Annotated in this window: 57 protein-coding genes and 1 other annotated feature (1 of these 58 only partly in view); of the genes, 15 read left to right on the forward strand and 42 right to left on the reverse strand. The window is 42.3% G+C overall.

The window, feature by feature from the left end; translation table 11 throughout:
* Positions 1-164 precede the first annotated feature (164 nt).
* From motS to FZC88_RS19585, 4 genes are all read right to left on the reverse strand, one after another.
* The gene (motS, locus tag FZC88_RS19570) at positions 165-902 is read right to left on the reverse strand and encodes a flagellar motor protein MotS (protein WP_148996134.1); all 738 of its coding nucleotides are present in this window, start codon (positions 900-902) and stop codon (positions 165-167) included.
* Positions 892-1,710, reverse strand: coding sequence for a flagellar motor protein MotP (gene motP / locus FZC88_RS19575; protein WP_148970961.1), 819 nt, complete (start codon positions 1,708-1,710; stop codon positions 892-894). Before motP ends, motS begins: the two co-directional genes overlap by 11 nt.
* Before the next feature lie 60 nt (positions 1,711-1,770).
* Positions 1,771-2,769 (reverse strand): catabolite control protein A, encoded by a 999-nt coding sequence (gene ccpA / locus FZC88_RS19580; RefSeq protein ID WP_148970962.1) that lies wholly within the window; start codon positions 2,767-2,769, stop codon positions 1,771-1,773.
* Positions 2,770-3,291: 522 nt separating this feature from the next.
* Positions 3,292-4,368: a bifunctional 3-deoxy-7-phosphoheptulonate synthase/chorismate mutase gene (locus tag FZC88_RS19585; RefSeq protein WP_148970963.1), complete on the reverse strand. Its 1,077-nt coding sequence runs from the start codon at positions 4,366-4,368 to the stop codon at positions 3,292-3,294.
* Positions 4,369-4,573: 205 nt separating this feature from the next.
* On the opposite strand from FZC88_RS19585, the gene FZC88_RS19590 reads away from it, so the two are divergent.
* A complete protein-coding gene (locus FZC88_RS19590; RefSeq protein WP_148996135.1) occupies positions 4,574-6,730 on the forward strand; it encodes a cell division FtsA domain-containing protein in 2,157 nt (718 codons plus the stop codon).
* A 53-nt stretch (positions 6,731-6,783) separates the two neighbouring features.
* Here FZC88_RS19590 and FZC88_RS19595 read toward each other — a convergent pair whose 3' ends face one another.
* The 4 genes from FZC88_RS19595 to FZC88_RS19610 all read right to left on the reverse strand — a co-directional run bounded on the left by FZC88_RS19595 (position 6,784) and on the right by FZC88_RS19610 (position 8,983).
* The gene (locus FZC88_RS19595; protein WP_262371981.1) at positions 6,784-7,356 is read right to left on the reverse strand and encodes a YtxH domain-containing protein; all 573 of its coding nucleotides are present in this window, start codon (positions 7,354-7,356) and stop codon (positions 6,784-6,786) included.
* Between the two features lie 170 nt (positions 7,357-7,526).
* The gene (gene ytxJ / locus FZC88_RS19600) at positions 7,527-7,841 is read right to left on the reverse strand and encodes a bacillithiol system redox-active protein YtxJ (protein WP_148996136.1); all 315 of its coding nucleotides are present in this window, start codon (positions 7,839-7,841) and stop codon (positions 7,527-7,529) included.
* 131 nt (positions 7,842-7,972) lie between these two features.
* A complete protein-coding gene (locus tag FZC88_RS19605) occupies positions 7,973-8,455 on the reverse strand; it encodes a YtxH domain-containing protein (RefSeq protein ID WP_148970967.1) in 483 nt (160 codons plus the stop codon).
* Between the two features lie 15 nt (positions 8,456-8,470).
* Complete coding sequence (locus tag FZC88_RS19610) at positions 8,471-8,983, reverse strand: DUF948 domain-containing protein (RefSeq protein WP_148996137.1); 513 nt, start codon at positions 8,981-8,983, stop codon at positions 8,471-8,473.
* Positions 8,984-9,185: 202 nt separating this feature from the next.
* Here FZC88_RS19610 and FZC88_RS19615 point away from each other — a divergent pair, with 202 nt between their 5' ends.
* The gene (locus tag FZC88_RS19615; RefSeq protein ID WP_148996138.1) at positions 9,186-10,301 is read left to right on the forward strand and encodes an aminopeptidase; all 1,116 of its coding nucleotides are present in this window, start codon (positions 9,186-9,188) and stop codon (positions 10,299-10,301) included.
* A gap of 97 nt (positions 10,302-10,398) precedes the next feature.
* On the opposite strand, the gene murC is transcribed toward FZC88_RS19615, so the two are convergent.
* The 9 genes from murC to FZC88_RS19660 all read right to left on the reverse strand — a co-directional run bounded on the left by murC (position 10,399) and on the right by FZC88_RS19660 (position 21,002).
* Positions 10,399-11,715 (reverse strand): UDP-N-acetylmuramate--L-alanine ligase, encoded by a 1,317-nt coding sequence (gene murC / locus FZC88_RS19620; RefSeq protein ID WP_148970970.1) that lies wholly within the window; start codon positions 11,713-11,715, stop codon positions 10,399-10,401.
* A gap of 157 nt (positions 11,716-11,872) precedes the next feature.
* Entirely contained in the window at positions 11,873-12,541 is a 669-nt protein-coding gene (locus tag FZC88_RS19625) for a hypothetical protein (protein ID WP_148996139.1), read from the reverse strand.
* Between the two features lie 8 nt (positions 12,542-12,549).
* On the reverse strand, positions 12,550-13,653 hold the full coding sequence (locus FZC88_RS19630; protein WP_148970972.1) for a nicotinate phosphoribosyltransferase: 1,104 nt from the start codon (positions 13,651-13,653) through the stop codon (positions 12,550-12,552).
* A 108-nt stretch (positions 13,654-13,761) separates the two neighbouring features.
* Complete coding sequence (locus tag FZC88_RS19635; RefSeq protein ID WP_262371982.1) at positions 13,762-16,578, reverse strand: DNA translocase FtsK; 2,817 nt, start codon at positions 16,576-16,578, stop codon at positions 13,762-13,764.
* Positions 16,579-16,926: 348 nt separating this feature from the next.
* Entirely contained in the window at positions 16,927-17,532 is a 606-nt protein-coding gene (gene ytpR / locus FZC88_RS19640; RefSeq protein WP_148970973.1) for a YtpR family tRNA-binding protein, read from the reverse strand.
* Entirely contained in the window at positions 17,532-18,341 is an 810-nt protein-coding gene (locus tag FZC88_RS19645) for a DUF1444 domain-containing protein (protein ID WP_148996140.1), read from the reverse strand. The genes ytpR and FZC88_RS19645 overlap by 1 nt, the downstream gene beginning before the upstream one ends.
* A 167-nt stretch (positions 18,342-18,508) precedes the next feature.
* Positions 18,509-18,826 carry a thioredoxin family protein gene (locus FZC88_RS19650; protein WP_148970975.1) on the reverse strand — a complete coding sequence of 106 codons (318 nt, stop codon included), beginning with the start codon at positions 18,824-18,826 and terminating at the stop codon, positions 18,509-18,511.
* A gap of 1 nt (position 18,827) precedes the next feature.
* Positions 18,828-19,859, reverse strand: coding sequence for a PTS sugar transporter subunit IIC (locus tag FZC88_RS19655; protein ID WP_148996141.1), 1,032 nt, complete (start codon positions 19,857-19,859; stop codon positions 18,828-18,830).
* Between the two features lie 636 nt (positions 19,860-20,495).
* Positions 20,496-21,002, reverse strand: coding sequence for a hypothetical protein (locus FZC88_RS19660; RefSeq protein WP_148970977.1), 507 nt, complete (start codon positions 21,000-21,002; stop codon positions 20,496-20,498).
* 172 nt (positions 21,003-21,174) lie between these two features.
* Here FZC88_RS19660 and FZC88_RS19665 point away from each other — a divergent pair, with 172 nt between their 5' ends.
* Positions 21,175-21,621 carry a YtoQ family protein gene (locus tag FZC88_RS19665; RefSeq protein WP_148970978.1) on the forward strand — a complete coding sequence of 149 codons (447 nt, stop codon included), beginning with the start codon at positions 21,175-21,177 and terminating at the stop codon, positions 21,619-21,621.
* Between the two features lie 210 nt (positions 21,622-21,831).
* Complete coding sequence (locus tag FZC88_RS19670) at positions 21,832-23,325, forward strand: peptide MFS transporter (protein WP_148996142.1); 1,494 nt, start codon at positions 21,832-21,834, stop codon at positions 23,323-23,325.
* Positions 23,326-23,435: 110 nt separating this feature from the next.
* Here the strand turns inward: FZC88_RS19670 and FZC88_RS19675 are convergent, their stop codons facing one another.
* The 3 genes from FZC88_RS19675 to FZC88_RS19685 all read right to left on the reverse strand — a co-directional run bounded on the left by FZC88_RS19675 (position 23,436) and on the right by FZC88_RS19685 (position 25,551).
* Positions 23,436-23,693, reverse strand: coding sequence for a hypothetical protein (locus FZC88_RS19675; RefSeq protein ID WP_148970980.1), 258 nt, complete (start codon positions 23,691-23,693; stop codon positions 23,436-23,438).
* Between the two features lie 139 nt (positions 23,694-23,832).
* Positions 23,833-24,363 (reverse strand): DUF84 family protein, encoded by a 531-nt coding sequence (locus FZC88_RS19680; RefSeq protein WP_316247543.1) that lies wholly within the window; start codon positions 24,361-24,363, stop codon positions 23,833-23,835.
* 114 nt (positions 24,364-24,477) lie between these two features.
* Positions 24,478-25,551 carry a M42 family metallopeptidase gene (locus tag FZC88_RS19685; RefSeq protein ID WP_148996143.1) on the reverse strand — a complete coding sequence of 358 codons (1,074 nt, stop codon included), beginning with the start codon at positions 25,549-25,551 and terminating at the stop codon, positions 24,478-24,480.
* A gap of 222 nt (positions 25,552-25,773) precedes the next feature.
* On the opposite strand from FZC88_RS19685, the gene FZC88_RS19690 reads away from it, so the two are divergent.
* Entirely contained in the window at positions 25,774-26,088 is a 315-nt protein-coding gene (locus FZC88_RS19690; protein WP_148970982.1) for a hypothetical protein, read from the forward strand.
* Positions 26,089-26,153: 65 nt separating this feature from the next.
* On the opposite strand, the gene FZC88_RS19695 is transcribed toward FZC88_RS19690, so the two are convergent.
* Together FZC88_RS19695 and trmB are read right to left on the reverse strand one after the other, a co-directional pair.
* The gene (locus FZC88_RS19695; protein ID WP_148996144.1) at positions 26,154-26,996 is read right to left on the reverse strand and encodes a YtnP family quorum-quenching lactonase; all 843 of its coding nucleotides are present in this window, start codon (positions 26,994-26,996) and stop codon (positions 26,154-26,156) included.
* 140 nt (positions 26,997-27,136) lie between these two features.
* Entirely contained in the window at positions 27,137-27,781 is a 645-nt protein-coding gene (gene trmB / locus FZC88_RS19700) for a tRNA (guanosine(46)-N7)-methyltransferase TrmB (RefSeq protein ID WP_148970984.1), read from the reverse strand.
* Positions 27,782-28,042: 261 nt separating this feature from the next.
* Here trmB and FZC88_RS19705 point away from each other — a divergent pair, with 261 nt between their 5' ends.
* Positions 28,043-28,321: a YtzH-like family protein gene (locus tag FZC88_RS19705; RefSeq protein WP_148970985.1), complete on the forward strand. Its 279-nt coding sequence runs from the start codon at positions 28,043-28,045 to the stop codon at positions 28,319-28,321.
* 4 nt (positions 28,322-28,325) lie between these two features.
* On the opposite strand, the gene FZC88_RS19710 is transcribed toward FZC88_RS19705, so the two are convergent.
* The 5 genes from FZC88_RS19710 to thpR form a co-directional block, all read right to left on the reverse strand.
* Positions 28,326-29,099 (reverse strand): phosphotransferase family protein, encoded by a 774-nt coding sequence (locus tag FZC88_RS19710; RefSeq protein WP_148996145.1) that lies wholly within the window; start codon positions 29,097-29,099, stop codon positions 28,326-28,328.
* Between the two features lie 186 nt (positions 29,100-29,285).
* Complete coding sequence (gene pulA, locus FZC88_RS19715) at positions 29,286-31,430, reverse strand: type I pullulanase (protein WP_148996146.1); 2,145 nt, start codon at positions 31,428-31,430, stop codon at positions 29,286-29,288.
* Positions 31,424-32,377, reverse strand: a complete 954-nt coding sequence (locus FZC88_RS19720) for a diacylglycerol/lipid kinase family protein (protein WP_148970988.1) — start codon at positions 32,375-32,377, stop codon at positions 31,424-31,426. The genes pulA and FZC88_RS19720 overlap by 7 nt, the downstream gene beginning before the upstream one ends.
* The gene (locus FZC88_RS19725; protein WP_148996147.1) at positions 32,374-33,339 is read right to left on the reverse strand and encodes a nuclease-related domain-containing protein; all 966 of its coding nucleotides are present in this window, start codon (positions 33,337-33,339) and stop codon (positions 32,374-32,376) included. Before FZC88_RS19725 ends, FZC88_RS19720 begins: the two co-directional genes overlap by 4 nt.
* Positions 33,340-33,362: 23 nt before the next feature.
* Positions 33,363-33,914 carry an RNA 2',3'-cyclic phosphodiesterase gene (gene thpR / locus FZC88_RS19730; protein ID WP_148970990.1) on the reverse strand — a complete coding sequence of 184 codons (552 nt, stop codon included), beginning with the start codon at positions 33,912-33,914 and terminating at the stop codon, positions 33,363-33,365.
* A gap of 165 nt (positions 33,915-34,079) precedes the next feature.
* Here thpR and cysK point away from each other — a divergent pair, with 165 nt between their 5' ends.
* Entirely contained in the window at positions 34,080-35,009 is a 930-nt protein-coding gene (cysK, locus tag FZC88_RS19735) for a cysteine synthase A (RefSeq protein ID WP_148970991.1), read from the forward strand.
* An 83-nt stretch (positions 35,010-35,092) separates the two neighbouring features.
* Here cysK and FZC88_RS19740 read toward each other — a convergent pair whose 3' ends face one another.
* From FZC88_RS19740 to pepV, 3 genes are read right to left on the reverse strand one after another with little or no spacing between them, the layout of a single operon-like run.
* Positions 35,093-35,371: a hypothetical protein gene (locus FZC88_RS19740; RefSeq protein WP_148970992.1), complete on the reverse strand. Its 279-nt coding sequence runs from the start codon at positions 35,369-35,371 to the stop codon at positions 35,093-35,095.
* 13 nt (positions 35,372-35,384) lie between these two features.
* On the reverse strand, positions 35,385-36,239 hold the full coding sequence (gene dat, locus FZC88_RS19745; protein WP_148996148.1) for a D-amino-acid transaminase: 855 nt from the start codon (positions 36,237-36,239) through the stop codon (positions 35,385-35,387).
* 21 nt (positions 36,240-36,260) lie between these two features.
* Positions 36,261-37,667 carry a dipeptidase PepV gene (gene pepV, locus FZC88_RS19750; protein WP_148996149.1) on the reverse strand — a complete coding sequence of 469 codons (1,407 nt, stop codon included), beginning with the start codon at positions 37,665-37,667 and terminating at the stop codon, positions 36,261-36,263.
* Between the two features lie 454 nt (positions 37,668-38,121).
* On the opposite strand from pepV, the gene FZC88_RS19755 reads away from it, so the two are divergent.
* Positions 38,122-38,343 (forward strand): DeoR family transcriptional regulator, encoded by a 222-nt coding sequence (locus FZC88_RS19755; RefSeq protein ID WP_044340309.1) that lies wholly within the window; start codon positions 38,122-38,124, stop codon positions 38,341-38,343.
* Between the two features lie 361 nt (positions 38,344-38,704).
* Here FZC88_RS19755 and FZC88_RS19760 read toward each other — a convergent pair whose 3' ends face one another.
* The gene (locus FZC88_RS19760; RefSeq protein WP_282138968.1) at positions 38,705-39,430 is read right to left on the reverse strand and encodes a pseudouridine synthase; all 726 of its coding nucleotides are present in this window, start codon (positions 39,428-39,430) and stop codon (positions 38,705-38,707) included.
* Between the two features lie 150 nt (positions 39,431-39,580).
* On the opposite strand from FZC88_RS19760, the gene FZC88_RS19765 reads away from it, so the two are divergent.
* Entirely contained in the window at positions 39,581-39,808 is a 228-nt protein-coding gene (locus FZC88_RS19765; RefSeq protein WP_148970996.1) for a hypothetical protein, read from the forward strand.
* Between the two features lie 113 nt (positions 39,809-39,921).
* On the opposite strand, the gene FZC88_RS19770 is transcribed toward FZC88_RS19765, so the two are convergent.
* Positions 39,922-41,541: a putative polysaccharide biosynthesis protein gene (locus FZC88_RS19770; protein WP_148970997.1), complete on the reverse strand. Its 1,620-nt coding sequence runs from the start codon at positions 41,539-41,541 to the stop codon at positions 39,922-39,924.
* 203 nt (positions 41,542-41,744) lie between these two features.
* Between FZC88_RS19770 and FZC88_RS19775 the strand changes: the two genes are divergently transcribed.
* Positions 41,745-43,007, forward strand: a complete 1,263-nt coding sequence (locus tag FZC88_RS19775) for a BaiN/RdsA family NAD(P)/FAD-dependent oxidoreductase (protein ID WP_148996212.1) — start codon at positions 41,745-41,747, stop codon at positions 43,005-43,007.
* Positions 43,008-43,057: 50 nt separating this feature from the next.
* Here the strand turns inward: FZC88_RS19775 and FZC88_RS19780 are convergent, their stop codons facing one another.
* From FZC88_RS19780 to FZC88_RS19805, 6 genes are all read right to left on the reverse strand, one after another.
* Positions 43,058-43,240 carry a sporulation protein Cse60 gene (locus FZC88_RS19780; protein WP_113969818.1) on the reverse strand — a complete coding sequence of 61 codons (183 nt, stop codon included), beginning with the start codon at positions 43,238-43,240 and terminating at the stop codon, positions 43,058-43,060.
* A 300-nt stretch (positions 43,241-43,540) separates the two neighbouring features.
* Positions 43,541-43,855, reverse strand: coding sequence for a rhodanese-like domain-containing protein (locus FZC88_RS19785; RefSeq protein ID WP_148970998.1), 315 nt, complete (start codon positions 43,853-43,855; stop codon positions 43,541-43,543).
* A gap of 276 nt (positions 43,856-44,131) precedes the next feature.
* Positions 44,132-46,546 (reverse strand): leucine--tRNA ligase, encoded by a 2,415-nt coding sequence (gene leuS / locus FZC88_RS19790; RefSeq protein WP_148996150.1) that lies wholly within the window; start codon positions 46,544-46,546, stop codon positions 44,132-44,134.
* An 83-nt stretch (positions 46,547-46,629) separates the two neighbouring features.
* Positions 46,630-46,852, reverse strand: a binding site (T-box leader).
* 352 nt (positions 46,853-47,204) lie between these two features.
* Positions 47,205-47,981 carry a 3-hydroxybutyrate dehydrogenase gene (locus FZC88_RS19795; protein ID WP_148996151.1) on the reverse strand — a complete coding sequence of 259 codons (777 nt, stop codon included), beginning with the start codon at positions 47,979-47,981 and terminating at the stop codon, positions 47,205-47,207.
* A gap of 15 nt (positions 47,982-47,996) precedes the next feature.
* Positions 47,997-49,319, reverse strand: a complete 1,323-nt coding sequence (locus FZC88_RS19800) for a GntP family permease (RefSeq protein ID WP_148996152.1) — start codon at positions 49,317-49,319, stop codon at positions 47,997-47,999.
* 291 nt (positions 49,320-49,610) lie between these two features.
* Positions 49,611-50,972, reverse strand: coding sequence for a sigma-54 interaction domain-containing protein (locus FZC88_RS19805; RefSeq protein WP_148996153.1), 1,362 nt, complete (start codon positions 50,970-50,972; stop codon positions 49,611-49,613).
* Positions 50,973-51,147: 175 nt separating this feature from the next.
* Here FZC88_RS19805 and FZC88_RS19810 point away from each other — a divergent pair, with 175 nt between their 5' ends.
* A complete protein-coding gene (locus FZC88_RS19810) occupies positions 51,148-51,657 on the forward strand; it encodes a cupin domain-containing protein (RefSeq protein ID WP_148971002.1) in 510 nt (169 codons plus the stop codon).
* Between the two features lie 343 nt (positions 51,658-52,000).
* On the opposite strand, the gene FZC88_RS19815 is transcribed toward FZC88_RS19810, so the two are convergent.
* Complete coding sequence (locus FZC88_RS19815; protein WP_148996154.1) at positions 52,001-53,188, reverse strand: MDR family MFS transporter; 1,188 nt, start codon at positions 53,186-53,188, stop codon at positions 52,001-52,003.
* A 197-nt stretch (positions 53,189-53,385) separates the two neighbouring features.
* Between FZC88_RS19815 and FZC88_RS19820 the strand changes: the two genes are divergently transcribed.
* Together FZC88_RS19820 and FZC88_RS19825 are read left to right on the forward strand one after the other, a co-directional pair.
* Positions 53,386-54,435, forward strand: a complete 1,050-nt coding sequence (locus FZC88_RS19820) for an IS1595 family transposase (protein WP_148996155.1) — start codon at positions 53,386-53,388, stop codon at positions 54,433-54,435.
* 19 nt (positions 54,436-54,454) lie between these two features.
* Positions 54,455-54,823, forward strand: a complete 369-nt coding sequence (locus tag FZC88_RS19825; RefSeq protein WP_148996156.1) for a histidine kinase — start codon at positions 54,455-54,457, stop codon at positions 54,821-54,823.
* A gap of 114 nt (positions 54,824-54,937) precedes the next feature.
* On the opposite strand, the gene FZC88_RS19830 is transcribed toward FZC88_RS19825, so the two are convergent.
* Both FZC88_RS19830 and FZC88_RS19835 read right to left on the reverse strand, forming a co-directional pair.
* The gene (locus FZC88_RS19830) at positions 54,938-55,102 is read right to left on the reverse strand and encodes a hypothetical protein (protein WP_044340322.1); all 165 of its coding nucleotides are present in this window, start codon (positions 55,100-55,102) and stop codon (positions 54,938-54,940) included.
* Positions 55,099-55,392 carry a YtzC family protein gene (locus FZC88_RS19835; RefSeq protein ID WP_113969827.1) on the reverse strand — a complete coding sequence of 98 codons (294 nt, stop codon included), beginning with the start codon at positions 55,390-55,392 and terminating at the stop codon, positions 55,099-55,101. The genes FZC88_RS19830 and FZC88_RS19835 overlap by 4 nt, the downstream gene beginning before the upstream one ends.
* Positions 55,393-55,593: 201 nt before the next feature.
* Between FZC88_RS19835 and mnmL the strand changes: the two genes are divergently transcribed.
* Together mnmL and mnmM are read left to right on the forward strand one after the other, a co-directional pair.
* Positions 55,594-56,559, forward strand: coding sequence for a tRNA modification radical SAM protein MnmL/YtqA (gene mnmL / locus FZC88_RS19840; RefSeq protein WP_148996157.1), 966 nt, complete (start codon positions 55,594-55,596; stop codon positions 56,557-56,559).
* A complete protein-coding gene (gene mnmM, locus FZC88_RS19845) occupies positions 56,556-57,128 on the forward strand; it encodes a tRNA 5-(aminomethyl)-2-thiouridylate-methyltransferase MnmM (RefSeq protein WP_148971006.1) in 573 nt (190 codons plus the stop codon). The genes mnmL and mnmM overlap by 4 nt, the downstream gene beginning before the upstream one ends.
* A gap of 166 nt (positions 57,129-57,294) precedes the next feature.
* Here the strand turns inward: mnmM and FZC88_RS19850 are convergent, their stop codons facing one another.
* Positions 57,295-57,671: the 3' end of an LLM class flavin-dependent oxidoreductase gene (locus FZC88_RS19850; RefSeq protein WP_148996158.1), read on the reverse strand. It continues 628 nt past the right edge of the window; 377 of the gene's 1,005 nt are visible here — the last part of the coding sequence; its start codon lies off the right edge, out of view; its stop codon occupies positions 57,295-57,297.

Genomic DNA, 57,671 nt, shown 5'->3' on the forward strand with positions numbered 1-57,671 from the left:
GCGTCCTTTGCTTTTTTGGTGTTCTTGACTTATGACCTCGAGGGCCTAGCCGACGGAGCTGGACAATCGAAAAGCGGAGGCGGCTCGTTCAGAGGCGAAAAGCATAAGGCAAGAATACGAAAAAAAACCAAGGCCCTCTCATCCCATTGAGAAGTCCTTGGTTTTTATTGTTCCTCATATGCAGGATCTGTTATGATCACTTCCACACGCCTGTTTTTTTGAAGATTTTCACTTGTGTCATTGGGTGCAATGGGTCGTGTGTCCCCATATCCGACGGCAATGAAGCGCTTCGGATCTAAGTTTTCGGATTGAACCAGATACCGGATCACACTGCTGGCCCTTGCAGAGGAGAGCTCCCAGTTTGATGGGAACCGATATGTACCGATGGGACGATTATCTGTATGTCCCTCCACTTTCACAAAGTTTGGGATCCTCGATAAAAGATCGCCCACCTTATTCAAGAACGGATATGCGTCCTCAAGGACCGTTGCTTCACCTGAAGCGAACAGTGCTTGCTCCTGAAGGACAAGCACGACTCCACGCTCGGTTCTTGTGGCCACTACAACGTCACTAAGTTTATTTTCATTCAAGTAGCTCTGAATATCGGCTAAAAGCTGATTCAACTCTTTATCGGTTTCCTCACTGCTTTGAGGCTGAGTTTTCTCCTTCTCCATTTCAGGTTCAGCTGAAGGATTCTCAAATGGAATGACAGAAGGGTAAAACTCCAGTATTTGACGCTGCTGAAAGGAATCAGCGATGGTCCTGAATTTCACGATATCGATTTGAGACATGGAAAATAGTAAAATAAAGAATACGAGAATAAGAGTAATGAGATCAGAAAAGGTTACCATCCATTTTGGTGCGCCCGTAGGCTGAGACGGTTGTCTTCGTCTACGCATCATGGAATGTTGCCTCCTCTTGCTTCCTGCCAGCAGAGTACATCTCCAGTTCCTCATTGGATAAGAACACTCTCAGTTTCTCTTCCAATATTTTCGGATTCTGACCTGATTGTACCCCAACGACACCTTCAATCACGATTTGTTTCATAAACACTTCTTTTTCTGTTTTCATCGCTAATTTGGATGCCATAGGTAAGAAGACAAGATTTGCAAGGATCGATCCATATAGAGTCGTTAATAAGGCGATGGCCATATTTGGCCCTAATGACGCTGGATCATTTAAATTCTTTAACATCAGTACGAGACCGATCAAGGTCCCGATCATCCCCCAGGCAGGTGCATACTCCCCTGCCTTGTCCAGTAAACTTTTATTTTTACGATGCCGTTCTTCTAAAGCGATGATCTCGGCATTCATGATATCCACAATCACGTCCTGCTCAATTCCATCGACGGCTAACAGGACCCCTTTTCGAATGAAAGGATCCTCGACCTCTTCCACTTCCGCCTCTAGTGAGAGAAGGCCTTCACGTCTCGCTTTTTCTGATAGTGTCACAAACGTGCGAATGAGGCCCTGAAGATCGTATTCCTCGTCACGAAAGGATTCTCTCATCACTTTCCCCAATTGCTTCAATTCCTTAATAGAGAAGCTGACAAGCATGGCAGCGACCAAACCGCCTATGACAACAAACATGGACGGCAGATCTATAAAGGAACTGAAGCCTGTAATACCAGCGTTCGTAATGATGGCAAAAGCGACGAATAGAAACCCTACTACAACCCCGATCGGTGTAAGAACATCAAGCTTTTTCATTTTGACTCTCCCTACAAAATTAAGTTCTGTTTGTCTTTATCTTTTATATCGACAAACTTCTTATTTTGTTGAGTTCCGATGTTCGATTCGATGAGGAAGAACTACTGTGGATTCTTCGACCGTTTCTTTGTTCATATATTTCGTTAATAATCTCATCGCCACAGCCCCGATATCATATAAAGGCTGAACAACGGAAGTTAACTGTGGTCTGACCATAAGCGCAAGTCTTGTGTTATCAAAACTGATTACTTCAACTTCATCGGGGATGGACACGTTTTGATCCTGGGCACCGTGAACAACTCCAAGGGCCGTCTCGTCATTTCCGACGAATATAGCGGTCGGCTTGTCCTCAAGCTCAGAAAACTTCTGCCATGCTTCAAGTCCTGAATCATATGTGTATTCACCTTCAACAACCAGGTCGTCACTATATTCAACTCCGGCTTTGGCAAGGGCTTCACGATACCCTTCTAATTTAAACTTCATGTTGATTGTATCGTGGAAAGGACCACTTACAAATCCGATACGCTTATGCCCTTTTTCCAACAATTCCGTAACAGCATCGTAGGAAGCCGCTTTGTAGTCGATATTAACGGAAGGAACCTTGTTTGTTTCTTCCACTGCTCCAGCTAATACGATTGGAACCGGGGAACGTTCGAATTCCTGAACATGTTCCTCTGAAATGTGCCCGCCAAGGAACAGAATTCCGTCCACTTGTTTACCAAGCATCGTGTTGAGAAGATGAAGCTCCTTCTCGGCATTTTGATCCGAGTTACTTAAGATAATATTGTATTTGTACATCGTTGCGATATCTTCAATACCACGTGCCAATTCAGCATAGAAAATATTAGAGATATCCGGAATGATGACTCCGACCGTTGTTGTCTTCTTACTTGCAAGTCCCCTTGCTACTGCATTCGGACGGTACCCAAGGCGGTCAATGACCTCCAGTACTTTCTTTCTTGTTGCAGGCTTTACATTGGGATTCCCGTTGACAACACGTGAAACGGTTGCCATGGAAACATTTGCCTCTCTTGCTACATCATATATTGTAACGTTCATAGCTAACTCTCCTTTACTCTTCTACTCATTTATTTATCTTATTTTACACTAAATAAACCTAAAGAAAAACGATTACAATAGTTTGTTAAAAAATGCACATATTTATATTCACGTTAGTGTTTTTTCAATGTATATAGGTTATTTATCTGCAATTACCATGATAATCATACGATAGTCTCTATATTCGTGCAACGACTCCGCCTTATCTTGATAAAAAGTTGATTATAGCATGCAGAAAGAGCGACTACCAGAATAGAGGCTTACTGTAGAAGAGGATGTGTTTCGCCGATATATTTGGTATTTCGCCGTTAAAATCAGAATTTCGCCGATAAAATGAAAATTCCGCTGATATCCTAAATCAAGTTAGATGATTCACCTGAAAATCATTCATTATTTGGTCCTTATGCTGCTCATAAGTAATAAAAAAGGCTTTTCTTATAAAAACCCCCCACAATGACAGCAGAAAATCAAAAACAAAGGGTTGAACCCCATATATAGGATCCAACCCTTCTCTTTTATATATTATACTTCGATCGTTCTTCCTTTTAGCAGCTCCTGATAGAAATGATCAAATTGATCTAAGTCCATTTGTTGGGCAGAATCGGATAAGGCAACGGCAGGATCAGGATGAACCTCAGCCATTACACCATCTGCACCGATGGCAAGTGCTGCTTTCGCCGTTGGAAGCAACAGATCTCGGCGTCCGGTTGAGTGTGTTACATCCACGAATACTGGCAGATGCGTTTCTTGCTTAAGAATTGGGACAGCCGAAATGTCCAATGTGTTTCTTGTCGCTTTTTCGTACGTACGAATTCCTCGCTCACAAAGGATGATGTCTCCATTTCCTTGTGAAATGATATATTCAGCAGCGTTGATGAACTCATCGATGGTTGCAGCTAAACCGCGTTTAAGTAATACGGGCTTCTTCACTGCTCCTGCTGCTTTTAACAGCTCGAAGTTTTGCATGTTTCTCGCACCGATTTGAATCACATCAATGTATTCCAATGCGGGTTCGATATCGGCTGGGTTTACGATTTCACTTACGACAGCCAAATCATATTCATCCGCCACTTTTTTAAGGATTTTTAATCCTTCGATCCCAAGACCCTGGAAGTCATAAGGTGACGTTCTCGGTTTGAACGCTCCGCCTCGAAGCAATTTAAGTCCTTTTGCTTTGACGGCTTTTGCCACTTCTGCTACTTGCTCGTAAGATTCAACCGCACATGGTCCGAAAATGAAGTGAGGCTTTCCGTCTCCAATTGAATCTCCGTTGATCGTTACGATAGTATCATCCGGTTTCTTTTTACGGGAAACAAGCAGTGCTTTACGGTGATCGTCTTTTTGAAGCTCCAAACCGGCTTTAAAAATTTCTTTAAAAATATGTTCAACGGTCGAATGTTCAAATGGACCATTATTATTTTCTTTGATCAGATCAAGCATTCCTCTTTCACGAACAGGATCATAGCGGTATACTCCTTGAGTCTCCTTGACACGCCCGATTTCCTGAACTAGTTTAGCACGTTCATTAATGGTGTCTAATAGTTTTAAGTTCATCTCGTCTACTTGTTTTCGTAATTGATCGAGCTCTTGATTACTCACAATACAGCACCCTTTCTTTTTTTATCCTGTTCATACGTAAAAACTGTTATAGTTTTAAGAAAGTATGATACATTTTTGATATTGAAACTTATTATAATAGAACAGATCCAAAATGTCACGATAAAATTCTTTATTAATTAGACGCTTTTAAGCGCTAAAGTATTTTAGTATTGTATGAGAATAGGCTAAAGTGGGTGAACACTAATTGAAAAATACGCAAAAAATATTTGCATTGGACATCGGAACCCGATCGGTCGTAGGGATCATTTTAGAAGAAATAAACGGAATATTTCAAGTTTCAGATATTTTAGTAGAAGAACATAAAAAGAGAGCCATGCTGGATGGTCAGATTCATGACGTTCCAGCAGTCGCCGAGGTCATTAGCTCCATTAAAGAGAAATTGGAGAAGAAACACGGCCCTCTTCATAAAGTGTGTGTCGCAGCTGCCGGAAGAGCCCTGAAAACAGCAACCGCATCTTCCACATTAACTATAACAGGAAAGCCTCTTCTTCAAAAAAACGATATCCTCCATCTCGAGTTAAGCGCTGTCCAGCAGGCTCAAGCATTGGCTGCGGAAAATGAAAATGACACGAAGGGCTATCACTATTACTGTGTTGGTTATTCTGTCCTTTTTTACCGTTTGGATGGTGAGGAAATCGGAAGTCTCATCGATCAGCAGGGGGAAGATGCCACCGTCGAGATTATCGCAACCTTTCTTCCACGTGTAGTAGTTGAATCTTTAATTGCGGCACTGAATCGCGCTGGTCTGGAAATGGATGCCTTAACCTTGGAGCCTATCGCTGCGATTAATGTACTGATTCCAGAATCCATGAGACGACTCAATGTAGCCCTCGTTGATATCGGAGCAGGAACATCGGATATCGCGATTACAAATCTGGGCACTGTCATTGCCTATGGAATGGTTCCGACAGCCGGCGATGAAATTACAGAAGCCATCAGCAATGAACTATTGCTGGATTTTCCTCTAGCCGAGCAGGCAAAGAGAGAGCTTCAGTCCAGAGAGGAAATTACTGTTACCGATATTCTCGGTTTTGAAACGAGTTTCCCTGCACTGGAGGTTGTTGAAAGAATTGGTCCAGCTGTAGATCGTTTAGCCGGGGAGATTTCCAAAGAGATTCTCCGGTTGAACAATGGAAAGCCTCCACAAGCCGTCATGCTTGTAGGAGGAGGAAGCTTAACACCTGAGCTGCCGGGCAAATTAGCCTCATCTTTACAACTTCCACACAACCGGGTCGCAGTAAGAGGCGTGGAAGCGATTCAGAATATAACCATATTGGATGAAGTAACGAAAGGACCAGAGCTCGTTACACCTATCGGAATCGCCATTGCAGCTAAACAGACACCTGTTCAATACGTCACAGCCCACGTGAACAATCAGCCGGTCCGATTATTTGAAGTAAAGGACTTAACAGTCGGGGACTGTATTTTGGCCGCAGGCTTAAAACTAAGTAAATGGCACGGGGTTCCGGGTAATGGTTTCTTTGTAACAGTCAATGGTCAAGATATAACCTTACCAGGAGGTCATGGTCAGGCACCTCTTATTGAAAAAAATGGTCAGCCCAGTGCACTGGATGAAAAAATTAACAATAACGATATTATCACTGTTCACAAAGGAGAGAACGGGTCTTCACCAAGTGTAACGATTGGAGATTTATTAGACACCTCTACTTCAAAACAGATTGTGATAGATGGGAACCCATTCTTACTAGCTCCACTCGTCTTCAGAAACAATCAACCTGCATCCCTTGATGATACCATTCAGGACCGTGATTGTATCCGGATCGAATTGATGGAATCACTCTTTGATGTGTTGAAGCATTCAGGGTATGAAGAGTGGTTAGAAAGCACTAAGCCCTATCGTATTTCCATCAATGGAAAAGACACATTCTTCCCTGTTTATAGTGGAAAACTATTCATCAACGGTATTGAGGCGAAGCTATCATCAAAGATTCAACAGGGCGATATCATTTCATATAAACCAGGCTTTACCCCAACGGTAAAGGAGATTCTTGCCAAGAAACAGCTCACTGCAGGGGCTTCTATCATCATTACTTTTAACGGAAAGAAAGTAGAGCTTATGAAAGAGAGCAGCCGTGTTTATCGAAATGGCAGCAGGCTTGAAATGGACGATCGATTAATTGCCGGGGATTCGATTGAAATTGAAGAACAACAAGTAAGCTCATTTATCTTCCAGGACTTATTTAATACTGTTGAAATCACCATGCCTTCTCATGCGAATGGGAGTTTCTTACTCTTGAAAAATGGAGAGGAAACCACCTTTTATGAAGAAATTCAACAGGGGGACGAACTCGAAATCGTCTGGCCTCAGTCCACACGCTGAATGAAAGAATAGCAGACAACAAAAAAACTGGCATTTACGCCAGTTTTTTTGTATTATGATCCAACTTGTCCAGGTACGCTGCTCGCACGATTAGTTGGATGGATATTGTTATCACTTGTAGAAGTAGAGCTTGTTGAAGGTTGTGAACCGTTTACTGAAGAGGTTGATTCCCCTGTCACTTCCTCACCTGCTTCTTTCACTTTACCGCCTATATCCTTCAATTCCTCTGCCGCTTCCTTCGTTGTAGCGATAATTTCTGAAGAATCTTCCTTTACTTGATTTACTTGATCGATCACATCATCATTCACCTTTTCATAAAGGCTCTGTGCGTCGTTGATCGCATCCTTCAATACAGTGGAAGCCGTTTTAAGGCGATCCTGCCAGTCGTTCATAACTCCCGATGGATTCTCCCTTACCTTTGCCACCATACCCATTGTGGAGTCTTTCACATTGGATGTTCTGGATGATACTCTTTTTCTCGTTGTTTTATCAAGCATAGCCAGTGCGCCGCCTACTACAGCACCCACTACCATGCCTTTTAATAACTTACCATTCTTCTCACCGGAAGTGCCGTTCATCGCAGTCGTATTGCTCGTTTGAGTATTATAAGGTACAGTCTGAGTCATGAATCGTTCCTCCTAATTTACTATCAATAAATTTTATTCTTATAGAGTAAGTTCCCTGTATTATGGAAAGTAAACACATGGGAGCGAATTACCAAAAATTATTAGAAATCCCAAAAGAAATCATTTATCCGCAAAAATAAAAAGGACCCTGTCATAACAGAGTCCTTTCCCTACAACTTATTCAATTCATTCTCGGTAATATTCCAATGTGAAGCATTCCAGCCCGGTTTTCCTTCAATAAACAGGAAGGCTTGGGGTGATTCATGCTTGATGCCGTATTTTTCGGCAATATGATTGGATAGTTCCCTTGACTCTTGAACGGCTAAATAGTAGCCATCTTCCTCTTCATGCTTATTCAGGAAGGCTTGGTATTCACTGAAAGCATTTGAGCTCACAGGGCATGTTAAGCTGTGCTTCATAAAAAAGAAGCGGGAATTCGTTTCGGAAAGCTGTTCAAACTCTTGAACGGTTTCAATCTTTTGCATATCATTCATACTCCCTTACAATAAAATGTGCATTATTAAATTGCCGGAGACAGACGTGCCTCAATGCATTTTTATTTCAACAAAAAAACGGTGAAGTAATCATATCACTTCACCGCCCTTGGAATCAATTATTATTGATTGTATGTTTTTTCAGTTTCGTCAAATGCCTTTTTTGTTTCTTCGAGCTTTTGATTCACATCTTCTGTCTCTTCAACAGGTGTTGTTTCACCTACAGCAACAGCTTGAAGTTCATCGTTTGTTTCTTGAAGCTCGTTATTATTAGAGCGGTATGTTTTCAGCTTTCCAACCACATTGTTGGATTGCTCCTGTACTGATTTTGAAAGTGCAGATGATTTTTCTTTTGCTACTGCTGCAAGCTCATTGCTCTTTTCTACAGCCGTGTCTTTCCACTGACCTGTCTTTTCTTTCAGTACGCCAGCCTGCTCGTTGATATCATGACGAAGGTCTTTACCTGATTTAGGAGCCAGTAGAAGAGCTGTTGCCGCCCCAACGATTCCTCCGATCAGTGTTCCGATCATGAAGTCTTTTGAGTTGATGTTGTTGCTGTCGTTTGTTTGGTTTTGGTTCTGATTTTGATTGTACTGTTGTGTCATTTAAAATTCCCCTCTCTAATTGTTATAAGATCTTGCTCTTTTAATCAATTTTTCTCGAGATCGAACTTCTTTAGATGCTTGGTTTTGAACATCTGCATCAGGTTGACTTGGCTGTTTTTCCTGTTTTTGTTTCCATCTGTCCTTTAACTCGATAAAGGCATTCCCCCACTGAACAACCTGTGAAATTTTCCCTTGATTACGTTCAAGTTCAGTTGAAATGGAAGTACTAACTTTCTTAACCGAGTTATTAAGGTTCTGGATGGAATGCCCTACATCTCTTACTGCATAAACAACAGTGTTCAGATCCTCAGATTTCTTCTGGATATCCTCAGCTAATAGATTTGTTTTATGTAGTAATTCAGTAGACTCTTTTGTTACTCCCTGAAGCTGGCTCTCAAGACCCGTCAATGTAGTCGAAACACTGTCGAGGGTAGATCCTAAAGACTTCAAGGTCTTCATTACACTCATAACTAAAATAAAAAATGCAACTGCTATTACAGCCACGCTTAGATAAAGAATGATTTCCATATGCCACACCTCCATGTATAGAAATTCTTTACCCTTATGATAAACAAATAAACATTATACTAGTATTTCTTCCTTCCGCATGAATTCTCCTGCACGAAAAAATAAAAAATATTTCTTGATTTATCATTTCACATTTTGTTTCTCTCATCCATTTTTGTTTTAGGGTACAATAATAGAGAACACATAAAAGGGGGAAAATCCAATGAAAGATCCACGCATTGAAAAACTGGCAAAAAATTTAATTCAATATTCCGTGCAGTTACAGCCTGGAGAGAAAGTATTGATCGAAAACTTCGGTTTACAACGTGAGCTTGTAACAGCACTCGTTAAGGAAGCATATGCAGCAGGGGGATATCCTTTCGTATCCATCAAAGATCACGCAGTCGACCGCGCATTATTGATGGGCGCACAAGAAGAACAATACAACATGATTGCAAGCTTTGAAGCGAATGTCATGGAACAGATGGATGCGTATATCGGTTTACGCTCAGGTGATAATATCAGTGAACAATCGGATGTACCTGATGAAAAGATGAAGATCCATGGAAATACGATAGGTAAAAAAGTACATAGAGAAATTCGCGTCCCTAAGAAAAAGTGGGTCGTGCTCCGCTATCCTACTTCATCCATGGCGCAGCTTGCCAATATGAGCACAGAAGGATTCGAAGACTTCTACTTCGATGTCTGCAACCTGGACTACAGCAAGATGGACAAAGCCATGGATAACCTGGTTGAGCTTATGAACAAGACGGATAAAGTCCGCCTTGTCGGAGAAGGGACGGACCTTACATTCTCAATCAAGGACATTCCTGCAGTGAAATGTGCGGGACGCCTGAACATTCCCGATGGAGAAGTATATAGTGCACCTGTAAAGGATTCAGTTAATGGAATCATTTCCTACAATACACCGTCACCTTATAATGGGTTTACCTTTGAAAACGTAAAATTGACATTCAAAGAAGGCAAGATTGTAGAAGCTACTGCAAACGATACAGACCGAATAAACAAAATCTTTGATACGGATGAAGGGGCAAGATACGTAGGTGAATTCGCCATTGGTGTAAATCCGTACATCCAGCATCCGATGCAAGACATTTTATTTGACGAAAAGATTGATGGCAGCTTCCACTTTACGCCAGGCGAATGCTACGAAGAAGCGTACAATGGAAACCACTCGAACATTCACTGGGATATGGTGATGATTCAGCGTCCTGAGTACGGCGGCGGTGAAATCTATTTCGATGATGTATTGATTCGAAAAGACGGACGATTTGTCATTGAAGAACTTGAAGTGCTGAATCCTGAGAATTTGAAATAAGACTGAAGAGTCACCGTCATGATTCATGACGGTGACTTTTTTGTCTGAGGGTGAAAGAAAGAAAAAACCGGCTCCCTTAAGAACCGGTTTTTCCATATTAATTTTCTGCTACCTGTTCCTCCAGCGTTTTTTCATACGCTTGTTGGAACTTTTGTACATCTCCTGCTCCCATGAAAATAAGCACGCTGTTGTCGTGTTTTAATAGGGCAGTCGTATCTTGTTCGTCTATAATTTCGCATCCTTCGATCTTGCTTCCAAGATCGTTGATCGAAAGTTTCCCATGATTTTCCCTTGCGGAACCGAATATTTCACATAAATACACCTTGTCAGCAAGACTCAAGCTTTCGGCAAACTCAGAAAGGAAGGTTTGCGTACGTGTGAAAGTGTGAGGCTGGAAGACAGCGATAATTTCTTTTTCAGGATATTTCTGTCTTGCCGAATCTACGGTTGCTTTAATTTCAGTCGGATGATGAGCGTAGTCATCGATCAGGACCTGGTTGCCCACTTCTTTTTCAGAGAAACGGCGTTTAACCCCTTTGAATGAGCTTAATCTTTCCTGGACGATAGCTGTATCAAGCTCTTCGTAATGACAGATGGCAATGACGGATAAAGCATTCATGATGTTATGGTCACCGAATGTCGGGATTTTGAATGCCGCATAAAATTCATTACGGACAAACACATCGAATGAAGTGCCGGATCTGTCCCTTGATACGTTTCTCGCCTGGAAGTCATTCTCCTCAGCGAAGCCATAAAATACGACTGGCACTTGAGCCTGGATTTTCTGTAACTGTTCGTCATCTCCACAAGCGATGATTCCCTTTTTCACTTGCATCGCCATCTCCTGGAAGGCCGAGAAAACGTCATCCACATTGGCAAAATAATCGGGATGATCGAAGTCAATATTTGTCATGATGGCGTAGTCAGGAAAATAAGACAGGAAGTGGCGGCGATATTCGCACGCTTCAAAGACAAAGTATTGAGCATCCACTTCCCCTTTCCCCGTTCCATCCCCGATCAGGAAGGATGTTGGCTTAGCACCACTGATGACATGTGCCAACAATCCGGTTGTAGACGTTTTTCCGTGTGCTCCGGTTACCGCTACACTTGTAAATTTCTGCATGAAGTCTCCAAGAAATTTATGATATCTAGTGAGGGGTAGACCTTGCTCTACAGCTGCCTGAATTTCTTCATGTGTATCAGGAAATGCATTTCCTGCGATCACATGCATATCCCCTCCAATGTTTTCTTTTTGGAAAGGGAGAATTTTAATATTTGATTCATCCAGAGCTTTCTGAGTAAAGAAATATTTATCTACATCAGATCCTTGGACCTCGTAGCCCATATCGTGGAGTATTTGGGCTAATGCACTCATGCCCGACCCCTTAATTCCTACGAAATGATATATAGTCATAATAGAACCTCCAACAATCGTCTATCTAAAAGCATTATATGAAATGAATATTATTTTGCTATCGGTCTTAAGCTTTTGATAATTAGTATAGAAAAAAGCGAACTTTCTTCAACTTGAAACATTATATCATTTTTTAAAATCCCTGACCATGCACAAGCTACGAAAGACTGCGGATAATGAAGTTTGGTGCTTCTTCTTTTAAATAAGTTCTCCATAATACACCAGTTTTTTGATTCATTTGACCATAATGATTTTTCACGTCTGATAAAACCCCCTCTGATTTGACTGGGAAAACGGGACCTAAGATCCACTGATGAGTTACTAACGGGACTTTCCTCACGAAATAGACCCCGCCCTCACGAATTCCCTTTTTCTTGCAATCAAGGTTTGTTTTAACAGAAACTTCTTCATCCTGAATGACATTCTGACATGTAAATGCAACTTCTTCGTTCAGAGTATCGATTTTTCTAATGATGATGGGTTCCCAAGCTGCAGTCAGCACGATGGCACCGAGCAGTTTGACTGATTCATGCAGAAAATGGGACTGAAGAAATTGAAAGAACAGGGTTTGACCTTTAATGGTCTTATAATCAAACAAAAACCATTCCTGAAACAGCTGTTCGACTTCCTCATCCATTTGGATGTCATCTTGTGTAAGGAAACGCTTTGAGAAAATCATCTTGGCCCGTACCTTTTCTCTGATGTTCGTTTCCTTCAAAGCGTACTCATACGCTTTTCTATAGAGGTCTTTTATATGGTCCTCTGCCATTCTCTGCTTTTTTTGTCTATATTTCTCTAGATTTAAAAGGCTATCTGGTTCTTGCATCCTCTCACCTATTCGAATTCAACTTTTTCCAGACGGGGGTTTGGACGGAGTTTTCTTCCTGCCTTTGCTTCAGGGGAACCGTCAATCACGACATTATCTCCCGTAAACCCGACATGGATTTTCAGAAGACTGCTTCCCACTCCATACATATCGACTGGAACTTTATTTTCCTCAAACTGACGAATGCGATCCTCATTAAATCCACCTGACACGACAATCTTGACGTGGTGGAATCCTTCTTCATCCAAGGCATGTCTTAATGCGTTAATCAGCTGCATGTTTACTCCCCGCGGATCAAATGTTCCAAGCACATGTTGATTACGGAGGAAATACTTATCGATCATCATTCTTGATGTATCTACCCTTACCCCTTTTAATTCAGGGCCAAACTCCCGTGCTACCTTTAATGAGTCTGTAATGGCATCATTATTGTAGTCTACAAGGGCAATGAGCTCGTCCTCAGGAAATGTTTCCTGATAAGCTTTGGTGGCTTCTACGATATCCCCATTGAATAATTGGATCAGGGCGTGGGGCATGGTCCCCATCCCTTTCTTTCCCCACCATTCGTTCATGGCATGGGTAGCCTGAGCTGTTGATCCACCGATAAATGCTGCATATCCATCCCCGGCCTGCTGAGTAAAGTGATCATCCCGATCCCCCATGAAGATGACAGGTTTTTGTTTCCCTGAAATAGAGGCAGCTTTCATTACGTTGTAAACACTCGTCGCCACCGATGTTCTTCTTGCCAGGATACCATCAATGATTCCTTCTAAATAGCCAAAGTCCTGATAACGGCCCTTGATGGTCAGAACGGTTTCAAATGGTGAGATTTGATCTCCATCTTTTAAGGAATGGATTTCAAGATTTTCAGGGTTATCAGCGAAACTATGCAGAAGTGCAATCACTTCATCCGTTCCACAAATAACGGCATGATTCTTTTGAAAGAATTGCATGGTGACAACGGCATCCGGTTTATACTTTTTGGCAATTTCCTTCGTTTTCAAGAAATAAACCGCTGAAAACCAGCCATCCTTGATTCTTTCGTCAAATTTAAATGTATGATTGGTCAATCTGTTGAGTTTTCCTTGAAGTTTCAATTCTATTTCTTTCATCACTAAAGCTCCTTATGGCTCTTCCTACACAAAAATAGGTATTCTGTTTACTGAATCCGAAAAGGACACATACAAACAGAATACCATGTATTAAATGATTCTACTAGTCTATGCCAGAGTCTCCAATTCACTTTCGGAAATCAGGACATCCCTTGGTTTACTGCCTCTGGACTCTGAAATAATTCCATTACTCTCCATCATTTCCATCAATCTTGCCGCACGGTTATAACCGATTCTGAATCTGCGCTGCAAGCCCGATGCAGAGGCACCCCCCTGGTCGACGACAAACTCACAGGCTTCTAAAAATAATTCATCTTCTTCTTCGGTAACCTGTGCTTTCTTGATCAATTCATCCTGTTGGAAGAGATAATCCGGTTCTCTTTGCTCTCTTACATGATTGATGATGTCATCAATTTCGTCATCTGACACGAAGGTTCCCTGCAGGCGGACCGGCTTCGATGAACCATTTTCCAGAAAGAGCATATCTCCCTTCCCAAGAAGCCTTTCAGCCCCGCTTCCATCGATGATCGTTCTTGAATCGACGCTTGATGATACGGAAAACGCCACTCGTGTCGGTACATTCGCTTTGATCAAGCCTGTAATGACATCGACTGAAGGACGTTGGGTCGCAATGATTAAATGAATCCCACATGCACGTGCCTTCTGGGCGATCCGGCATATCGCTTCTTCAACATCTGCAGGCGACATCATCATCAGGTCAGCTAACTCATCAATGACGATGACTAAATACGGCAGCATATCACTGTATTGTTTATTCCGCTTAGCCAGTTCATTGAAGCGTTTAATATCCCTTACACCTGTATGAGCGAATAACTCGTATCTTCTTTCCATTTCTTCAACAGCCCATTTTAGAGCTGCAGTAGCTGCCTTCACATCAGTTATGACCGGACTGACGAGATGTGGGATCCGGTTATAGGGAGCAAGCTCTACCATCTTCGGATCAATGAGAAGCATCTTCAATTCATCCGGTGATGCTTTGTACAAGAGACTCACGAGTATCGAGTTGATACATACACTTTTACCCGATCCGGTAGCACCGGCGATGAGTCCATGTGGCATTTTGCTTAAATCAGTCACGATCGGCTGTCCGGAAATATCGAGACCAAGAGCGGCGGTCAGAGGGGAAGACGGCTCTTGAAACTCAGGACTTGCGATCACTTCACTAATGCAGACAGGACGGCTCTCCCGGTTAGGCACTTCAATACCAATCGTATGCTTACCGGGAATAGGGGCTTCCATTCGGATATCCCTTGCAGCCAGGCTCAGCTTAATATCATCTGATAGATTGGTAATTTTATTCACCTTCACGCCAGGTTCAGGCTGAACCTCGAACCTCGTGACTGATGGGCCTTGTGTGACATTCACCACTTTTGCCCTCACGTTAAAGTTATGAAGGGTTTCGTCCAGTAATATTCTTTGTGAATCGAGCCACTCTTCGCTCATTTCCTTTGATACGGGAGGCATCAGATAATCCATTTCAGGAAAGACATAGTCTCTTGTCCTTTTAGAAGATGAGCTTAACTCGCTATAACTCTTTACCGCCTCTTCTCCCTGAACAGAACTTTGTTGAGATGCTTTCTGTTCAGGATGATGTATGGATGCCGATTCTCCCACTTTTTCCTGCTTTACTTCCTGGACAGGTTGTTCCCTCTTCTCCGGTTCTGCTTCAGTCTTATTTAATGTTTTGCTCTCACTTTCCTTGCGGATGGGAGTCGATTCATTACGTGCTGATCGGTTTCGCGTATCTAACTGTCGCTTATCCTGTTTCAGCATCAATACGTTAAAAGGAAGATGAGACCTCTTACGTCTCTGCGGTTCTTTCTCCCTCGGTGCTTGTTGGGAACGTGCAGGTTCTGATACTTCCTCTACTCGTTTCTCCTCAATCGTAGATCCACTTTGTGCAACTGGTTCTTGAACCGGTTTTTCTTGAACAGGATGAACGGGTTCCTGGACATCTTCTTCATTTCCTTCATCTTCACGTGCAGCATGGACAGGTTGCTGTGGTGGATCTTCCTGCACAGAGTCATTAAGCTCTTTCTCTTTATGTGATGAATACTCCAACTCCTGGGTTGGTTGTTCCATTTCAGAGATAAGTGAAACACGTTCATTTGGTTTCTGGGAAACTTCTTCAGTAAGCTCCACTTTTTGATCAGAATTTTTAACTGGAATTGGTTCATTGTTATCTTCAGCTTCAACCAATAGAGTATCTTCAACCTTCGATTCATCACGTTGTTCTTCCGGGAAGTTCATCATCATCGCAACAGGTTCATCGTTTATAGGTTTTTCGGATTCAGCTGGTTCAACTTCGACAATGGATTCTGATTCTTGTTCCACGGGAATTGAATTCTCTACTACAGATAGAGTCTCATGATCAATCACAGCCTCTTTGTTCTCTTCTTCATTATGTAAAAATTTCTTAAGCTCGAACTCTACCTGGTTTTCCTTTTTTACCGGTCGTCCTCTAAAACCATAAATGGGTGAAGGGATTTCTGTAGGGGTGAACGGCCTGCTGTTTCCCTTTTCCACTTTAGGAGATTTCTTCGGTTGGACTTTAGCCGATGGTTTTTCTTCTTTCCACTTTCTATTTTTAGAAGCGTGGTCCTGACTCTTTTCCTTTTGTTCCTTAGGCGGCTCTTCCTTCACCTGGCTTCTTCGATTTCTATTCGTTCGTGGACGCTCTATATTTTCTCCATCCGATATGAGGGGAAAGCGAAAAGTCCCTTTAGGATATTGATACGTCATCCTTGCTTCTACATCACGTGAATGGTTGGGCCCTACTATATTTTTACGTTCAGTCTTTTTACGTTCAACATGCTGAACTTCATCATTGTTTTCATCATAAAACTCTTCAAATTGATCATCATTATCTGATAATTTACCAAACATTTTTTTAATCCAGCTCACAAACATCACTCTTTCTTTCATACTTATTTATATTTTATCAGTTAAAGAGAAAAATTCGAGTCATTTCGATAGAATAAGAGAATTGTTAAAGAATTGTGTCGAAACAAACATAGGTGTAAAGAGATTGTAATACGAAAAGCGGAGGCGGCTTGGTCAGAGGCGACAAGCATAAGACGAGCATACCGGAAAGGCGCTCTTTGCCTTTTTGGTATGCTTGGCTTATGACCTCGAGCCTCTAGCCGCCGGAGCTAGACAATACCAAAAGCGGAGGCGGCTCGACAAGCCCCGACAAGCACATATTAAAAACAAAAATACCTGAGCCCATACTCCGGACCCAGGTATATATTTTTAAGCTGTGAATGGTTGACCAACTTGGTAAGTATCTTCAAGAACGAGGATCCCTTTTTCTTGGGGGGCATCTGGAAGTGCCAGTTCTTTGGCAGAACAAATCATGCCTGATGATGCCACTCCGCGAAGTTCTGCATCCTTAATGACCATTCCGCTTGGCATGACAGCGCCAACTTTCGCAACAACGACTTTTTGTCCTTTGTCAACGTTAGGAGCACCACACACGATCTGTAAGGTTTCATCCCCAACATCCACTGTACAGATGTTCAATTTATCCGCATTTGGATGCTTCTCTTTTTCAGACACATACCCTACCACGAATTTTGGTGAAAAGTCTGCTTCCAATACTTCATCAAAACCGTTCTTCTTGATGGCTTCATTGATCAATTGGAGCTTCTCTTCATTCATTTCGACAGGTCCCACTTCACTTAAATCCATATACTTTGATGCATGGAATAGGTTATACCCAAGTGTTTTCCCTGTTTTCTCATCAAACAAACGTGCAGCATCTTCTTTTCTTTCATGTAAAACTTCTCCCCCAAACCCTGGATCCATTGTAACGATCAGGGTATCACCAATACCTTCTAAGTTATAAAATACATTCATTATTTCTTCTCCCTTTCCTTTTTACGATTTTTTGCCAGAATGAAGATCGGCTCCAGTTCTCCTTCTTCGTACACAAAGGACAGTGCCGTAATCGGAACATTTCCTGTCGTAAAGAAGCTCATCGTCAGTTGAGCAAGAACATCATAGCCCGTTTCATTGCGAATATCCCCGATGACCAAAACATCCTGATGAGGTACGGATACAGTCATTTCACCTTGAACATCCTTGCTTACCTGCTTTAAGAAAGCATCATTCAAAATACGACTTGCATCATATCCATCATTATTATTTAGAAAATAGAAGATGTTTCCTGCAACTTCATCTTTCTTCATTTCAGTTGGTAAGCTTCTGACATTGAATAAGGCGGTCTCCTTCATTTGCTCGTGAGACCATCCTTCAGCCTTTAGCATATTTTCATCTAATAGGCGGTAGGTTTTCCCCAGGTCAACAGCATAATAGATACGTGTTTCAGCTGTATGATCATCTGTAACGAGGGCAACCCCTTCATTGGATTCTGTGGCAAAAGAAGTGGAACGGATCACTGGAAACACTTTTTTCTCTTTATTCCCAAGGTCTGCCCCAGTACCCATTACGTTTAAAGCTTCTTCCACGTAATACACCACTTCATCGATAATGGATTTATTGTTTTCTTTCCATTTGGATACAATCGGTGGCAGGGCGACGTTGATGCCCTTTTTCGTATCAGTGTTCTCAATTCTAAGTGAATCCTTATCTCGATCATATGAAAACGTACGATTCGGTTTCTCTAATCGTTCCTGGAGTATACCTTTTAGCTTTTTTATGTCCAAATCTGATCCTCCTTTGGTGGTACTATTATAATAGAAAGTATCGATCCATTGCTGATGCATTCACTTATAACATTTTACATCAAAATGCTTAGAATACAAAAGGAACCTGTTTCATTTCAGGCAAAAAGAAAAGGGATCCCAAAATAAGGTGATCCCTTTTCATCCTATTATGAAGATAATGTGTTCATGAAGTTCTCGATTTGTTCTTTTGTTTTACGGTCCTTATTAACAAATCGTCCAAGTTCACGGCCGTCTCCGTATGCCAGAAAGCTTGGAATTCCGAAGATATCCAATTCAATACACAGATCAATGAATTGATCTCGATCTACGTATAGGAATGTGTACTCTGAGTATTGGCTCTCGATTTCCGGGAGGATCGGCTCGATGATCCTGCAATCCGGACACCAGTCCGCTGAAAACATAAATACATGCTTGCCGCTTTCTTTCAACTGGTGAAACTCTTCCACTGATTCAAGTTTACGCATTTTATTTGCCCCCTGTTTCAATCGTCATTTGATTAGGTTTGATCCAACCTAGTTTACGCATATATTCAGATATTAACAGGCTTATGATTGCAGGTCCAACAAAATGCAACAGAAGGATTCTCAATGTTACATCCCAGGTGAATCCCATCGTTTTAAATGTCATGATTTGACCGACGAATCCACTTGTTCCCATTCCGGCTCCGGCAGCATTGTTTTCCATCAACCATATCGTGGTACCGATGGGTGCCAGTATCATGCCGGCAATTGTGGGAGGAATGAGAATGCGGGGATTTCGGACGATATTAGGCACTTGAAGCATGGAAGTACCTATTCCCTGAGCCAATAATCCACCCACCTTATTCTCCCGGTAACTGATGACAGCAAATCCTACCATTTGAGCAGCACATCCAATCGTTGCGGCTCCCGCAGCGACTCCATTCAATTCAAGCATAAGGGCGATGGCCGCACTCGAAATCGGTGCTGTCAAAGCAAGACCCATGAGGGCAGCAACCAGAATCCCCATAGTAATAGGACGTTGCTCAGTCGCCCAGCTGATCCAGCTGCCAAACATGCTCATAAAGTCGGCAATTCCCGGTCCGATGAAGTAAGCTATCGTAAACCCTGAAAAGATGGTGATGAATGGAGTGACAATGATATCGACTTTCGTAGTTTTACTGACTAACTTACCTATTTCCGTTGATATGACAGCTGCTACATAAGCTCCCGCCGGTCCACCTAAGCTTGCGCCTGCTGCTCCCGTAACAACCGCAGCAAACAAGACAAGCGGTGGTGCCCCAAGACCAAAGGCGATGGCTACCCCGATCGCAGGACCCATCAAGCTGATCGCCAGACCACCCATCTCAATGAAAAATTCACTCAAACCAGGGGAAATTGGAAGCTGTTCCCCGATCGTCTTAATGATTAATCCTATGATCAATGAACTGAACAACCCTAACGCCATATAACTTAACGCATCTATGAAATACACCTTTGCAGATAATGTAATGCCTTTACCCTTTAAGAACTCTCTCACTTGATTTCTCTCCTCTTTGTTAACCTTCTTCCTTTTACTAGTGTAAAGACACTTGTTTGTTTTGTCTATATATTTTACCTTCACCCGGCAATCAATTTCCTTCTATTTTCCTTTTATTAAGTCGTACCTATACACATAAAATAATGTGGTTATCTTAAAGTAGAAAGAAGTAGTTGATTTCCGCTACAGGATGCTCGCTTTCCGCGGGGCTGGCGGTGAGCCTCCGGGGTCTCACCTGTCCAGCTATTCCCGCAGGAGTCGAGCATCCTTCCGCTCCAATCAACTTTCGGAGCATGTTTCTATAAAAATAAAGAAATACAAAAACTTTTAGCAAGCAACTCTTTTAAGGTGATTTGCTTTTAATTTTGACACCTTGTAGCTCTGTCACCAAAAATCTCTTAAAGATGGTGAGGGGAACTGCGTAGACTCCTGCGGAAGTACGGGCGTGCCGAGACCCCGTTCGGCTAAGCTGAGGAGGCTCGGCCGAGCGTCCACGGAAAGCGGAGCGGTTCCCCTCACCATCAAGCGCATACTGATTGAAAGAGTCCTGGCAGATCCTAAGTGATTGAACAACAATCTTTGAAAAAGAGCTTAAAAAAACCGATTTTCCGCCTAAGCAGAAAATCGGTCTTAACGTTATGATTTATGTTTAACTGAAGCTGCCATTTTCATCATCATCTCTGCATGATCTGCCAGATCATCTAATTCCGCTTGTGTCGTTACCTTTGTTCCACCCACTCCAACAATAAGTTCGTATTCTTCTGTATCGGGCAGTTTCTTAATGACATAGTATCCTAAGCGATTGTCCTCTTTAAAAGTCCCATGTTTCAAGAGATTTTCATTGTCACTAATGGCCATTTTATATAGAAGTTCACTATCCTTATTTTCTTGAGGGTTTGTGAAAAGTATAAAAGTATCAGAGCTTTTTGAAATAATGATATTATTGGGCGATTCTTTTTCTATTTTGGCTCCAAATGGAAGATAAAAGTTAATGTTTCCAGCCTCTTCTTTTGCTGCTTCATTTGAACTTAATGTGTTCTCCACCACTTTGGCTGTCTCTTCTTTTTCTTGATCAATCGTCGTGTTGCATCCGGCTAAAATAAGCACAAGAATAAAGAAAATGACTGTCTGTTTGATTTTCATCCTATACTTATCCTCCCTTTCATGCTTAGGACCTACGCTTATGATACCCTCACAAAGTCCCATTGACAACCCTTCCAATAAGAAATCCTGCCTTTTTAATGGAAAAACAGGTTATTTTTAACTTACATCGGGTATTTATGATAAAATGACTAAAAACAGGAAGGTGAAATACATGGAATTCACAGTGTATCTGGCAGGGGAAATACATAGTTCTTGGAGAAACGAGCTTAAAGAGAAAGCAGAAGAGCTTCGTCTCCCTCTATCTTTCGTCGGTCCGATGGAAAATCACGAACGTTCCGATGCAATCGGGGAAGAAATTCTTGGTGAACAACCCAATAAAATACTTCGAGATGAGGCAGCTTCGAGTATTAACAATCTTCGAACAGAGTTACTGATGAAAAAGGCCGATGTGGTGATTGCCCTGTTTGGAGAAAAATATAAACAGTGGAATACTGCTATGGATGCGAGCACCGCCATCACACTTGGAAAGCCACTGATTCTTATTCGTCCTGAAGAACTTCACCATCCCTTAAAAGAACTTTCAAACAAGTCAAATGTCACCGTGACAAACATAGATCAGGCAATCAAGGCGTTATCATACGTTTTTGAAACAGAATAAAATCATGAAAATACGCATGCCGTCCTATTTTGACGGCATGCGTATCTTTTTATGTTCATTACAAAACCCCCGGAACTTTTTTACTATTTCAAAATAACTTAATATTGGCAATCTAAAGACATTTTATGTTATTATTAACAATTTATAAACTTTTTTTGACTTTAGGAAAATATTAAAATATTATAGTAAAAGAATAAGGGAGGTAGTAACATGTCATCAATGAATAAACAGAAAATTGTGGATAGTGTCCCTCAAAAAGGTTTCTTTGGACATCCGAAGGGATTATTCACTTTATTCTTCACAGAATTTTGGGAGCGCTTTTCCTATTACGGAATGCGTGCCATCCTCGTATTCTACATGTACTATGAGGTTTCAAAAGGTGGACTGGGCCTAGAGCAAAACACAGCTTTAGCAATCATGTCGATTTATGGTTCACTTGTATATATGTCCGGGGTAATCGGAGGCTGGTTGGCAGATAGAATATTCGGAACTTCGAAAGCCGTCTTCTACGGTGGAATATTCATCATGTTTGGTCATATTGCTTTATCATTTCCAGGAAGCTTAGCCATGTTCTTTGTTTCGATGGTATTGATCGTAGTCGGAACAGGTTTATTAAAGCCGAATGTTTCAACTGTTGTCGGTGAAATGTACAGCGAAAGTGACACTCGCCGCGATGCAGCTTTCAGTATTTTCTATATGGGTATCAACCTGGGTGCATTCATCGCTCCACTGATTGTAGGTAAACTTATGGAAACAAAAGGGTTCCATTGGGGATTTGCGGTTGCAGCCATCGGAATGTTCTTAGGTCTTGTCGTATTCATGGCAACAAAGAAAAAGAATCTTGGCCTTGCCGGTACCTATGTTCCAAACCCGCTTGCACCAGCTGAGAAGAAGAAATATGGTTTAATTGCAGGATTAGTTGTTGTTGGTCTTGCCATCATTTTAGGTATTACAATTCCTGCAGGATTATTTACATTAAACGTATTCATTAATTTGGTAGGTATCTTCGGTATCGTCGTTCCAACTATTTACTTTATCGTGATGTACTATAGTCCGAAAACAACACAAACTGAACGCTCAAGAGTCATCGCTTATATTCCATTATTTATCGCAGCGGTTATGTTCTGGGCGATTCAAGAACAGGGATCAACCATCCTTGCAGTATACGCAGATAAGCGAACTGAGCTTGAATTCATGGGAATCAGCATATCTCCAGCCTGGTTCCAATCGTTAAACCCGTTGTTCATCATTCTATTAGCTCCAGTATTTGCGTGGATGTGGGTGAAACTTGGTGATCGTCAACCATCGATTCCGAAGAAGTTTTCATTCGGTCTATTGTTTGCCGGTTTATCATTCTTAGTGATTCTATTACCTGCATATTTCGGAGGGGAAGATTCACTAGTAAGTCCTTTATGGCTGGTGCTTAGCTATTTGATTGTTGTACTTGGTGAGCTATGCTTGTCACCAGTCGGTCTTTCTGCCACAACCAAATTAGCTCCAGAAGCCTTCTCTGCTCAAACGATGAGTCTTTGGTTCTTAGCTTCAGCTGCTGCACAGGCGTTGAATGCACAACTTGTCCGTTTCTACACACCAGAAACAGAAACGCTGTACTTCGGGGCAATCGGAGGTATGGCAATCATATTGAGTATTGCTCTATTCCTGCTTTCACCTAAGATTCAGGAATATATGAAAGGTGTAAAATAATTGATAAAACCCCCTGAATGGTTTCAGGGGGTTTTATTTACCTTTAAGGATTTTACTTCCTCAATGTCTGTTAAGAAAAAAAGAACTCCGCTTCAAAACGGAGTTCCATTCTAACTCTTAGTAAGAGCCACAGCCACATTTTCTATTTCGTCTTCTTCTACGATTATCTTCCGTCCCAAAGATATCATTTCTTCTATGACAACCACATCTTCTATTGTCATCATCATCTCTTCTTCTGCGGCATCTTCTACGATCATCATCATCATCTCTGCGGTCACATCTTCTTCTGTCACCAAAAAGCAACTTATTCCAGTCACAGCATCTTCTGTCATCCCGACGGTCATCACGACGACCCCCAACTCGGTCATTACAATAATGGCATCCCATAAATTCTTACCTCCTTAGAAAGAATTTATCAGATAAAATAAAGTCTGATATACTCCATCCTATGAATAACAGGTAAATTTGGTATGGGCCAAGTACCCTCTAAGGGCAAAAGTCTATCGATTATTTGTCCTGCTCTTTGTTTCTCAACTGCCACTGACCTATTAATAGCTGAACCACGTGGAGAAACATAGCCTCTCTCGTAATGAGTCCATTCGTAAACACACCGACTGCGCCCTCTTTCTTTCTTATCCCGGAGGTTTGAGTGTACTCATCCATCAAGGGTCCCAGCTCTTCCCCTCCCTTTAACCGACTGCTGATTTCTTTAGGAAGGAGGATTCTGGCACCTCCACCAATGATTTCGTTGCCGCTCCGATCCACGAGTGCCCCCCAGTTACAGACAAACATTCCGTAAAGTGATTCCGTCACTCCTCCTTCAAGACCGATCCCAATATCGCCCTCTGTTGCCCTCAATATGTTCTTAGCACGATTTAACGCACCTTCGATGGTCTCTTGATCAGAGATTGGCTGCTCACCTACATTCGATTCAGTTTTGAAAAACTCGAACTCTACGTCCTCATAGTGTTCCTTAAAAGCCTTTTGAATGGCTTGTACCTTTGCTGGATTTGTTGTTCCAATTCCTATTTTCAACAAATTGATACCTCATTTCTATGGGGGAGTCACTCCCTTTTTGTCTCTAGAAAAAGACTGTCTCAAGAAGTTCATAAATGAGACAGTCTTTTTAGTATATTTTTTTAGAAACGTGAATTAGCCGTTTGATTTAATGGATTCAATTGTGGAACGGTCACATTGCTTCACTAATTTGACAATCAGTTCCTTCGCAGCCGCATAATCATCTACATGGATCATGGATGCATGTGTGTGAATATATCTTGAACAGATACCGATAACTGCACTTGGGACCCCTTCATTTGACATATGTACTCTTCCGGCATCGGTTCCGCCTTGAGAAACAAAATATTGATAAGGAATGTCATTTGATTCAGCTGTATCAAGAACGAATCCCCTGATGCCTCTGTGAGTAACCATTGAACGATCAAGAATGCGAAGGAGAGCACCTTTCCCTAATTGGCCAAATTCATTTTTGTCCCCTGACATATCATTTGCCGGACTCGCATCAAGGGCAAAGAAAATATCAGGATTAATCATATTGGCTGCTGTCTGGGCGCCGCGTAATCCCACTTCCTCCTGAACCGTGGCTCCGGAATATAGGGTGTTGGGAAGTGTCACACCTTGCAGCTCTTTTAACAGCTCAATGGACAATCCGCATCCATAACGGTTATCCCAAGCCTTCGCAAGTATTTTTTTCTCATTCGCCATTGGTGTAAACGGACAAATCGGTACGATCTGCTGTCCTGGTTTAATCCCGATTTCCATTGCATTGTCCCGGTCATCAGCACCGATATCAATAAGCATATTCTTGATTTCCATCGGCTTTCTACGCTGTTCTTCTCCGAGCAGATGAGGAGGGATGCTTCCGATCACACCCGTAATCGGGCCATTATCCGTGATGATTTGAACACGCTGAGCAAGCATAACCTGGCTCCACCAGCCTCCAAGGGTTTGAAAACGAATCATTCCATTATCCGTAACAGACGTGACCATGAACCCTACCTCATCCATATGCCCTGCAACCATCACAACAGGATCCTGATCATTGCCTTTTTTCACTCCAAACACCCCACCCAGGCGATCCTGGACAATGTCATCTGAGTATTGAGACAATTGTTCTTTCATAAATTTACGGACCGCATGCTCATTACCGGGTGCTCCCGGCAATTCAGTCAATGTTTTAAAAAGTTCCAACGTATCTTGTTTCATGTCATATGCCCCTTTTATATAAAATCTACTTTATGTATAATCTTATTTTACAGAACTTTCGAACGTCTTACCACCAATTGAGAAGAAAAGGAGTTCTCTTTTTTATTATTTCTTTGATAGAATGTACCTATAGATGGAAAATAATCGAGAATCACCAGGGAGATAGTGGATAGTATGTTATCTCTAAACATCAAATACTCATTGCCTGTGGAGGGAATAAAAATGAACTGGAAATCTTTCATGATCGGAATCGGAATCGGAGCAGTAGGCGGATATTTTCTTAAAGAAAAACTGGATGATTCAAACATGGTTTCTGCCGAAAAAGTATTAAGGGACGTAAAGCTTTCATTCAAAAAAGAGGGGAACATCGATGGATCCTGGATCGGAATGAAGCCCGAAGACTATCAGAAGCACTCGGTCATAACGAAGGTCTATAAAGGTGGGGTATCCAGAAGAAGAGACGGTGAGCTGGAGCAATATGAGTTTTTAGCAGATGCGTATACGGGCACTGTTGTGGATGTGTATCCTTTATCTTAAAAAAAATAACAGCATCATTAAAAGGATGATCCCAAAATGCCTTGGGACCATCCTTTTTTTATACATTATTTTTCCCTCAGTACGTGATCTACGATTTCTCCATCTCGATTCCACTTGATCCCTCTATATACCGCATCATGATAGAATAGGAACCAGTACTCTCCTTCAATCGCTTGATTGATCCACTTGTCTTTGGCATCGATGGACGTCATTGGATAGTCGTCGTAAGCCAGTACCCATAGTGGATTTTTGTGAGCGTGAGTAGGCATGATATCCGCCATATGAATGAACTTCTCCCCTTTATGCTCTAAAAGGATAATCGAATGCCCGTCACTGTGACCTCCCGTATGCACCATTGTGATTCCAGGAAGTATTTCCTTTTCTCCTTCGAACGTTTCCACTTGGGATTGAATACTCTCCCAATTTTCTTTCCAGTATGTATTACGGGAGCGCACATTCGGATTTCTCATTTCATCCCATTCCACTTGGGAGGTGTAAATGGTTGCATTCTTGAATACTGGTACAAGAGTATCACCTTCATATTTTGTTAAACCGCAAGCATGATCGAAATGCATGTGAGTCATCAATACCACATCAATATCATCTGGCTTCAAGCCCAGTGCTCCCAGGGATGCCTCGATATCCGATTCTTCATGCACACCATAGTTACGTTTTTGTTTCTCATTCAGCTTCCCTTTACCAATACCTGATTCAATTAATACATTCTTACCTTCCCATTTAAAAAAGAGCGGATCTGTTCGTAACTCGATTTGATTCAAGTCATTCACGGCATATTTTTTTGACCAAAGAGGCTTTGGGACCACTCCGAACATAGCTCCCCCATCCATGTGAGTGACGCCTCCATTCAGCCAGTGCACCGTTAGATCTCCAACTTTCAACGTTTCCATTTTGACTCCTCCTTTGTTCATGCCCTTTTATTTTATCAGAATTTATGGACAACTTATAGGTGGATGCTCGGATCACTGCAACCATCATGAATACATAAAAAAACAGCCCTGCGAGATGGCAAGGCTGCTTTAGCAGTGAATTATTGATTTTGATATTGGGCTTCGACCCGGTAGATTCTTTGACCTTTGGCTGAGAATTTCTCTTCATATTCAGTCATGATATTTCCTTCAAAATCGCTTTCATGAAGATCAAGACTCAGGAAATTCAGATGCAGACCATACCATGAGAAGCTCTTTAATGAGTACTCAAATAAGCCTTGATTGTCTGTCTTAAAGTGGATTTCTCCGCCTTTGATCAGTACATCTTCATATAGCTTCAGAAAATCTTTATACGTCAGTCGACGTTTTTCATGTCTGTTTTTCGGCCATGGATCAGAGAAGTTCAAGTACACTCGACTTACTTCTTCTGATGCGAAGTATTCAGTCAGGTTTTTTGCATCGACATTTAACAGCTTGACGTTGGGAAGCCCGGCTTCAATCAAACGATCAAGAGCTGTTACAATGACGCTTTCATATAACTCGATTCCAATATAATTAACGTCCGGATTGGCTCTGGCCATTTCCGTAACAAATTGACCTTTTCCAGTTCCTACTTCAATGTGAATAGGGTTGTCATTGCCAAATTCTTTATTCCATTGACCTTTTATCTCCTGGGGTTCTGCCACAACATACTGTGGATTGTCACTGATTTTCTCAGAAGCCCACGGTTTATTACGTAAACGCATGTAGACACCTCTTTTTTTATTATCGAAAAAAACATACCACGACTATCCGTCCTGTGCAAGAGCCAAAATAGAGCCAATCCCGCTTCAGATCTTCTGGCTGATATACCTACTCCAGGTCCGTCCCTCAAAAAGCGCGCATAATTGAAAAAGGAATTCACACACTATTAGTGAATTCCTTTTTCGGGTCTGGTCATTTTTGGAGGGCTGAAAAAGTACGTGTTTCTTTAAATCTTTGCAGACGAAAATGAAAGGGTGTACTCTATGCCTTTAAATTCACAGAATCAAATGCAGTTATTATCAGATATTTTAAGCAATCACAGTGCGGATTGCTGCGGTTCGGTTTCTGAATGTGAGCAAGTTGAACGATTGGTGAAGTCATTAATGGTTAATGCTGATATTCACGAAAACGTAAAGCCTGTCCTGCAGGAAATTTATCAGTATAGTCAAAGCGGGATATCCTCAGCTGACTTATCCAACCATATTACGTCCAATCAAGAAAACTTGTCCCAATGGGTTACGGATATGAACAACTACTCTTAAAAAATCAAATGACTTTGTGCAGATATTCAATCCAGTGATTCATTTCGTGGAAACGGGCTTTTCCTTTATGCCACTGAATGGATAATATCGTTTGTGCGACCACATACCATTTCATTCTCAGCTTTAAGTTATCGGTTAACTCAACACCATATTGAGTCAGCCAGCTCTCCCATTGGTCTTCAGGGATATACCAGTATAATAATAGACCTACGTCAAAGGCCGGGTCGGCGATCATCGCCCCGTCCCAATCGATTAAATACAACTGGTTGTAATCAGACAGCAGCCAGTTGTTATGATTGACATCACCGTGACAGACTACATATTCTTCCTGATGAACATCCAAGAGCTCTTTTTGAAGAAATAATAGCGCCTCTCTAATAACAGGCAATGAAAGAAGATCGAATTCTAAGCCTGTCTCCACTTCCGTGAGCATATGCTCCGGCTGAAACGGCTCTTTTCCCAACCGCTCAAGCATGGTTGAAAGCGGCTTTGATGAATGAATCTTGTTAAGCAGCCTTGCCACCCGTTCATCTTTCATCTCTTCCGGCTTTAATTCTCTCCCATTTAACCAGTGTTGTGCCGTTATGACATCCCCGTTTTCTAGTCTTTTTGTCCAAACTAGCTTGGGTACGATTCCTTCTGCAGACAATACAGCCACAAAAGGAGAGGAATTGCGTTTCAGAAATAACCTTTGCTCTTGGTACTGAGCAAAGAACGCTTCTCCAGTAGCACCGCCTGCGGGGACTATTTCCCAATCTTGGTCAAATAAGTGTTCCAATATATTCACCTTCTATTGGTCCTTTGTCATGTTTATATGTTCAGTTACGTTAAAGTTTGGATTCATTCACTGCATCAAAAAAGTCTTATAAAATAAAAAAGACAGCTATTGGGCAATACAATCAATAGCCATCTGTTTAAGATTTTATCGTCATCTTGCGTTTTCGTCAAGCACTGGAATGAACTGCTACCTTACAAACACATAGGAAGAGACAGGTTCAAGGGTTATAGTTCGCTCTTCTACCCCATAAAGACCGCTTACATTTGCCCTATTTCCGTCTGACAAACAAATCCAATCTTTTCCTTCCGGGAGGGAATACTGACACTTCTTCAAATCTGAATGGAAGACCATGAAGATATCGTTCCACGGGCCATACGGGTGGACATTCTGATAGCGGACCACAACAAGATTTTCGATGCTATGAGAGACTTCCACATGTTCCCGGATCAGTCCGCTGTTTTGAAATCGGAAGGCACCGTGACTTTTACGGATTTGAATCAGTGCTTTCACGTATTGAACGACATCATCGAATTCTTCTCTTCTCGTCCAGTCTAATTGATTAATTTCAACAGGAGAATTGTAGCTGTTTTCAATTCCCTTTTTCGTCCTGTAAAATTCCTGTCCTGCATGAATAAAAGGGATCCCTTGAGATAGCAGTACCATCGTGGTTGCTAATTTATGGCGATTCATAAGGGTTTCTTCATCTTCATTTAAACAAGCTTTCATTTTATCCCAAAGGGTGTGATTATCATGGGATTCCACATAGTTAACGGATTGGGTCGGCTCTTTAAAGAGCCCTCTTTCCCCATTTTTCATCCCGACACTTCCAGTCAGGACGAGTTCCACCTTTTGTTCCAAGTGTCCGTGACCGAGAGCAAACCCTTTATCATATAAGTTAAACGTACTTCCTTTAATGGTGTCCCGGAACCAGTCATTGAATTGACCGATCCCTTGAAGCTGATGGGCGTTACGCAGGTTGGCCTTTTGATGCGGGGGCAGGGGGGTGTTCAGGTCCCAGCCTTCTCCTATGATGATCGCTCCAGGCAAAACCTTATCCACTTCTTCTCGGATTGTCGTCATGGTCTTAGTATCAAGAATTCCCATCAGGTCAAAACGGAAGCCGTCGACACCGTACTCTTTTATCCAATAAAGAATCGAATCAACGATGAATTTCCTGGCCATCAGGCGTTCGGAAGCAAAATCATTTCCCACTCCCGTCCCATTTGAAGGTAAACCATTTTCGTCGTGACGGAAGAAATACCCGGGAACAAGCTTTTCAAAAGATGAATCCTCCCGAATGAACACGTGGTTGTATACCACATCCAATATAACCCTGATATTTTCTTCATGAAGGCTATTAATCACGCTTTTCAGTTCATTGATCCGCTCATAGGGATCTTCAGGCTTTAAGCTGTAGCTCCCTTCCGGCGCATTAAAAAACAAAGGGTTATATCCCCAATTGTAGCTTTTATCGGAAGGGTGATCCGTCACCCCATCGAAATCATTGACAGGAAGCAGTTCAACATGGGTGATGCCCAGCTCCTTTAAATACTGAATTCCACTACTGAATCCTTTCGGGGTAGAAGTCCCTTTTTCTGTAAAGGCACGATATTTCCCTGCGAATTTCATGCCGCTTTCTTTTTGTGCTGAGAAATCACGGACATTCAATTCATAAATGACAGCATCTGTAGGTGAAAGTAACGGTGCCAAGGAAGAAGGTCCCTCAATTCGTCCAAGGTTCACAACACATCCCCACTCACTGTCGTATGAAATCGATTTAGCATATGGATCAATCAGTTCATCCCAAACCAGATTGATACACGTTAGAATTGTATAATAATAGCGATCTACATCGGTATTCACCTTACATTCCCATACGCCTTTCTCAACTCTCTCGAATGGGTACTGGATTTCTTCATCATCAGGGGATTTCAGCTTAAGTCTTACCTCTGTTGCCGTCGGAGACCATACTTTAAACACGGTGCACCCCTCTTGGTATGTAACACCAAGGTCATCCCCGTCGTAATAAAAACGTTGATCAAACTCTTCGGTCCTTATGACCGCTCCGATTTGGAGGTCTGTCTTTGTGTTATGCTCATCGACAACTTCATAGACTTCACCCAGGACAACCTTCTCACTCTGAATCGTCGTGACATATTTCATCGCATCATTGAGGGGAATCTTTTCTTCAATATGAAGAGCTATTTTTTCACTGCCTTTAATGAGAGAGAAGTGACTGGAATTCCCATCATGATAATCGTATGGAAGAATCAATGTAACCGTATTGAACGTATCTAAGAACGCATCGTAATGTCTGCTAATGACTAACACTTCTGCCACCCACTTCTATTTAACATTTTCCAACTTAATGGAAGAACGTGCACCTTCAATTCATTCCCCTTCTTCAGTTCTTCAATTGTGTCTCCATCTGCGTGCACAGGTACATCCTGACTCGATCGGATGTTCATCGTTGTTCCCGTACACGTGCTGACTTCGTTAAAAGCCGTATGTTTTCCGAAGAAGACAGATAGAAAGACCAGGAGTAATTTCCACCTCGATAACCCATGGACAAGGGTCATATCGATAGATCCATCATCAGGACAAGCCTGTGGGGCGATCTTCATTCCTCCACCAAAAAAAGGCTGATTCGAAACTGTCACAAACCATACTTTGTGAAACACCTGCTCTTTTCCATCCACATCTATCGAAAGGGAAAAAGGTTTATACGTAAACGCTTCCTTACAAAGAAGGATAGGATAGATCAGTTGTCCAAGGGACCATTTGTTCAACCACCTCTTAAAGGATGAACGATTGGCCTTACGGGCAATTTCCGCGTCAAATCCTATCCCTATATTATTCACGAAATACCCATTTGGTCCGCTGTTCATGGTAAATTGACCTGAATCCAAGGTCACGATGTCCTCTTCTTTTATACCTTCCTTTATTAAGGTATATGCTTGTTTTTTATTGTTAGGCCAATTATAGCCCCTTGCAAAATCATTACCACTTCCTGATGGAATATACCCTATAACGACCTTGTCAAAACCGATTGTTCCACTCACCACAGAGTTCATGGTCCCATCACCACCTACTCCCACTACCAGGAGCCAGTCGTCTGGAGATTGATTGACAACACTTGAAACGATCTTCTTCACGTCACCGGGTTGACCAGTCAAAAAAATCTCATGTGGAATATCGATGGTTTGACTAAATTGATTCCACGAAGATAAGGAGTGATGATTCTTTGCTGAAGGATTCACGATAAAAATCGTCCTCATTGTTGGTTCTCATCTGATTCAACAGCATGCTCTCCCCACTGAAGCCTTTTAAATGAAGTAGTTTGGCAATACTCCATGATGGCTTGTGCCGCTTTCAGCTGGACACTCTTGATCGGAGAAGAGCTTGAGCGCTGCTGCTGAAACCATTCGTTGTGGAGACGTTTGTCAAGAAACTGAATGCCCATCGGGGCCTGTGGGTAATCTATGTATCCATTTCTGCTTATCACGCCTTTATGAATCGGAAGGTCAACACCTGCATATTGAATGATTTGATGGAGTATTCCCTCCATCCTTCTCAGTCCGATTAGAGGGTTTAATACCTTCGTCTCTAGATCTCCCCATTTTTTCAACCAGAAACGTTCTCCTGAACCGATGTAGGCAGTTCCCTCTTCAAATTCGAGAAAGGTTAAGCACCAGATCCCTGTTGGGGTGATCAATATGGTTTCGAGTTCTACAGGGGCATGTTTAATTTTCAATACCGGGTTGTACAACACGAATATGTTATCTGGAAAACGCTGAAGCAGGTAGCGTAATCGTTCGTCATAATGATAGCTGTTATCTACATAGGATTTCTCCATGATCGTGGAGCTTGCCCACCTCAACTGAAAATCAAATACAAGGTCCAGGAAGGAAACCTTCAATTCTTCCTCCGTAGAGATATCGTGATGTGATTCCATTTCAAATGCGATTTCTTCATCATTTGCCTGAATGGAGCTTGAGAGCTCCTCTTCTTCCTCTTTCTTTTTGAACAGTGAAAAGAGCTTCTCCTTCATGGAGTTCCTTTCCTGTTCCTGTTCTTCCTCCTTAACGATCGGGGAAGCTGGAGGGAGTTCACCGTTTTCCCAATGTTGTTTCATTTTTTCCCATTGCTGCTTTTTTAATCGGACAAATTGGGAAGGATATCTATATAAATCCGTTTCGTACCTGGAAACGTAATCTTGAAGTTTAATCAGCTGTGCCATATGGATCGGTCCTTTCATGACGGTCAATTTGCATGTAACGGTTTGGTATAAATGGCTTCATACTTAGGCAGACGGTCTACGTGCGTTCGATATAACACGATTTCTCTTGCAGTGAATAAATGGGTGTCAGGCGGCTGAAACGAATTCAACCACTCGGAAGTAAAAGGAAAATCTCTATTCCACTTTCGCCCCACGGTGATATGTGGAGAAAAAGGTCTCTTATCTAATTGAAAGCCCGCATCTTCACACACACCATACACTCTGCCCCGAACCCGCTGTAAGATTTCAGAAGGCTGAGCGCCCAACCATAGAATTCTCGGTGAATCACTTTTTCCAAAAGTACCGTAGTGATCGAGGGTTAATGAAAATGAAGGACAATCAAGCGCGTCCACTTTATGGATCACGGGTTGAAGTTCATCCGCACTTCCCAAAAAGGCCAATGTGATGTGATAGTCCTGCGGGTGCACCCAGCTCTGAAAAGAACCCTCATCCTTCATTGGCTGCGTCCACTTTTGTATGCAGTGTTTCGTTTCTTGAGATAGAGATAGTGCAAAGAAATAGTGAGCTTTCAACATATCACTCGTCCTTTCATTCGTTACTACCATTTTAGCAAAATGTGTCATGAGAGAGAATGACTAGAAGGAAATGCAATAAAAATGAAATACAAAGCTCATTTATTTGATAAGACTTATATGAATTAGTACGATAGAAGAAGAACGTTTTCTGAAAGGAAGTTGACCATGAAAGTTGTACAAAATATAGCTGAACTGATCGGGGACACCCCCCTGGTCAAATTGAATCGACTCAATCCTGCTGACGGAGCGGATGTATATGTTAAATTGGAATTCTATAACCCGAGTAAAAGCGTGAAGGACCGTGCAGCCTTTCAAATGATCGTTGAAGCAGAAAAGGAAGGCTTATTAAAAGAAGGATCGACCATCATAGAGCCCACAAGCGGAAACACGGGTATCGGCCTTGCCATGAATGCAGCAGCAAGGGGATATCGCGCAATACTGGTCATGCCCGATACGATGACTCAAGAGCGTATCAATCTGTTAAAAGCATACGGAGCTGAAGTAGTATTAACACCTGGAGATGACAAAATGCCAGGCGCTATCGAAAAAGCGAAAGAATTAACAGAGCAAATCCCAAATAGCTTCATGCCGATGCAGTTTGAAAACGATGCGAACCCGGATGCCCATCGAAAGACGACGGCCCTCGAGATTGTGGAAGCCATGAAAGAAATCGGCAAGCCCTTATCTGCATTTGTAGCGACTGCCGGAACGGGCGGAACGATTACAGGAACAGGTGAAGTGTTAAGAGAGCATTATCCGGACCTCGCCGTTCATGTCGTGGAACCGGCGGGATCCCCAGTTCTTTCTGGAGGAAAGCCCGGGAAGCATAAGTTAGTAGGGACTAGTCCAGGATTTGTTCCAGAAATACTGAATACCAGTGTCTACGATGAAATCCACAAAATCGAAGACGAGCATGCCTACGATATTGCCCGCAGAATGGCAAGTGAAGAAGGTATCCTCGTAGGGCCTTCATCAGGGGCCGCTTGTTATGCAGCCATTGAAGTGGCGAAGAAGTTATCACCTGATGATGTAGTCGTGTGCATTGCCTGCGATACAGGAGAAAGATATCTATCAAGCGACCTGTTCAGATTTTAATATACAAAAGAAGCTGCGACTAATCGATCCGTTCGATAACCAAAAGAGGCTGCGCCCATGACTGCGCAGCCTCTTTCTTATGATCATTTAACCTTATGATACTGCGTGATGAATTGTTCAGGAGATGACTTAACAACAAACGTCCACACTCCTTCAATCGTGTGAAGATACAAAAAAGTATAGAAAGCTGACAATGGTTTGCTTGTCACATCCATCACGTCCTTGATGGTGAAGCTTCTCGTAGGAGTCTCGATTCGATCACTGTATAAATAAAGATGCTCCTCTGTCTCTACCGTGAATTGCTGGTTGTCTTCTATTCTTCGTTCGGTCTTCATAAATGGTTGTGAACAAATCAATCTCATTTAAAGCCTCCAACTATTTTACAGGGCTTTGTTCCCTTTTTCTTTCACTAAACAGTGCCTGCAGCTTTTTGGTTACAGAACCGGTTTTTCCATTTCCGATCACCTGTTGATCGATCTTAATGACGGGCATGACTTCTGAAGTCGTACTTGCGATGAATACTTCATCCGCTTCGAGAAGATCAGGGACAAGAAACGTCTCTTCTTGAAAAGAGATATTATTTCTTCTGCATAAATCTTCAATGACTCTTCTCGTAATACCATTGAGTATCAAGTTTGTTACGGGATGCGTGTAGATGACTCCATCTTTCACCATGAATGCATTAGAAGAGGAGCCTTCTGTCACAGTATCCCCTCGATGCAAAATAGCTTCAAAATGACCTTCAGATGCAGCTTCTTCTTTTGCCAGCAGGTTTCCGAGAAGATTCAAGCTCTTAATATCACATCTCAGCCACCTGATATCTTCGACCAGCTTAGCTGTTACACCTTGCTCCATCTGGTGAAGAGGAACAGGAAAATCCTTCGTATAAGCAACGACGCTTCCCATTACATCTTTCGAAGGAAAATGGTGCTGACGGGAAGACACACCGCGGGTCACTTGTATATAAACAATCCCGTCTTTCACTTGATTGGAATCGATAAGCTCCAGAAGATGTGCAGTCAGTTCTTCTTCTGAATTCGGAATGGACAGCTTCATCTTTTCAGCACTTTGATAAAGTCTCTCCATATGCTCCTTCATCGTGAACGTGTTTCCGCCGTATACGCGAATCACTTCATAGATTCCATCCCCGAATTGATAACCGCGATCCTCAATATCAATCTTCGCATCGGCACGATCGATAAATTCCCCATTTACAAATACTGTGTTCATTCTGCTCTCCCCTTGTCTCTCTTAAGATTCACATGCTAATTCATAGATAGCCTGTGCGTAAATAGCCGTTGCTTTCAGGAGATCCTCTATATACATATATTCATCTTTCTGATGAGCAATATCTTCACGGCCGGGGAATAATGCCCCAAAGGCTACGCCTGCCTCTAAGCTTCTGGCGTAAGTACCTCCACCGATGCTTAATAACTCGCCTCTCTCACCGGTTTGATCCTCATATACTTTCTTCAGCGTTTGAACAAGTTCATCATCTTTAGACACATGATGAGGTTTACTATCTGAGAAGTTTTCAATCGAATAGCCTTCTATGTTCTCAATGATTGCCTTTCCTTTTTCCATCTCAAACGTAACCGGATAACGCATGTTTAATCCTAATCGCCCGCCATCAGCATCTGAATAGCGCAACTTCCCTACGTTGATAGTTAAATCTCCCGTAATATCGTCACGGTAGCTTACACCGAGTTGAATCCCTCTTGAATCTTTAAAGAAATGCTTGGTCGTGAACTCAAAGAACTCTTTTCCTTGAGAAGGTAGTGGCAGCTGTGATAAGAATGCAGCTAAGTAGAGACCCGCATTCTTCCCGTTGTCAGGCTCCATTCCATGTGAAGAAACGCCTTCGACTTCAAAAACAAGCTCGCCGTTTTCGATGTAATAGTTCCCTTTGATGTTTTCTTCCTTTGTGAAAATTTCAAAGTTTTGAACCCATTTTGTATGATCCTCATCGACCAATAGTACCGCTTTGGCATAGTCAGGAACCATGTTGTAGCGTCGGCCGGACTCAAAAGACATTACCTTGATGCCCGTTTGAGACACATCCGCCGGTTTTATTTGGACTAAATCATAGTCGGCGATCCCTTTTTCTGCATGGATGATCGGAAAGTCTGCATCAGGGGCAAATCCCATTGTAGGCATTTCTTCTTTTTTGAAATAATGCTCAACACATCTCCAGTCGCTTTCTTCATCTGTTCCAATGATCATCCGGACCCGCTTATTGAAGGTGGGATCAAGATCCTTTACGATTTTCATGGCATAATAGGCAGCCATTGTAGGACCCTTGTCATCGATTGCTCCACGGGCATATATCTTACCGTCTTTTATCTCTCCGCCAAAGGGATCGAAACTCCATCCATCCCCTTCAGGAACAACGTCCACATGACAAAGGATACCGAGAAGGTCACTTCCATTACCAAACTCTAAATGTCCGGCAAGATGGTCCACATTCTTAGGGATGAAACCGTCTTTCTCACCAAGGGTCAATAAATAGTCCAGCGCTTCTTTCACGCCTCTCCCCAGTGGTGCATCCTCCGTCGCATTCTCTTCATCCAGCACACTTTTAATCTGCAGGAATTGCTGCAGATCCTTAAGCAAATCGTCCTTCCGCTTCTCCACTTCATTCGTCCAATTAATACTCATTCGTATCCACCTGCTTATATGTATTTACTTCTACTCTCATTTTATACTGTTTCATGGGGAAATCCAAACAGAGAGAATCCGGTGAATAACCGATGTATGCGCTCTTGCTCTGTTCAATGAGTATACTAGTTGATTCGAAGGCAATTGGCTTCAATTCGGGGACTCTCTCATTCTTAACAACATCAATATTAATAAAAAATACATATATTTAGCATTTTATTCATATTCTAGGAATACAACCATCAAGTTACTACGTAAATTGTTTGTAAATTTGGACAATGTTTTTGAAATTTTGTCGGATTAGGAGTACAATGTAATTGTCTGACATCTTATGAGTAAACTTTATATGTAGAAAAGGGGTTGTCTAAAGCGCATAGTACATATGGTAGCACGTGAGGTGCACAAATGACGCATGTAGTCTTTGCCTTTGGAAAAATGATGAGGGAGTGGTTCTTTGAAACCTTCAACCAATCGTATGCTAACTAGAATCAAAGCTGTGTACATGTACATTAAACAGAAAGGTACTGTAACAACTCAAGATCTTGTAGACGAATTTGGCATTACTCCTCGCACCATACAAAGAGATCTCAACGTGTTAGCGTATAATGACTTGGTGCAAAGCCCAAGTCGGGGTCAATGGACAACAACAGAGAAGAAAGTGAAGATGACTTCTTAAACGAAACGGAGGCGGCTCGTTCAGGCCCGACAAGCATAAGACGAGAACGCCGGAAAGGCGCCCTTTGCCTTTTTGGTGTTCTTGACTTATGACCTCGAGGGACTAGCCGCCGGAGCTGGACACATAGAAAAGCGGAAGGGCCTTGCCCAGAGGCGCAAGCATAAGACGAACCTGCCGAAAAGGCGGGTTTTTGCCTTTTTGGCAGGTTTGGCTTATGACCTCGAGCCTCTAAGCCCTGGAGCTGGACACATAGAAAAGCGTCGACTGCCTTGTCGCTGGAGCAGATCGAATAGCGGACTAAAATGACTTTTCAAACAACGAAACGGGGCAGCACCTTTACCGAAGGGTGCTGCCCCGTTTTTTATTCAGGCTTGTATTCTTTTAGTAGTGTTACTTCCTCTTCGGTCAGCTCACGGTACTCACCAAGCTCCAGATCTTTATCAAGCTCAAGCGGTCCCATCGTTAAACGCTTCAGATATATGACGCGCTTTCCTACGCTTTCGAACATTCTTTTCACCTGATGAAATTTCCCTTCAGTGATCGTCAATTCAATATCAGAAGTCAGTCCTGATTTTAGAATCGTCAATTCCCCCGGCTTAGTTTCATAGCCATCATCCAACGTGACTCCACTTTTAAAGGCTTCTACGTCCCCTTCTGTCACTTCACCGTCAATCACGGCAAAATACGTTTTCGGAACATGGCGCTTCGGAGAAAGGAGCTGGTGGGATAATTGACCGTCATTCGTAATGAGAAGGAATCCTTCTGTATCCTTATCGAGTCTTCCGACAGGAAATGGATTGAATATTTGATCTTCCAATTGAAGCAAATCAATGACGGTTTCATCCTGTCCATCTTCAGTTGCTGAGATGACTCCAGGCGGCTTATTCATGAGAAGGTAGATGAATTCACGATACTCAACCTGCTCTCCATACAACATCACTGTATCCTTTTCCGTATTGATATGCACCTTTCCATCTTTAATGACCTCTCCATTGACTTGAAGACCGCCATCCTTTAATAATTTCTTTACTTCTTTCCGGCTGCCGTAACCCATATTGGCAAGCATTTTATCTATTCTCACGTTAATCACGCTCCGTTTATGTTGAGTTCTTATTCTTTAATGTTGGTTTTATTAGTGATTTGACCAGTCCATGGGCACTTACCCATTCATGTTTCTATTCTTAACATAGGCTACTACAGGTAAGCAACTTTGATAAAAATAAATGAGGTGAAGCATATGTATCCATATCGACAACAAGGATCAGGTGGATTATTGATCCCTATTCCACTTCCTGGAGGCGGCGGACAGGGATATCCAGGTTTTCCTGGTCAAGGGTATGGCGGCGGCGTCAACGACCGGTTAGACCGGCTTGAGAGACAATATGAGCGTCTGGACCGCAAAGTCGACCGCTTGGAACGAAAAGTAGAGCGACTTGAAAGACAACTTGGGTATTATAATAATTAGCCCTCTCCTATTACAATGATTGATGAAAAGTGCATGACCGCTTAAATAGAAGCAGGGCTCACTGTCCATTCAATAAAAAAAGGGATGATCGGCATGTATCATCCCTTTTCCTTTTACCCTATGCGAAGTTTACTGCGAATCCTCGTGATTTTATCCCCGAATAAACGATCTGCCAATTTACTTCTTAAGCTTAAGTAGAAGTAAACAAGTGCTCCCACCCCGCCACATATAGCAACGAGAAGAATCGATTGGAATCCGGACTCAGGATTGAGGAATTGAACCAGTATACGATATAACACCAATACCACCACTGCCATGACGGCATTTAGTGCTCCTATGAACATGGTTCTTCTCATAATCAGTCTGAATTGATATCTCGCGTATTTCTTGATGACATATAAATTGATTAGAATCGCTACTGCATACCCAATCACAGTGGCGATGACAGCACCTTGAGTTTCGAACAAGCGAATCAACGGTATGTTCAGGACAAGCTTGAGTAGCAGACCGACAAGCAAGCTGAAGATAGTAAATTTCTGCTCGTCAATTCCTTGAAGAATCGCTGCTGTAACAGCAAATAATGCAAAGAGAATCGCAACAGGTGCATATGATCTTAAAATAGAAGTTCCTAATTCATCACTGTGATAGAACATCGTATACGTTGGCTCAGCTAATAGCGCAATTCCTAAAGCTGCCGGTACTGTTAAAAACAATAGAATTTGAAACGTTTGGTCGATGTTTCTACGCATCGTTTTCCGGTCGCCGCTTGTATAAGACGTCGTAATCAACGGAATCAGCGTCATAGAAAAGGCGGTTGCCAAGGACACTGGAATAATCACAAGTTTATGAGTATAGAAGTTCAATACGGCAAAGGCATGATCGGAAACTTTTGCATTACCAATCGCAGACATCGCAGTATTAAAAGTAATCTGATCAACCAGTTGAAATAACGGGTTGGCAAGTCCTACAAAAATAAACGGAATCGAATAGGCGATGATCTCTTTATACATCGATCGTAATGAAACCTCTTCCTGACCGCGATCTTCCTCTAGGAGCTCGTCTAAATGAGGCTTTCGTTTAAACCAATACCAAATCAATGCCCCGAGACTCGCCAGCCCCCCGACAAATGCAGCAAATGTCGCTACAGCAATGGCGGTTGTCACAGACCCATCTAAAATGTTTAATACTACATAAATCCCGCCCAGTAAGAAAACAATCCGGACAATTTGTTCGATTACCTGGGAAACCGCTGTCGGCCCCATGGATTGATGGCCCTGGAAAAAGCCCCTGATCAAGCTCATAAACGGAATGATGATCAGTGCAAAACTCACTGCCCGAATGACGGTCGTCACCTGTGCAACCGAAATCACCTGTTCATCACTCTTGATTGTCATTTCTGCGAATATAGGTGCAAATGCATACATAATGAGGAACGAAACAATCCCCGTCAGCGTCATCAGCACCAAACCTGACTTAAACAGCCTTCGTCCTACGGCATATTCACCTATGGCATTATATTTTGAAACGAATTTTGAAACGGCCAGGGGCACACCTGCAGTCGCTACAGTCAGAAAGATTGTATACGGTACATAACCATATTGATATAGGGAAGCCCCCTCTTCATGACCTTTTAACAAATCATCAAACGGTATAACATAAAAAAGACCCAGAAACTTCGAAATAAAGGTCCCTAACGTTAATATAAACGTCCCTCTTATTAATTTAGATGACATAGTATCCCTCTCTATATATCTTGTTGCTCATTAAACAAACAAAATAAAATCCAACTTGAAAATTTACACACTATCAGTAGTTTACTACTGTACGAATCGAATGACAATTTTTTTCGAATGTTGTATTTAAAACCCATCCCATTTAAAATAAGGAGAAACTTCTTTTGAGAAACGAAAGAGCAAAACTAAAAGTTGGTGGAAAAATGGTAAAGAAATACGATGTGATTGTCATAGGTGGAGGACCGTCCGGATTGATGGCCAGTATCGCAGCCGGGGAAAACGGAGCGAACGTCCTTCTTGTAGATAAAGGAACGAAACTTGGAAGAAAGCTCGCGATTTCCGGAGGCGGCCGCTGCAACGTGACCAATCGACTTCCCATAGAAGAAATCATTAAGCATATTCCGGGAAATGGACGATTTTTATATAGTGCCTTTTCCGAGTTCAATAATGAAGATATCATCGCTTTCTTTGAGAAGCTGGGGATACAATTAAAAGAGGAAGATCACGGCAGGATGTTTCCTGTATCGAACCGGGCCATGGATGTTGTGGAAGCCTTATTGAAACGCATGAAGGAGTTAAAGGTGGATACCCGGACGAGCACAAGCGTGGACGAAGTTCTGTACGAAAACGGCGAGACGGTCGGTATCCTCTTGAAAGACGGTGAAACGATCGCCGCAAAGGCTGTCGTCATCGCGGTTGGAGGCAAGTCCGTCCCTCATACCGGATCGACGGGCGATGGGTATCCATGGGCGACGAAAGCAGGGCATACAATTACCGACTTGTTCCCGACCGAGGTTCCCCTTACGTCGGACGAGCCTTTTGTTAAAAAGAAAGAGCTCCAAGGGCTTTCATTGCGCAGCGTTGAGTTGAGCGTATTAAATCCTAAGGGGAAAAAAATCATCACGCATAAAATGGATATGATCTTTACCCATTTAGGAATTTCCGGACCGGCCGTTCTCCGTTGCAGTCAATATGTGGTAAAGGCCATGAAGAAATGGAACCTGACCCATGTTGCCATGCAGATCGATTCCATGCCTGATCAAAATGAAGAACAGCTATTCCAGTCTATCCATAAACAGGTGAAAGAAGATGGAAAGAAAGCCGCGAAGAATATATTCAAAGGATTGGTTCCTGAGAGATACCTGTTATTTTTACTGGACCGTGCAGAAATCGATCACGATGAAAAAGGAGATCATATCTTCTCAGAAAAAATCCGACAGTTTACCAAGTTGTTAAAACAATTCACCTTCAATGTGAACGGAACATTGTCCATTGATAAGGCGTTTGTTACGGGCGGCGGTGTTTCCATTAAAGAAATCGAACCGAAAACGATGGCTTCGAAAAAGATGAACGGACTCTACTTCTGTGGAGAAGTGCTTGATATCCACGGATATACCGGCGGCTATAATATTACTTCTGCCCTTGTTACAGGAAGACTTGCAGGCTTTAATGCGGCAAAAGTATAATTCAAAAAGAAAGGTTGATCCCATCTGCATCTGCAGTACGATCAACCTTTTTATTTTCTGTAAACAACCATGGCCGAGAAACAATAAATTTGATCTTCCACTTCCTCCGACAATGCTGCTACATGATATTTAATATCCACGATTTTTTTATCTTCCAGTTTACTGAGAAAATGATTCATATCTTTCTCTAAATCTTTCTCATGCTCATAATCGAAGACTTTCACTTGAATCATGGAGCTCCCTCCCCATTTTTGATTGATATTAGTATCGTCAGAATATTTAATTTTCAAACAATTGATGGGGGATTTTTATTGAGGATTGAATGTTTCGTTGAGTTTGGTATTTTTTTGATTTCGCTGATATATTTTGAATTTCGCTGATATATTGTCGATTTCGCTGATATATCTCGAATTTCGCTGATAAACCGCCTTACATTCCACGTAGAACTCTGTAGTGAAGCCATTTTTCACTATATACATGAAAAAAGCACACCCTTTTCAAAAAAAGGATGCGCTTCTTCCCAGAAAAATCAATTATTTCTTCGCCGCTGTCTCCCCAGCCCAGTTCATCATGCCGCCTTCCATGTTCACCACTTTATATCCTTGTTCCTGCATGTAGTGAGCAACATTTCCGCTGCGGTTTCCTGAACGGCAGATAAAGATGTACTCTTTGTCTTTATCAAATTGATCAAGTGACTCAGGAATTTCACCCATTTTGATATGCTTTGCTCCAGGAATCACTCCCTCTGCCACTTCTTCATCTTCACGAACATCCACTAAAAGCAGATCTTCACCATTTTTCAACTTTTGCTCCAACTCATCAGTCGTAATCGTTTTAATTGTATCCATACTTCTCAACTTCCTTTCATCATTCACTCATTATTCGTCATTCATTCAACACAATTATACCAAAGCCCGTCTCCCAAACAAAAAAATCAGATTGAAAGAGGGACGGACCTCAATAAAACGCTGATTTAAAGCGATTTGCGATCAAATTCCGGCCCATATAGAGGTCCGCCCCCCTAAATAGAAAAGAGGGACGGACCTTGGTGAAATACAGAATCCCCAATTGATAGTATTTCCTACCAATCAGATGCATTTCAAGGTCCGTCCCTCAACACAATATTAGTTGGCTACGATGTTCACTAGTTTGCCAGGTACGGCAATGACTTTGCGGATGGTTTTGCCTTCGATTTGGCTTTTGATTTCATCGTTTTCCATGGCGGTTTTTTCTAGATCATCTTTGTTCATATCTCGAGGGATCATGACTTTCGCCTTCACTTTACCGTTTACTTGAAGAACGATTTCGACTTCGTTGTCGACAAGCTTCGATTCATCGAATGTCGGCCATGTTTCGTAGGAAAGAGTTCCTTCATGACCTAGCTTGCTCCAAAGCTCTTCTGTCATATGCGGAGCGATCGGTGCCAGCATCTTAATGAAACCTTCCACATAATTCTTAGGAAGTGTGTCAGCTTTGTATGCATCATTGATGAATACCATCAGCTGGGAAATTCCTGTGTTGAAACGAAGCCCTTCGTAGTCTTCTGTCACTTTTTTCACGGTTTGATTATACGTTTTATCCAGGTCACTGTTTGGTGCATCTGTCACCTTCGAGGAAAGTGAACCATCCTCCTCGACAAGCAGGCGCCATACACGGTCAAGGAAGCGACGGGCTCCGTCCAGTCCGTTTGTGCTCCAGGCGATGGAAGCTTCAAGTGGACCCATGAACATTTCATAAAGACGAAGGGTATCTGCACCGTGAGATTCTACCACCTCATCAGGATTCACAACATTCCCTTTTGATTTACTCATTTTTTCATTGTTTTCACCCAGGATCATTCCTTGGTTGAATAGCTTCTGGAACGGCTCTTTCGTTGGCACTACGCCGATATCATAAAGGAACTTGTGCCAGAAACGGGCATAAAGCAAGTGAAGCACCGCATGTTCGGCTCCTCCGATATACGTATCGACCGGCAGCCAATTTTCCATTTTCTTCGCATCAGCCAGGGCTTCTTCGTTATGTGGATCGATATAACGGATATAGTACCAGCAGCTTCCTGCCCACTGAGGCATTGTGTTTGTTTCACGGCGGCCTTTTTTACCTGTTTCAGGGTCTTCAACATTCACCCATTCACTGATGTTCGCAAGTGGAGATTCACCTGTACCGGACGGTTTGATTTCAGTCGTCTTGGGAAGGACAAGTGGAAGCTCACTTTCTGGAACCGTGGTCGTTGTGCCATCTTCCCAATGGATGACTGGAATCGGCTCGCCCCAGTAACGCTGACGGCTGAATAACCAGTCACGCAGACGGTACGTCACTTTCTTCGTTCCGATATTCTTTTCTTCCAACCAGGAAATGGCTTTTGTGATTGCCTCTTCCTTACCCATTCCATCAAGAAAATCAGAGTTCACATGATCTCCGTCACCTGTATAAGCTTCTTTCTCAACGTTGCCTCCAGCGACCACTTCCACGATTGGAAGATCGAATTCTTTGGCAAATTCATAATCTCTCTCGTCATGAGCAGGAACAGCCATGATTGCACCAGAACCGTAGCTCATTAGAACGTAATCGGCAATCCAGATCGGCATTTTGCTTCCGTTAGCTGGATTGATCGCATAGGCGCCCGTGAATACACCCGTTTTTTCTTTTGCAAGATCTGTACGTTCAAGATCACTTTTTGACTTGATCTTGTCGATATACTCATTCACTTTCGAGCGTTGTTCGTCCGTTGTGATTTTCGCGACGAACGGATGCTCAGGAGCAAGAACCGCGTATGTTGCACCAAAGATCGTATCCGGACGTGTTGTGAAAACATCGAAAGATTCATCATGCCCATCAATAGTAAAATTGATTTCTGCTCCTTCAGAGCGTCCGATCCAGTTGCGTTGCATATCTTTAATACTCTCAGGCCAGTCTACATCTTCAAGGTCTTCCACAAGACGGTCTGCATAAGCGGTGATCTTCAGCATCCACTGCTTCATCGGACGGCGCTCTACGGGATGCCCTCCGCGTTCGCTCTTCCCATCGATGACTTCTTCATTGGCAAGGACCGTCCCAAGTGCCGGACACCAATTCACGGCAACCTCATCCACATAAGCCAAGCCTTTTTCATAAAGTTTGGTGAAGATCCATTGTGTCCATTTGTAGTAGCCTGGATCTGTTGTATTGACTTCGCGGTCCCAATCGTAAGAAAAACCTAGAGCTTTAATTTGACGGCGGAATGTATCGATATTTTTTTGTGTGAATTCTGCCGGGTCATTCCCTGTATCAAGGGCATATTGCTCAGCCGGTAAACCGAATGCATCCCACCCCATCGGATGAAGGACATTGTACCCTTGCATACGCTTCATGCGGGAAAGGATGTCCGTTGCCGTAAACCCTTCCGGATGTCCTACGTGAAGGCCTGCGCCTGATGGATACGGGAACATATCCAGTGCGTAGAAATTGTCTTTTCCTTCATCTTCCGTCGCCTTGAACGTTTTGTTTTCTTCCCAATACTGCTGCCATTTTGTCTCAACACTTTTATGATTAAAACTCATATTGAGATCCTCCTTTAATTGTCATTCGAAAGGCAGGTGCCCCTCTTTTTTAAAAAATAAAAAAACTCTCATCCCAAATAAATATTTGGGACGAGAGTTTGTATGTACATTCTCCCGCGGTACCACCCACATTAGTGTACGCGCACTCAGCTTCATTCATCCTTAACGCGGAAAACGGCAAGTCTTACTGTTCGTTCACACTTGCAACTCAGCAGGCGAGTTCATGATGCTTCTGGTTGACTTTCACCACCCGTCAACTCTCTACGACAGAAATCCTTCATTACTACTCCTGATCAACGTTTCGATATAGGTAAACAATATATGTATTCACTATTTTAGTGAAAAATATACAGAAGCGCAAGCCTATTGTTGATTAATGGATGAGATTATTGACTTTTTATTAAATTGTATGAGATTCCAGGTGACTTCTTACGGGTAAATTTTGTCCTCTTAGTTAAGAATCCTGTAGTTTCAATCAAAAATTCGGCCATTTCCTAGAAAAATCGAGTCCATTCTGAATAATCCGGCCGTTATCGAGAAAAATCAAGCCGCCGATTTACGTCTTTCCCCAAAAACAGACTCACCATAAATCACCGCCATATCAACCTCACCCAATAAATGAAACGACCTCCTAAAAGGTCGTTTCTCCTTCGCCTAGCTATTGAACCGTATACCCGCCATCCAATACAACTGCCTGTCCGGTGATTCCCTTCGCTGCATCACTGCATAGGAACATGGTATAGTCTGCAATTTCTTTTACATCCAGTAATCTTCTCTGCGGTACGAGAGGATAGATGACTTCTTCTATCACTCTTTCAAACGGTATATTGCGCGTTTTGGCAAGGTCCCCCAGCTGATTTCGAACCAGCGGAGTGTCAACATACCCCGGACAAACCGCATTTACGGTAATTCCATCCTGTGCCGCTTCCAATGCTGCTACCTTCGTCAAGCCGATGACTCCGTGTTTGGCAGAATTATAGGCTGCTTTGCCGGAGAAGCCTACTAATCCATTAATGGACGCCATATTGATGATCCGTCCCGACCCCTGCTCCTTCATGTGGGGCAGGACATGCTTGATCGCGACAAAAGGAGCGGTCAGCATGACTTTTATGAGAAGTTCGAATTTCTCAGTCGGGAACTCTTCAATATGGGACACATGTTGAAGTCCTGCATTATTGATTAATACGTCCAGCTTCCCGTAGTGATCCACCGTTTTAGCGATTGCCTCTTTTAAATCGGATTCCGATGTCACGTCACATCGCAATCCAAGAACTTCAAATCCTTCTGCCTCAAGGGCATCCGAAGCTTTTTGAACGGAACCTTCCTGCAGATCCGTCAATACGACTTTGGCTCCGTTAGCAGCGAATTCTTTTCCGATTTCGAAGCCGATCCCCTGCGCTGCCCCTGTTATGAATACAACTTTATTTTCAACCATGATGATACTCCTTTCTTAGATCCCTACGCCAAATGAGAATAAAAGAATCGCTAATGCTAAACCGATAAGTGGGACAATGACGGTTACTGCTCCTACCGCACCATATGCTTGTCCATGTGATTCATTACAGATCGAACGGATCGTCGTTACGACATATCCATTGTGCGGCAATGAATCCAGTGCTCCTGAAGATATCGCCACTACCCGGTGAAGGGCTTCAGGATTCACACCCATATCAACATAATGAGGAGCGAGGATCGGCAATGCGATTGCTTGACCACCTGATGCTGAACCGGTCATCCCTGCTATCACACTGACTGCGATGGCCCCACCAATCAATGGGGATCCAGGAATATTCGTCATGACATCAACGGCTGTACTGAAGGCTGGAACGGCTTTGGCCACTCCTCCGAATCCAACGACGGCCGCTGTGTTACCGATGGCGATCAATGCTCCAACCGTACCTTCGGAAACAGCACCCCAGAAGCCTTTGAAATATTTGCGATTTAACACGTAAGCAGAAATCACACCACCTAATAAGGCAATGATAAGTGCTGATTGTTTTAAAGAATCGTGGAAAGTGAAAGCCAGAATAAGGACGACTAATAATGGAACCAACCCCATGAACGGGTTAGGCAGGGGTCTTCCTTCATCAATGACCGGATCTTCTTCACGTGAATGGAATTTCTCTCCTTTATTGACTGCTTTGGTGATCATACGCTTTAACCACCAGTAGCCAAACACTGCCATAAACACGGCTACGATCAAGCTGACTTCCCAGCCTGCATAAGGTGTCGTACCAAGATATTCAATCGGAATCCAGTTTTGGATTTCCGGTGAACCTGCAGATGTCATCGTGAACGTGACCGACCCGAATGCTAATGCCGCAGGAATGAAACGACGCGGCAGATCCGCTTGTTTAAATAAACTAACGGCCATAGGATATACAGAGAATGCAACAACGAAGAGACTGACTCCCCCATATGTTAAAACGGCACAGGCAAGCACAATGGCAAATACGGCATACTTCATCCCTAGTTTTTCTACTACAAACCGGGAGACACTATCTGCTGCCCCGCTATCTTCCATTACTTTTCCGAACACGGCACCCAATAAGAACATCAGATACCAGGCAGCGACGAAGCTTGTAAAACCTGACATATAGTTTGAAACGAGATTCGCTTCCCCTTCACCCGCTAACTGCGGAAAGAGCGGCATCCCACTCAACACTGCTACGAATAAAGCCGAGATGGGACCAACAATCAATATGTTCATGCCCCTCATTGTTAAAAAGATTAATAAAATGAGTCCTCCAATAAGACCGATCATGCTTAACATGATATTTCCCCCTTTGTTCTCTAAAGATGATTAAATGAAATCGTTTACATTTTTATCTACTCTTCTTCTCTCCTTTCCATAAAATACTTTCAAATAGAATACATGCAATAATTGTGCCAACTTTCAGATTACTAATCATCCACTCCTTTTCTCACCCACATATTTTAAGAATTCCAGGATTCTGGACAAATCCGGCATTTTAGTCACGAAATGTACATATTTACACTAAAAATAAAACAGTCCGGAAATATGGACTGTTTTCCATATTTCCGGACTACCTGCACAACTATATTATAGAAGCTGATATTTATTTAACTTCTCATACATGCTTGACTTACTTATCCCCAAAGTCTCTGCAACCTTTCGTTTATCGTCCTGATGAGTTTGCAAACTTTGAGTCAATACGGATTTCTCCGTTTCTTCGAGGATTTCTCTTAATGTTTTAGAGCCGACATCATAAAAGTTTCCAACCTTCATATAAGAAGGCAGTGACTGCAGAGAGATCCAGCTTTCATTGGACAAATAGGTGGAAGCGTTAATGACATTTTCTAATTCACGCAAATTCCCGGGCCAGCTATAGGAACGAAAAATCTGCATCACTTCGTTTTCAAACCCTTGGATCCGTTTCCCCGATGATTTTGTGGATTTTTCCAAGAAAAAGGCAGCCAAACTCTCGATATCTTCCTTCCGCTCACGGAGAGGGGGAATTTGAAAGGGGACTACATTAATACGATAGTACAGGTCGCTTCGAAATCGCTTTTCTTCCATCATTTTTTCAAGGGGACGGTTCGTGGCTGCGATGATGCGGACATCCACATGTTGAACACGGTTTGAACCGACTGCCTCGACCTCCCCTTCCTGTAAAGCCCTGAGAAGCTTCGCCTGCATATTGAGAGGCATGTCCCCGATTTCATCAAGGAAAAGTGTTCCCTTATGGGCCAGCTGAAACTTCCCTTTTTTACCACCCTTTTTCGCTCCTGTAAAAGCTCCTTCTTCGTAACCGAACAGCTCTGATTCCAGTAGCTGCTCCGGGATCGCGGCACAGTTTACTTTAATGAAAGGTTGCCTGCTTCTTTCGCTAAGCTGGTGAATACTGTGGGCAAACAACTCTTTACCCGTTCCGCTCTCACCTCTGATCAGGATCGAAATATCACCGGGGGCAATCATTTGAGCTTTGACCTTCAATTCATTCATTCCCGGTGATTCACCGATAATGTCATTCAGCGTGTATTTCACGCCTGTATTGATATCCTGGATGTAGCTTTGAATTTTAGACATCATGTTCTTTACGTGCGAACTCATTTGCATCCATTCACTCGTGTCCCGGAAGATCACCGATCCAAATGCTCCTATCACTTCACCATCAACCCGAATCGGAATACGATTGGCGATCATATAGTTTCCTTTTATGTATTGAAGGTCTGCCACTTCCTCTTTACCACTGTCCGCAACAATATGCATACGTGTGTTTTCGATGACGTTCGTCACATGTGAGCCTATCGCTTTATCTCGTTCAACTTCAAGAAAGCGACAGTAATTGTCATTTATATAGATAATCGTGCCTTCATTATCAACGACGACCAACCATTCGAAAGCGTTCTCAAGAATGATTTCAATCATTTCGACGGATACCTTTTTTAATAAGCTGCTCATTTCCACTGCCTCCTCTGTTTTTGAAAGAGAACATATACATCTATAGTAGCACATACACTATCTGTCGTTCCCAAAAATGTAAGCGGCTTGCAAATCTTTCAATTACCAGTGGAGATTCGGTTTAATGTATACGGAATTAGGGAAACTTCTTAACAATGAATGGAGGAATGAAAGGATGAAAATCGCAGAACTGAAAATATTTTATTTCGAAGACGATGGAATCATCCCGAATAACCCGGACCTGCCCGTACTCATTTATCGGAATGCACTTGATCATCCTCATGACGCCGAAGAGCTCTTTAACAGAAATCAATGGCTCAATAGTTGGACCAATGGCATATATGATTACCACCATTACCATAGTAATGCACATGAAGTATTAGGAGTCATGGAAGGTGAGGCAACCGTTCAATTAGGTGGCGAAATGGGCGAAGAAGTGACGGTCCATAAAGGTGATGTGATCATCCTTCCAGCCGGGACCGGACATAAGAAATTATATTCAAGTCCCGACTTTAAAGTCGCAGGTGCCTATCCGAATGGTGACGAGTATAATTTGAAAAAAGGTTCATTGCGTGAACGGCCGAGTGTTTTAATTGAAATTAAGAACGTTCCGCGTCCATCATTGGACCCTGTGTTTGGGGAAACGGGTCCACTCATAAAATATTGGCTCAAGAAAATGGTTTAACCTAACGTTCTGCATCCAATCGTTACGTTTTTATTCGATTTTTTCCATTCCTATTTTTCTATAGTAATGCTTCTTAGAAACGACTATAAATATTTCTAAAACTTCCTATAATCTAAGCGATTAGATTATTTTTTGTAAAATAGTCTTGTTTTCTTATTAGTCCTATGCTATTCTATTATAGCGATGAGCTGAATTGTGTAAGTCGGGGTTCACGTCCTTGTGACAACAAACGATGTGGCGTTTGCTGATCTCTCGCCTCAATTTTTTGCAAGTGGGCTTCCGTAGGAAACGGGAGCCCTTTTTATATGGAAAAACCTCCAATGAATCCTCATTGGGGGTTTCTTTATTGTTGAACCGAAACGGAGACTGGGCTTTTCTTTTTCAACGGTCGGTCATATTGACTCGTAATGATTAATGAGACCATGAAGAAAGCGATCAACGTCATAAACAGCACCTGCATGCTGAATACGTCCACTAATACTCCTCCGATAAATGGACCGATCATTCTCCCTCCTGTTGCTGTACTATTCACGATTCCCTGATAGAATCCTTCTCTCCCTTTTGGAGCAAGTGAGTTAGCAATGGTAGGAACAGCCGGCCATATGAGCATTTCACCGATTGTCAGAATGATCATCGCAATGGCAAACCATTGAAATTGATCGGCAATCGAAGCCACCGCGAAGGAAACCATGAAAATAATCGTCCCAATCATAATTTGAAGCTTTAAATTATGTTCAAAACGCTTGATGGTTTTTGATAAAAGTGGCTGAGCAAGCACAATCAATGCTCCATTGATCGTCCACAATAAGCTGTATTGTTTCAGACTGATATTGATTTCCTGTGTGTACGTTGCAATGGTGGACTGCCATTGTACATAGCCCATCCAGCATAATAAATAGGCCACACAAATGAAGAGCAGTGCTTTCAGTTTCGATTTATCCCTAATCACTTTAGACTCATTCAATACAGATGTTTGATGAGCGCTTACGGATATGCTTCGATAACCAAATAAGGCAATGAAGAAAAAGACGATATACATACTAAGATTCGCTAAGAATATATAGTTAAAGGAAAACGAGGCGACGAACCCACCTAATGCAGCTCCGACCGCAACTCCGATATTTTGCGCCACATAGACGGAATTGAACGCTTTTCGGCCACCTTCAGGCCACACTGACCCTGCCATGGCATACATGGAAGGAAAGACGATTCCCGATCCAAAACCAACAATGGTCAAGAAGACCACATAGTGCGGCCAGCCATGCCAAATATTCATTCCGACCAGAGCAGTCAAAGTAATGGAAATCCCTACTAATATCGAGCGGTATCCACCAAACTTATCAAAAAGTGTTCCCCCGATCAGATTTCCGATTACACTTGCTCCAGCGTTCATCATCAGCACGATTCCCGCTACAGATAGTGATTTCCCTAAATTCTCATGTAGATAAATTGTATTTAGCGGCCATAAAAAAGAGGCACCTGTCACATTTACCATCATTCCAATGACAAGCAACCATAATGATTTGGGCATGATTCTGCCCCCTTTCCACCATTTTATTTCGAGTCCCAAAAGGATTTTACTCTTTTTTGTGAAAGGGGGCAAGAATTATTTCTTAAAATAGATGTCCTTTTTCATATTTTAAGCTATGTTAATGTTCAATGTTGATATTTGATATTTACGAACATTTGTTCTAAAATGAAGGTATAAAAATAGTGAGGTGTAGGACAATGAAGCTGGCAGAAATCGTAAACGAAATTCAACAATTGGATGAAATGACTCAACAACGATTATTAGCCTATCTTCAAAGTTCCATAGGTAATGTAATCTATGGAAAAGAGCCTATCACCAAAGAAATTAAGGAACGTAAGAATGAGAAGGGTTTTGTATGCCCTCATTGTCAATCTACACAAGTAGTTCGTTTTGGAAAATACACTATTAAATCCTCAGTAAAAGTCATTGAAAAACAACGGTACAAATGCAAATCCTGTACTAAAACGTTCACAGATCTAACTAATACTCCGCTTAATCGTACTCGTAAAATGGACAAGTGGTTAAAGTTTATTGAGTGTATGATTGAAGGACATTCTTTAAGAAAGTCAGCAATGATAATCGGTAGAATCTCTTGGGTGACATTATTTTATTGGAGACACAAAATTTTATGCGCCTTATCGCAAATCTCGTTAGACAAATTTAACGGTATTGTTGAAATGGATGAAACTTATTTCCTATACTCTGAAAAAGGAAAAAGGGGTATTGTTGGTCGTGAACCAAGAAAGCGTGGAGGAGAATCTGAATATAGAGGTATAAGCAAAGACCAAGTTTGTGTACTCGTTGCTCGTGACCGTCACAAAGGTACAATTTCATCTGTTCTTTGGAAAGGGAGAGTAATTAAAGCCAAATTGGAAAAGAAGATAGGTGAAAAACTATCCAAAGAGAATATTCTTTGCACAGATTCTTGGCGAGCTTTTAGCACCTACGCCAAAGAAAAAGGTGTTGAACATTACCGTTTTAAATCTGACGGGAAAGTTAGAGTAATAAAAGGCATTTATCATATTCAAAACGTTAATAACTACCACAGTCGTTTAAAAAAATGGATTCAGCGTTTTAATAGTGTTGCCACAAAATATCTTGAAAATTATTTGTCTTGGTTCCGTTACCTTGATATGAACAAGTACGAAAAAACCAGTGCAAATATTAAGGAAATGATGGTGAATTCCTGCCTCTTCCCTGTAACTGCTACATTTAATTCATTGAGATTATCCGAACTAAAAATTTAAGCTGATAGGGGTATATGAGATGCTAAGTGATAAACAAAAGCTATTATTTCAACACCTGAGAGAGATTAAAGACTATTGGGTGGATGTATCTGTCGAGAGTATATCTTCTCCAGATACTGATTTGATGTGGTCTGAATACGAAAATGAACATAAATTACTTCAAAAGAAGTTTACTAACGAAGAAGAAATTACTGCTTTTAGAAAGGTACAAGAAGAAACATTTCGTGGGCTAATCCATTCAATATTAGTAATGATTGATGGTGGTGACCATTTATGTGCGGAATTTACTATGGACTTAATTGACGAAGAAACAAAGGAATCATTAAAAGAGAATATTGAATTACACGATGAATTTTACGGATACCTATTAGATGTAGAAGAAGAATAAAGTGAGGAATTCCCCTCACTTTAATTCTTGCCCTAAAATCAACATTAAAGTTTAACATAGCTATATTTTAAAAAACCAGATGCACTTATTTATTGTGCACCTGGTTTCAGTCCATTATTTTCCGTTATGATGATCGGATTTAACAGGCTGTCCCTTTTTTTCGTAGCGCTTTTTCGCAGCTTTGACAGGATTGTTTTCAGCCCCGAATTCTGTATCTAGATTACGGAAATCACTGCGGGTCTTTTGTTCAGGGTTTTTTTTGTCAGAACGTGTGGTCAATGTAATTTACCTCCTACTACATTAGGGTCATGATCTAACAAAATCATCTCATTTTGTAATGCCTGAAGCTGAAGTCTCATGCGATGCAATTGTTCACGCTGTTGAGAGTTGGCACTATTGGCCAAATGAGCCACATCATTCACCGCTTCTTCAAGCTGCTGCATGGCTTGAGTGTACTCCACATCATGGTAATGCTCTTGCTGTGTCCCTGATTTATATTGTTCTTGAGCGTAACGAATGGCATCTTCACACTTTTGAATGCATTCATCAACCGAATTTCTTGTTGCCATTACGACTACCTCCTTGATGTTTGGACTAAAGAAGAGGAAGGTCCCATCCTTACTCTCCTCCATCTTAGTTTGAACCTGATTGCCCGTTTCAGAAGTGGTAATCTTCACCTATTTCTCTATGCAGGATACATTTGACCCCGTGTTCATGATAAAATCTTTTTGAGCGTCATACATACTGTTACACATATTGAAACGTAGGAGGTGTTTGTCATCGAGACAAACCCATTTCCATATGCCACAGATTTAAAACGATATCATACGTGGAATTACCATTTACGAAATCACTTTGGACATAAAGTCTTTAAGGTTGCTTTGGATGGCGGTTTTGATTGCCCGAACCGTGACGGCACGGTCGCCCATGGCGGCTGTACCTTTTGCAGTGCTTCAGGCTCTGGGGACTTTGCCGGGAGCAGGGTCGACTCCTTAGAAAAGCAATTCAATGACATTAAAGGAAGAATGCATAAGAAGTGGAAAGATGGTAAGTATATGGCGTATTTCCAAGCCTTCACAAACACTCACGCACCTGTGGATGTGCTAAGAGAGAAATATGAATCAGTTCTCGGGCAAGATGGTGTTGTAGGTATTTCCATCGCCACCCGCCCGGATTGTCTCCCTGACGATGTGGTCGAATACTTAGCTGAATTGAACGAAAGAACCTATTTATGGGTAGAACTGGGCCTGCAAACCGTTCATGAAAAAACTGCCGGATTGATTAATCGGGCCCACGATTATCAATACTATGTCGAAGGAGTCAATAAGTTAAGAAAACACGGTATACGTGTGTGTTCCCATATTATTAACGGACTTCCTCAAGAAGATGAAGAAATGATGATGGAAACAGCACGTGAAGTGGCCAAGCTTGACGTCCAGGGAATCAAAATCCACCTCTTGCATTTGCTGAAAGGAACTCCCATGGTCAAGCAATACGAAAAAGGACTGCTCGACTTCATGGATTTCGATCACTACGTAAAACTGGTTTGCGATCAGCTGGAAGTCATTCCACCTGAAATGATCGTTCACCGCATTACGGGGGACGGACCTATTGACCTGATGATCGGACCGATGTGGAGCGTGAACAAATGGAGTGTATTGAACGCAATTGACGATGAACTTAAACGCCGGGACAGCTGGCAGGGAAAATTTTATAAAGTGGATGTGAAAGCATGAAATTAGATCGAATCTTACCTTTTGCGAGAGAGCTTCTGGAACGGGCTGTCAAACCAGGAGACATTACAATAGACGCCACACTCGGGAATGGGCATGACACCTTATTCCTGGCTCGGTTAGTCGGAGAAAATGGCCGTGTATACGGTTTTGATATTCAAGAGGATGCCATAGAAAACACAAAAGAACAGCTCATCACCCATGATCTTGCTCACCGGGTGACACTCTTTCACCAAGGGCACGAGACAGTAATGAACGTCATTCCTCCATTGCATCACGGGAAAGTGACGGGGGCAGTATTTAATCTTGGATACTTACCGGGCGGTGATAAGGATATCGTTACCCGTCCGAAAACGACGATACTCGCCTTGAATCAAATTCTGGAAATGATGGCACCTGAAGGGATCCTCGTCCTTGTCATTTATCACGGACATCCTGAGGGTGCGGTAGAGAGGGATTACATCCTTCGGTATGTTGAAAGACTGGACCAAAACTATGTTCATGTCCTTAGATACCAATTCATGAACCAGCTGAATAATCCTCCATTTATTGTGGCATTGGAGAAGAGATAAACAGAAAAGCGGAAGGGCTTGCCTAAAGGCGACAAGCATAGGCCGGACTTGCCGAAAAGGCTGATTTTTGCCTTTTTGGAGAGTTCGGCTTATGACCTCGAGCCTCTAAGCCCTGCAGCTGGCCAATAAAAATAGGGACGGACCTTTTCGAGGTCCGTCCCTACTTTTATAACAACTCGCTTGCGATTAATTCGAATGATTTGAGTTTGTCCTGGAAATCATAGGTGATGCTGACGAGCATGATTTCATCTGTTTGGTACTGTTCACTGAGTGAAAGTAGTTGTTCTTTCACTTTTTTAGGATTTCCTACGACCATGCGTTTGCGATTTTCCCGCACTCTCATTTCTTCAAATGGAGTGTACTGATAAGCTGCCGCTTTTTCAGGACTTGGTGTCCCGTTTGAACGCATGCCCTGTTCAATCATCAAGATCGCCAAGTCTATGCTGGATGCGACTCTTTCTGCTTCTTCATCCGTTTCAGCACAGATGGCAAATACGGCTACGATGTTCTTCGGCTCCTTCAGGTATTCGGAAGGAACAAAGT

This window comes from Rossellomorea aquimaris (assembly GCF_008180865.1).
Taxonomy (GTDB): domain Bacteria; phylum Bacillota; class Bacilli; order Bacillales; family Bacillaceae_B; genus Rossellomorea; species Rossellomorea yichunensis.

Coding starts and splice junctions, on each gene's coding strand:
- mnmM (WP_148971006.1), top strand. CDS start 56,556: ATGAAATTAGATCGAATCTTACCTTTTGCGAGAGAGCTTCTGGAACGG.
- motP (WP_148970961.1), bottom strand. CDS start 1,710: ATGAAAAAGCTTGATGTTCTTACACCGATCGGGGTTGTAGTAGGGTTT.
- trmB (WP_148970984.1), bottom strand. CDS start 27,781: ATGCGTTTACGTAATAAACCGTGGGCTTCTGAGAAAATCAGTGACAAT.
- FZC88_RS19595 (WP_262371981.1), bottom strand. CDS start 7,356: ATGACTCAGACTGTACCTTATAATACTCAAACGAGCAATACGACTGCG.
- FZC88_RS19720 (WP_148970988.1), bottom strand. CDS start 32,377: ATGAGGACGATTTTTATCGTGAATCCTTCAGCAAAGAATCATCACTCC.
- FZC88_RS19805 (WP_148996153.1), bottom strand. CDS start 50,972: ATGAGCAGCTTATTAAAAAAGGTATCCGTCGAAATGATTGAAATCATT.
- FZC88_RS19765 (WP_148970996.1), top strand. CDS start 39,581: ATGTATCCATATCGACAACAAGGATCAGGTGGATTATTGATCCCTATT.
- FZC88_RS19820 (WP_148996155.1), top strand. CDS start 53,386: ATGAAGCTGGCAGAAATCGTAAACGAAATTCAACAATTGGATGAAATG.
- FZC88_RS19650 (WP_148970975.1), bottom strand. CDS start 18,826: ATGCGTAAACTTGAATCAGTGGAAGAGTTTCACCAGTTGAAAGAAAGC.
- dat (WP_148996148.1), bottom strand. CDS start 36,239: ATGAACACAGTATTTGTAAATGGGGAATTTATCGATCGTGCCGATGCG.
- FZC88_RS19660 (WP_148970977.1), bottom strand. CDS start 21,002: ATGAAAATCAAACAGACAGTCATTTTCTTTATTCTTGTGCTTATTTTA.
- FZC88_RS19815 (WP_148996154.1), bottom strand. CDS start 53,188: ATGCCCAAATCATTATGGTTGCTTGTCATTGGAATGATGGTAAATGTG.
- FZC88_RS19810 (WP_148971002.1), top strand. CDS start 51,148: ATGAAAATCGCAGAACTGAAAATATTTTATTTCGAAGACGATGGAATC.
- ytpR (WP_148970973.1), bottom strand. CDS start 17,532: ATGAATGTATTTTATAACTTAGAAGGTATTGGTGATACCCTGATCGTT.
- FZC88_RS19775 (WP_148996212.1), top strand. CDS start 41,745: ATGGTAAAGAAATACGATGTGATTGTCATAGGTGGAGGACCGTCCGGA.
- FZC88_RS19705 (WP_148970985.1), top strand. CDS start 28,043: ATGCCTTTAAATTCACAGAATCAAATGCAGTTATTATCAGATATTTTA.
- FZC88_RS19825 (WP_148996156.1), top strand. CDS start 54,455: ATGCTAAGTGATAAACAAAAGCTATTATTTCAACACCTGAGAGAGATT.
- leuS (WP_148996150.1), bottom strand. CDS start 46,546: ATGAGTTTTAATCATAAAAGTGTTGAGACAAAATGGCAGCAGTATTGG.
- FZC88_RS19610 (WP_148996137.1), bottom strand. CDS start 8,983: ATGGAAATCATTCTTTATCTAAGCGTGGCTGTAATAGCAGTTGCATTT.
- FZC88_RS19800 (WP_148996152.1), bottom strand. CDS start 49,319: ATGTTAAGCATGATCGGTCTTATTGGAGGACTCATTTTATTAATCTTT.
- FZC88_RS19690 (WP_148970982.1), top strand. CDS start 25,774: ATGAACTGGAAATCTTTCATGATCGGAATCGGAATCGGAGCAGTAGGC.
- FZC88_RS19770 (WP_148970997.1), bottom strand. CDS start 41,541: ATGTCATCTAAATTAATAAGAGGGACGTTTATATTAACGTTAGGGACC.
- ytxJ (WP_148996136.1), bottom strand. CDS start 7,841: ATGCAAAAGATTGAAACCGTTCAAGAGTTTGAACAGCTTTCCGAAACG.
- ccpA (WP_148970962.1), bottom strand. CDS start 2,769: ATGAACGTTACAATATATGATGTAGCAAGAGAGGCAAATGTTTCCATG.
- FZC88_RS19740 (WP_148970992.1), bottom strand. CDS start 35,371: ATGAGATTGATTTGTTCACAACCATTTATGAAGACCGAACGAAGAATA.
- FZC88_RS19625 (WP_148996139.1), bottom strand. CDS start 12,541: ATGCAAGAACCAGATAGCCTTTTAAATCTAGAGAAATATAGACAAAAA.
- FZC88_RS19665 (WP_148970978.1), top strand. CDS start 21,175: ATGGAATTCACAGTGTATCTGGCAGGGGAAATACATAGTTCTTGGAGA.
- motS (WP_148996134.1), bottom strand. CDS start 902: ATGATGCGTAGACGAAGACAACCGTCTCAGCCTACGGGCGCACCAAAA.
- FZC88_RS19795 (WP_148996151.1), bottom strand. CDS start 47,981: ATGGTTGAAAATAAAGTTGTATTCATAACAGGGGCAGCGCAGGGGATC.
- FZC88_RS19615 (WP_148996138.1), top strand. CDS start 9,186: ATGAAAGATCCACGCATTGAAAAACTGGCAAAAAATTTAATTCAATAT.
- FZC88_RS19780 (WP_113969818.1), bottom strand. CDS start 43,240: ATGATTCAAGTGAAAGTCTTCGATTATGAGCATGAGAAAGATTTAGAG.
- FZC88_RS19835 (WP_113969827.1), bottom strand. CDS start 55,392: ATGGCAACAAGAAATTCGGTTGATGAATGCATTCAAAAGTGTGAAGAT.
- FZC88_RS19685 (WP_148996143.1), bottom strand. CDS start 25,551: ATGAAACAAGATACGTTGGAACTTTTTAAAACATTGACTGAATTGCCG.
- pepV (WP_148996149.1), bottom strand. CDS start 37,667: ATGAGTATTAATTGGACGAATGAAGTGGAGAAGCGGAAGGACGATTTG.
- thpR (WP_148970990.1), bottom strand. CDS start 33,914: ATGTTGAAAGCTCACTATTTCTTTGCACTATCTCTATCTCAAGAAACG.
- FZC88_RS19785 (WP_148970998.1), bottom strand. CDS start 43,855: ATGGATACAATTAAAACGATTACGACTGATGAGTTGGAGCAAAAGTTG.
- FZC88_RS19725 (WP_148996147.1), bottom strand. CDS start 33,339: ATGGCACAGCTGATTAAACTTCAAGATTACGTTTCCAGGTACGAAACG.
- FZC88_RS19675 (WP_148970980.1), bottom strand. CDS start 23,693: ATGACCGAGTTGGGGGTCGTCGTGATGACCGTCGGGATGACAGAAGAT.
- FZC88_RS19630 (WP_148970972.1), bottom strand. CDS start 13,653: ATGAAAGAAATAGAATTGAAACTTCAAGGAAAACTCAACAGATTGACC.
- cysK (WP_148970991.1), top strand. CDS start 34,080: ATGAAAGTTGTACAAAATATAGCTGAACTGATCGGGGACACCCCCCTG.
- FZC88_RS19670 (WP_148996142.1), top strand. CDS start 21,832: ATGTCATCAATGAATAAACAGAAAATTGTGGATAGTGTCCCTCAAAAA.
- murC (WP_148970970.1), bottom strand. CDS start 11,715: ATGACTATATATCATTTCGTAGGAATTAAGGGGTCGGGCATGAGTGCA.
- FZC88_RS19695 (WP_148996144.1), bottom strand. CDS start 26,996: ATGGAAACGTTGAAAGTTGGAGATCTAACGGTGCACTGGCTGAATGGA.
- FZC88_RS19605 (WP_148970967.1), bottom strand. CDS start 8,455: ATGACACAACAGTACAATCAAAATCAGAACCAAAACCAAACAAACGAC.